This window comes from Burkholderia sp. MSMB1498, assembly GCF_001526245.1.
GTDB lineage: Bacteria > Pseudomonadota > Gammaproteobacteria > Burkholderiales > Burkholderiaceae > Burkholderia > Burkholderia savannae.
On the sequence record NZ_LOYJ01000066.1, the window covers coordinates 286,030 to 343,150 of the forward strand.

The window sequence follows — 57,121 nt, forward strand, 5'->3', positions numbered from 1 at the left end:
CGAGATCGGCCGCGTCGACGAGCGCGTCGGGCGCGTGCCGGCCCGTCACGACGACGTGCAGCGTCGGCGCGCGCGCGGCGAGCGTCGCGAGCACTTCGTCGAGCGGCAGGTATTCGTACTTGAGCACCGTGTTCAGCTCGTCGAGGATCACCATCCGGTAGTCGCCGCTTTCGATCATCCGGCGCGCCTCGTCCCAGCCGCGGCGCGCGGTCGCGATGTCGGCGTCGCGGTTCTGCGTGTTCCACGTGTAGCCGTCGCCCATCGTGACGAAATCGCACTGCGCGTTCGCGCCGAGAAAATCGCGCTCGGACGTATGCAGCGCGCCCTTGATGAACTGCACGACGCCGACCCGCATCCCGTGGCCGAGCATGCGCACGGCCATCCCGAACGCGGCCGTGCTCTTGCCCTTGCCGTTGCCCGTGTGGACGATCAAGAGGCCTTTCTCGGCGGTCGCGGCCGCCTGCTTTTTCTCGTGGCCCGCGCGGCGGCGCTCGGCCATGCGTTGATGCGATTCGGAATCGGTTTTCATCGACTGGAGTCCTGTGAGTCGTGTCGTTCGTGGATCGGAAGAGGGCGCGCGTTACAGCGGGCCGGCGAGCGCCGCCGTCACGCCGTCGAGCGCGAGCTTGCGCACGACGAGCGCGCCGTTCGGCGCGGCGAGGAGCGCGCATGGCTCGCACACGCCGTCGACGCCGAAGCGCGCGCGCGCGGCGAGCGACGGCGCGGCGCCGGCCGCGCGCCGCGCGTCGCGGGCGAAACGCGCGAGCTGCGCGGCGATCTCGTCGCGCGAGAACGCGGCGAGCGGCCAGCCGTTGCGCGCGCAGCATTCGACGAGGCCCGGCTCGCGCGCCTTCGCGTCGAGCGTGGCGACCACGCCGACGTCGGCGAGCGACGCATCCGGCAGTTGCGCGAGCGCGGCGCGAATCGCGGCCTCGATCGCATCGGCGGGCCGTCCCGCGCGGCAGCCGATGCCGAGCGCGACGCGCATCATCGGGCGGTGCGCGAGCGAGTCGCGCTCGCGCGGGTTCCGGCGGCTTGGAGCGAATGGAGTCATGCGGCCTCGGCCATCGACGGCCGGCTCGCGAGCCGGCACGTCATGCTGCGTGGGTTGCGCGCCCGGTTCCGTCCCCCGCGGAACCGGGCGTTCGGCGAGCGCGGCTCGCCCCTTGCGTCGGCCGGTATCCGGGCTGGCCGCTTGCCATTCCGCCGCCTTCCCGTCCGTGGCGAGGACAGTGGCGCGATGGCGGAATGCGCGAACGCGGCGGGCGCGTCGCAGGCGGCGTACCGTTGCGGGGACAGCACAGGCTGCGCGGGCTCGCCGCTTCCTGTTTCCCGTTTGACTGAGCGCGCGGGTCGCGCGCTCGAGCACCGAACGCGCGCATACGATAGCACAGCGCCGAACACGCGAGGGCACGCCGCCGAAGGCGCGCGGCGGGCGGGCAGCGGGCGTCGGCGCTCGCGGCCGGCGAGGGCCGACGGCTCCGCCCGGATCGCGCCGGGCGGGCGGCGCGGGCAGCGCGGCATGCGCAGGCGGCCGACCGGGCCGACCGCGCGGGGCGGCGCGAGCCGGCCGTCGGCGCGGCGTCCGGCTTGCGCGCGCGAGCGCCGTCTGCGCCCGCTCGCGCGCCGGGCAGCCGTGACACGCCGCATCCGGCGCGCGGTGTCGGCTGATCCGGCGCGGCTCCGATCGACGCGCCGCTTCGGCCGCGGCGCGGCGATCGACGCCGCTCGCGCGCCGGCCCGCCATCGGTCGTGACGTGTTCCAGCCGCCGTGCTGCGCGACACCCGCCGCGCCCGCGTCGTCCTTCCGCGCCTTTTGTCCGCCTTGACGCACCGCGCCCGCGCGCCTACACTCGCTCGCGTTTCGGTGCTCGCGTGCGGGTTCTTGTCGCACGCAGTCAAACGGGAAGCAGGGAGCGTCGCCGCGTCGCGGCTCGCCAACCTGCGCTGCCCCCGCAACGGTAAGCGAAGGCATCGCGCGAGCGATGCGGCGCCCGCTTCTCCGCATGCCCGCCGGAATGCGCGGCCAACCACTGGACGCATCGCGTCCGGGAAGGTGAAGCGGCGTTTTCGTCAGCCCGGATACCGGCCGAGACACGGGGCCCGTTCGCCGTTCGAGCGCATCCGCCGCCGCGACGGCGAGCGGCCCCAGGGTTCAGCGCCGCGGGGATGCGGCGCGTCGTCCACGGCTTCATCGCGTCGCTCGACGCCGCCTTGCCTGGCTCATCCCCGTCCGGTGCCGCGTGCTTCGGCCCGCGCCGCGCGAGTCGCATCTGCGCGAGCGGCCGGCGCGCACGTTGCATATGCGCATGTCGCAAACGCGCGCGTTGCAAATGCGCAGCGGCGCGCAGTGCGCGCGGACGGACGACGAACCGGGCGCGGCGGCACGCGCATCGCGCACGATGTCGCGCGTGTTGGCATTCGTCTTGTTTGTCGACCGGTTCGCAAAGGGAGCGCCATGCTCAAATCGTTTCTCCGTCTCTTCAACGACAGCCCCGCCGAGCTCCGCAGCAAGATCGTCGGCATCTACGCGCTGCTGATCGCGTTCAACGTCGGCGCGTGGATCTGGGCGTTCGCCGCGTTCCACGGCCAGCCGGTGCTGCTCGGCACGGCGCTCCTCGCCTATACGTTCGGGCTGCGCCATGCGGTCGACGCCGACCACATCGCCGCGATCGACAACGTCACGCGCAAGCTGATGCACGAGAAAAAGAATCCGCTCGGCGCGGGGCTCTTCTTCTCGCTCGGCCACTCGACGGTCGTGATCCTGATGACGGTCGCCGTCGCCTTGACGGCCGCGACGCTCGCCGAGCGCTTCGAAGGGATGAAGGCGTGGGGCGGCGTGATCGGCACGAGCGTGTCGGCGTTTTTCCTGCTCGTGCTCGCGTTCGCGAACCTGCTGATCCTGATCTCCGTGCACCGGACGTTCCGCGCGGTGCGGCGCGGCGAGCCGCTCGTCGAGCAGGATCTCGACCTGCTGCTCAACCGGCGCGGCTTCTTCGCGCGGATCTTCCGGCCGCTGTTCGCGATCGTGTCGCGCAGCTGGCACCTGTATCCGATCGGCTTCCTGTTCGGCCTGGGCTTCGACACAGCGACCGAGATCGCGCTGTTCGGCATCTCGGCCACGCAGGCGCACGGCGGGCTGTCGTTCTGGTCCGTGATGGCGCTGCCCGTTCTCTTCACCGCGGGCATGACGCTCGTCGACACGACGGACGGCATCATGATGATGGGCGCGTACCGCTGGGCGTTCGTGCGGCCGATCCGCAAGATCTACTACAACATGACGATCACGTTCGTGTCGGTGCTCGTGGCGGTCGTGATCGGCGGCATCGAGGCGCTCGCCCTCGTCGGCGACAAGCTCGCGCTCAAGGGCGGCCTCTGGGACTTCGTCGCGATGGCGGCCGAGCACTTCGGCGTGCTCGGCTATTTCGTGATCGGACTGTTCGTCGCGAGCTGGGCCGTCTCGGCGCTCATCTACCGGATCAGGCGCTACGACGACATCGACGTGACGATCTCCGCATGAGCCGCGCGTTCGCGGCCGCCTTGACATCGAACCGATTCGAACCGATACCGACCAACGGAACCACCATGCAAATGCGCAAAATTCCCGTGACGATCGTCACGGGCTTTCTCGGCAGCGGCAAGACGACGCTCTTGCGCCACATCCTCCAGAACGCGGGCGGCCGCCGCATCGTCGTGATCGTCAACGAGTTCGGCGAGCTCGGCATCGACGGCGAGATCCTGAAGGGCTGCGGCTTCGGCTGCGACGAAGCGGGCCGCGCAGCCGACGGCCAGCTCTACGAGCTCGCGAACGGGTGCCTCTGCTGCACCGTGCAGGAAGAGTTCTATCCGGTGATGGAAAAGCTCGTCGAGCGCCGAGCCGGCATCGACCACGTGCTGATCGAGACGTCCGGCCTCGCGCTGCCGAAGCCGCTCGTGCAGGCGTTCAACTGGCCGTCGATCAAGAACAGCTTCACCGTCGACGCGGTGCTGACCGTGGTCGACGCGCCGGCCGCGGCGCTCGGCCAGTTCGCCGAGAACCCGGTCGCCGTCGACGCGCAGCGCCGCGCGGACCCGAACCTCGATCACGAATCGCCGCTGCACGAGCTGTTCGCCGATCAGCTGTCGTCGGCCGATCTCGTGATCGTCAACAAGACCGATCTGCTCGACGACGGCGCGCTCGCGTCGGTCGAGACGACGATCCGCGACGAGATTGCGCCGCAGGTGAAGATCGTGCGCGCGCAGCGCGGCGAGCTCGATCTCGCGACGCTGCTCGGCCTGAACGCCGCGTCCGAGGAGACGATTCACCTGCGCCACGATCACCACGGCTCGGCCGACGATCCCGATCATCACCACGACGAGTTCGATTCGGTCGTCGTCGAGGCGCGCGTGAGCTCGCGCGAGGCCGCGCTCGCGGCGCTCGCGGCGCTCGTCGAGGCGCACACGATCTACCGCGTGAAGGGCTTCGCCGCGCTGCCGGGCGCGCCGATGCGGCTCGTCGTGCAGGGCGTCGGCCGGCGCTTCGACAGCTATTTCGACCGCCGCTGGCGCGACGGCGAAGCCGACCTGAGCCGCTTCGTGCTGATCGGCGAGGACCTCGACGCGGCCGCGCTGCAGCGCGCGTTCGACGCGGCGCTCGCGGCCCGCGCGCAGGCCGCGTGATGCCGCGCGGCGCGGAGTAGAGCGATGCATCTGTTGCGCACGACGCCGGGCGGCTTCGTCGACGATACGCAGGGCGTCGTCCGGATCGACCAGCGTCCGGCCGACATCGTGATCCTGAGCTCGGCCGACACGACGCTGTCGCTGCTCGCGAGCGTCGTGCCGACGCTCGGCGACGGCTTTCCGAGCGTGCGCCTCGCGAACGTGACGTTCCTGAGGCAGCCCGCGTCGGTCGATTTCTACGTCGACGACGTGCTGCGTCACGCGCGCGCCGTCGTGATCGACCACCTCGGCGGCGAGACATACTGGCCGTACGGGATCGAGCAGGCGGTCGCGCTCGCGGCGCACGCCGGGCAGCAGCTCGCGATGTTCTCGGGCGACCTGCAGGAAGACCCGAACCTGATCGCGAAGAGCACGGTCGCGCCCGAGCTGTGCCGGCTGTGGTGGCGCTATCTGCGCGAGGGCGGGCCCGCGAACGCCCGCGCGCTGCTGCGCAGCATCGCGCACCACGCGCTCGGCGTCGGCGACGAGCCCGAGCCGCCGCGCCCGCTGCCCGCCGCCGCGCTCTATCATCCGGCGCTCGCGAGCCCGAGCCTCGACGACTGGCGCGCGCGCTGGCGCGAGCATGCGCGCGTGGTCGCGATCCTGTTCTACAAGGCGCACTGGCAGGCCGCGAACACCGCAGTGTTCGACGCGCTTGCCGCCGCGCTCGAGCGAGAAGGGCTCAACCCTTTGCCGATCGCGGTGACGTCGCTCAAGGACGCGATGAGCCGCGCGGTCGTCGAGAAGCTGTGCGCGGACGCGAACGTGTCGCTCGTGCTGAACACGACCGCGTTCGCGGCGGGCGCGCTCGGCGCCGACGAGCCGGAGGTGCTCGCGGGCGACGCGCCCGTGCTGCAGGTGATCCTGTCGGGCGGCAATCGCGACGCATGGCTCGCCGATCCGCATGGCCTGAACGCGCGCGACATCGCGATGCACGTCGCGCTGCCGGAAGTCGACGGGCGGATCGTCACGCGCGCGGTGAGCTTCAAGGGGCTCGCGTACCGCTGCCCGCACACCGAGGTCGACGTCGTGCGCTATCAGCCGGACGACGAGCGGATCGCGTTCGTCGCCGAGCTGAGCCGCCGCTGGTGCCGGCTGCGCACGCTCGAGAACGCGGACAAGCGCGTCGCGCTCGTGCTCGCGAACTATCCGGCGAGCGAAGGGCGGATCGGCAACGGCGTCGGGCTCGATACGCCGGCGTCCGCGCTCGCGGTGCTCGCGATGCTGCGCGACCAAGACTATCGGATCGGCGAGCTCCCCGAAGACGGCGACGCGCTGCTCGCGCGGATCACCGAAGGCGTGACGAACGATCCGTCGACGCGCGCGCTGCGCCCGGCGTTCCAGAGCTACCCGCTCGACGATTACCTGCGCCGCTTCGCGCAATTGCCCCAAGCGGCGCGCGACGCGCTGAACGAGCGCTGGGGCCCGCCCGAAGCGGACCCGACGCTGCGGCAGCGGCGCTTCCCGATTTCCGGCTGGCGCGCGGGCCACGTGTTCGTCGGCGTGCAGCCGTCGCGCTCGCGCGGCGACGACGATTACGCGAACTACCACGACGCCGATCTCGTGCCGCCGCACGCGTATCTCGCGTTCTATTTCTGGCTGCGCGACGCGTTTCGCATCGACGCGCTCGTCCACGTCGGCAAGCACGGCAATCTCGAATGGCTGCCGGGCAAGAGCGTCGCGCTGTCGCCCGCGTGCTGGCCGGACCTGATCCTCGGGCCGATGCCGCACCTGTATCCGTTCATCGTCAACGATCCGGGCGAGGGCAGCCAGGCGAAGCGGCGCGCGCAGGCGGTGATCGTCGACCATCTGATGCCGCCGCTCACGCGCGCGGAAAACTACGGGCCGCTGCAGGATCTCGAGCGGCAGGTCGACGAATACTACGATGCGCTGATGGTCGACGCGCGCCGCGCGAAGGTGCTGCGCGAGACGATCCTCGAGACGATCGTCGAGCACAAGCTGCACGAGGAGCTGAGCATCGCGCCGCCCAGCGGGCGCGATGCCGAGGATGCGCTGCTCACGCGCGTCGACGCGTGGCTTTGCGAGCTGAAGGAGGCGCAGATCCGCGACGGGCTGCACACGTTCGGCAGCTCGCCGCGCGGCCGCCAGCGGCGCGATACGCTCGTCGCGCTCGCGCGCTTTCCGTCGGGCGACGGGCGCGGCGAGCACGCGGGGCTGATCGGCGCGCTCGCGCGCGATCTCGCGCTAGGCGAGCACTTCGATCCGCTCGCGTCCGACTGGGCCGCGCCATGGACGGGGCCGCGGCCCGACGCGTTGCGTGCGGTGAGCGGCGAGCCGTGGCGTCACGCGGGCGACACGCGAGAGCGGCTCGAAGGGCTGGCGCGCCGGCTGATCGAGCGGATATGCGGGGAGGGCGGCGACGCGCCGGATTCCGCGCGCGGATCGACCGGCGCGCGCGACGACGGCAGCCATGCCGACGCGTGCGGCGGCGACGCGCCCGATCGCGCGCGTGGCCGGCACGGTGCGCGCGACGACGGCGAATACGCGGCCGACGCGTGCGTGGCGAATTCGCGCGACGTGCGCGGCGCGGAGCGCGATCCGAATGGCGCGGCGCGTTCGGCAACGCTTCGCGGCGCGCCCGCGAACGGCCGCGCGCCGCACGGCCGCCCGACGGAGCGCGGCATCCGCGCGGCGGACCGGCAGACGGCGGATCGCGCGTCGGCCGCCCACGCGGCGCAACCCACGCAGGCGAAGGACGGCGACGTGCCGACAGGCGTCGAGCCGCGCGCCGGGGGGCGGCCGGCCGCCCACGCCGCGCATGACGATTCCGCGGCAAGCCCCGCGTTCCCGAACGCCGCGCCGCGATCGAACGCAACGGACTTCGCCGATCCCGCATACGTCGCCGCGCACTGGCCGCACACGCACGCGGTGCTCGAGCGGATCGCGCGCGACGTGCTGCCGCGCCTCGACGCATGCGGCGACGAAGAGCTGCGCCAGTTGCGGCGCGGCCTCGAAGGCCGCTTCGTGCCGCCGGGGCCGAGCGGCTCGCCGTCGCGCGGGCGGCCGGACGTGCTGCCGACGGGCCGTAACTTCTATTCGGTCGACACGCGCGCGGTGCCGACGCAGGCCGCATGGACGATCGGCCTCAAATCCGCACAGCAACTGATCGAGCGCCATCTGCAGGAACACGGCGACTACCCGCGCGCGGTCGGCCTGTCGGTGTGGGGCACGGCGACGATGCGCACGGGCGGCGACGACGTCGCGCAAGCGCTCGCGCTCCTCGGCGTGAGGCCGAAGTGGGCGCACGGCAGCCATCGCGTGACCGATTTCGAGATCCTGCCGATCGAGATCTTCGACCGGCCGCGGATCGACGTGACGCTGCGCGTGTCGGGCTTTTTTCGCGATGCGTTCGCGAACGTCATGCACCTGTTCGACGCGGCCGTGCAGGCGGTCGCCGAGCTCGACGAGCCCGAGCATCTGAACCCGGTTCGCGCGCGCGTGCGGCGCGAGACCGACGCGCTCGTCGCGCGCGGCGTGCCCGCCGACGAAGCGCGCCGGCGCGCGGGCTGGCGCGTGTTCGGTGCGCGGCCGGGCGGCTACGGCGCGGGGCTGCAGGCGCTGATCGACGGCCGCCGCTGGCAGACCGATGCCGATCTCGCGCACGCGTACCGCACCTGGGGCGGCTACGCGTATGCGCAGAACAGCGCGGGCGAGGCCGCGCACGACGCGTTCGGCGCGCGCCTCGCGACGATCGACGCCGTCGTGCAGAACCAGGACAGCCGCGAGCACGACATCCTCGATTCGAACGATTACTATCAGTTCCACGGCGGGATGGCGGCCGCTGTGCGCCACGCGTCGGGGCGGCAGCCGAGCCTCTATCACGGCGACCACAGCAATCCGGCCGCGCCGCGCATGAACACGCTGCGCGAGGAGATCGCGCGCGTGATCCGCTCGCGGGTCGTCAATCCGAAGTGGATCGACGGCGTGAAGCGGCACGGCTACAAGGGCGCGGCGGAGATTGCGGCGACCGTCGACTACCTGTACGGCTATGACGCGACCGCGCGCGTGATCGCCGATCATCAATACGCGCTCGTCGCCGACGCGTACCTGCACGACCCGGACACGCGCGCGTTCCTCGAGCGGCACAATCCGCACGCGCTGCACGGGATCTGCGAGCGCCTCGTCGAGGCGATGCAGCGCGGCCTGTGGCAAGCGCCGGGTGTGCACCGCGACGCGATCGAAGGCTATCTGCTCGACAGCGAGCAGCGGCTCGAAGGGGCGCGGCGATGAGCACCCGGGCGATTGCAGGCGGGCGCGCCGCGTGCGGCGTGACGGCAATGAACGAAGCGGCACGCGCGGCGCGATCGGCGCACGGCGCGCGCGCACCGGATGCGGCGAACGGCGCGACGGCGGCGCACGCACCCGCACCCGCGCACGCGCCGCAAACCGCCCGGTCGATCCGAACCTCGCGCACGATGCGCGCCATGCAACCGTCACCATCACGGGAAGCCACGTGAACGACACGAACCCATCGCACGCGGCGGCCGCCGCATCCGACGAGCGCGCGCTGCCCGCCGCGTATCCGTTTTCCGCGCTGATCGGCGAGGAGGCGCTGCAGCAGGCGCTGCTGCTCGTCGCCGTCGATCCGGGCCTGGGCGGCGTGCTCGTCAGCGGCCCGCGCGGCACCGCGAAATCGACCGCCGCGCGCGCGCTCGCCGAGCTGCTGCCCGAAGGGCGCTTCGTCACGCTGCCGCTGTCGGCCACCGACGAGCAGGTGACGGGCTCGCTCGACCTCGCGAGCGTGCTCGCCGACAACGCGGTGCGCTTCTCGCCCGGCCTCATCGCGCGCGCGCATCTCGGCGTGCTGTACGTCGACGAGATCAACCTGCTGCCGGACGCGCTCGTCGACGCGCTGCTCGACGCCGCCGCGAGCGGCGTCAACACGGTGGAGCGCGACGGCATCTCGCACAGCCATGCGGCGCGCTTCGCGCTCGTCGGCACGATGAATCCGGAGGAGGGCGAGCTGCGGCCGCAACTGCTCGACCGCTTCGGGCTGATGGTCGAGCTCGCGAACTGCTACGACGCGGCGACGCGGCAACGGATCGTCAAGACGCGGCTCGCGTTCGACCTCGATCCGGACGCATTCCGCGCGCAACACCGCGACGCGCAAGCCGCGCTCGTCGCACGGATTCGCAGCGCACGCGCCGCGCTGCCGGCGCTCGCGTTCGGCGACGACGCGCACGCGCGCGTCGCCGAACGCTGCATCGACGCGGCCGTCGACGGCCTGCGCGGCGACCTCGTAATGTTGCGCGCGGCGCGGGCGCTGGCGGCGCTCGAAGGCGCGACGATCGTCGAGGCGGCGCATGTCGAGCGCGTCGCGGCCGACGTGCTGCGGCATCGGCGCACGCGGCCGGAGGATGAAGCGGGCGCGCGGGCCGGGCGGCGCGAATCCGCGCGCGCCGGCGAAACCGACCGCGCGAGCGATTCGGCGCGGCTCGACGCGCCGCCGCGCGACGCCGCGGCTGACGCTCACGCAGACGACATGCGGCGTGCAAGCGGCGCCGGTTCGCCGCGCGAGCGATCGTCCGCCGCAACCGGCACCGCGCGGCACGCAGCCGGCAATCGCGATGCGGCACGCGAAAGCGGCCGCCCCCCGCAAACTGACGACGGCGACTGGGGCTACCTGCCGCCCGAGCCGGCGGGCATGACGCCAGTCAAGGGCGTGATCCCGTTGTCGCCAAAAAAACGCTGAGCCATCGGACGGATGCCGCCGCTGCCGTCGCGAACGCGCCGGGCAGCGGACTTCGATGGCTCGAACGAGGCATGCGCACGGACGACGCGCGGGGCCGCCCCGGCGCGCGCATCGCGTGGCGCGCGACACTCGCCGCGACGCGCGGCGCTGCGCTGCGCGCCGATCATCTGCGCTACCGGCCGCAGACGGGGGCGCCCGGTGCGCTCCACTGCTTCGTGCTCGACTGCTCGGCGTCGATGCTGACGGCCGAGCGGCTCGCGCGCGCGAAGGGGCTCGTCGTCGCGCTGTTCGATTGTCTGGCGCGCGAGCGCGCCGACGCGGCGCTCGTCTGCTTCGGCGGCGGCTCGGCCGACGTGCGCTTCGGGCCCGCCGTGCCGCGCTGGTGGAACGAGCGCTGGCTCGCCCCTGTCGGCGGCGGCGGCGGCACGCCGCTCGCGCAAGGCATCGACGCCGCGGCGCGGCTGCTCGCGCGCGCGGCGCGCCGGCGCCCGCAACAGCGGCGCTGGGTATGGCTGCTGTCGGACGGGCGCACGGCCGAAGCGCCCGCGCGGCCGGCGCTCGCCGACCGAATCGTCGTCGTCGACTTCGACGACGCGGCCGTGCGGCTCGGCCGCTGCGAGCGGCTCGCGCATGCATGGGGCGCGACGCTCGCCACGCCCGATGAGCTCGCGCGCGGGATCGCTTGACGCTCGGGCGATCGCGGTGCCGGCGCACGCCGCGGCCGCGCCGGCCGTCCATACCGCGCGCGGCAGTCGATTGCCGCGGCGATATGCGATCATCGATGCGCTGTTCCCCATCCATCCCATCTCGCGGAGCCTCAGCATGCTCGACGACCAGCCGACGATCGAAATCGAAACCGGCCCCAACCCCGCGTTCGCGGTGATCCTGATGCACGGCCTCGGCGCCGACGCGAACGATTTCGTGCCGCTCGTCCCCGAGCTGCGGATCGCGAACGGCCCGGCCGTGCGCTTCGTGTTCCCGAACGCGCCCGAGATCGCGGTCACCGCGAACAACGGCTATGTGATGCGAGCGTGGTACGACATCCTGTCGTTCGAGGGCGTGAACCGGCAGGTCGACGAAGCGGGAATCGACGCATCGTGCGCGACCGTGCGCGGTCTGATCGACGAGCAGAACCGGCGCGGCATTCCGACATCGCGGATCTTCGTCGCGGGCTTCTCGCAGGGCGGCGCGATGACCTACACGGCGGGGCTCACGCATCGGGACGCGCTCGCGGGCCTGATCGTGCTGTCCGGCTACGTTCCGTCGCCGCGCTTCATCGACGAGCGGCTCGCCGACGCAAATCGCGCGACGCCGATCTTCGCCGCGCACGGCACCGACGACGACATCCTGCCGATCGCGCTCGGCGAGGCCGCGCGCGATTTTGCGCGCGGGAAGGGCGCGAGCGTCGACTGGCACGCGTATCCGATGCCGCATTCGGTGTGCATCGAAGAGATCGACGCGTTGCGCCAATGGCTGCATGCGCGGATCGCGGCGCTGCACGCGGCGTAATCGCTCCCTTTGCGCTGCGAAGCACGTGCGGCAGCAAGCGGCATGACGCGGCCGTCCACGTCATGCACCCGTCGCCGACGTGTTGCGCGGCGGGGCATGTCGCCGCGCGACGCATCCGATCGGCGGCCGGCGCTTGCAAGGTCGGGCTCGGGCGAATCGCGGAGCGTCCGGCGCAACTGCAAGATCGCGGCAGCAAGATCGCGAGTAAGCCGCCGGAGCTCGCACAACCGGGCGCATCGATGACATCCGCCGCGCCGCGCTCGCGCGAGACGTTCGAGCTCGAGCGCGCGTCAGGCGCGCTTGCGGCCGCCGTTGGCGCGAAGCCGCGGCCCGTCCGGGCGACGCCGTGACCGCGCCGATCGAACGGGCAGGCGCGCCATGAGCACCACGAGCACCACGAGCGCCACGAACGTCACGGATGCGAATAGAAGCTGTCGCGCTGCGCGCCGCGGGCGCGGCGGTGCGTCCGGTGGTGCTTCTTGCGGTGCACGGAATGCCGATGCGGCTTGGCCTGATGCGTGCGCGCCTGAGCGGGTGCCGAGGCAGGCTGGGACGTGACGCCCGTCGGCGTCGTGCCGCCTTCGTCGAAGTGGTAGATCTGTGTTTGGGCATGCGCGGCGGGTAGCGCGAAGCAGAAGGCGGCGACGCACGGCAGGAAGCGTTTCATGGCGACTCCGGAAAAAAGCGACGTGCCCAGCATACTGCAGCCGCGCGGCATCGTTCCATCGTCCGATCGTCATATTCGCGTCGCGCGCCCGCGCGTGTTGGCGATGCCGGAACGATGCCCGGCGACGTTTTGACGGACAGCGTCGGTCGCATGCCACGTGACACAAAGGTTCGCGCACAAGGATATGACGTCGTCAGCGAGAACGTCGTCAGCGAGAATCTGTTGCGGCAACGTGAACGCAGCGAATCGGGCGCGCGAGCGCGACAAACCGGTCGCCCCCGCGCGTATCCGGCGGCAGAGCCGCCGTACGCCACGTGCTTCGCACCGCCGCCGCGTTCCCGAATTCCCGCATTCCGGGCGCCGAACGAGCCGAGCATCCTGCCCGGCGACGCGCATCGCCGGCCAGGCGGGAGCGGCCCGCGCGAGCGCCGATCCCGCGCGGCGGCCGGCTAGCGCGCGTCGCCGCGCGGCCCGGCCGCCGCCGTCAGGCCTTCGCCCACGGTCCGCCCGCGGTCGGCACGTCGCCCTGCGTCCACCATTTCGCGCAGTACTTCGCACCCTGATACATCACGCACGCGCCGCCCGGATACGCGGTCGTCGCGGACCACGCGGGCGAGTTGCCGCCGACCGGCTTCCACACCGACGACTGCCCCGGAATGTCGCCCTGCGTCCACCATTGCGCCTGATAGGTCGTGCCCTGATACGTGACCGTCGCGCCCGCCGTGTAGACCTGCGTCGGCGACCACGGCGCGCCCGGCTGCGGCTTGCCGCCGCCATCCGAGCCGCCGCCGTAGTTCGGGTCCTGCGTGACGCCCGAGCCCCAGTGCGCGCCCAGTTGCTTGAAGATCGACGAGAACGCGTACGGCTGCTGCGCGACGCCCGAGCAGATCGGCGATGCATACTGCGAGCCGCCGTCGCACGGCTTGTCGCGCGTGATCGACCAGATGCCGACGAAGCCGTAGCTGTTGTTCGCGACCGCCGTCTGCACGCTCTGCGCGTTCGCGAGCGTGAAGGTCTCGCCCTGCACGTCGTTCACGCCGATCATCGGCGTCACGCCGACGAGCTGCTTGAGTTGCGCGTCGGTCTGCGGCTGGCCGACCGATTTGTACGCGATGTCGAGCTGCGAATAGAGGCCCTGCGCGGCGCTGATCGCGGCCGCGCCCATGTCGATGCCGGAGGGGCCGTAGTCCATCGTCATGATGTTCACGGCATCGAGCGCCACCTTGTTCGCGAGCGCCGCGTTCAGCACGTTCAGGCCGTCCTGGACGAGCCCCGTCGGCATCGCCGGCAGCGTGAGCGTCACGTGCAGCGGCTTGCCTTTCGCCGCATAGTCGGCCTGCAATTGCGCGACCGTCTGGAAGTTGCGCGCGACGGCCGCCGAATCCTGCTGCGACGCGCCTTCGATGTCGAAGTCGACATGCGTGAGGCTGTACGTGTCGATCACGGTCTGATACGCGCTCTTCAGCGCGGCCACGCTCGAGCAGGCCTGCATCAGCGGCAGGCCGGCCGCGCCGCCGAACGACACCGCGACGTCGCCGCCCTTGGCGCGATAGTTCGACACCGACGTCGCGATCGTGTTGAGCAGGTCGCCCGTCGCGCCGTTGCCGATCGACTGCACGCCGCCCCACGACGGCGCGCACTGGTTGCCGCCCGATACGACGAAGGCGAGCATGAATTGCTGGATGCCTTGCTGCACGCCGATCTGGTCGACGAGCGGCGTCGGATAAAGCGTCACGTCGACGTACGGCGCGTAAGCGCTCGCCGCGTGCGACGCGCCCGCGGCCGCGAGAAGACAGCCCGCCGCGATCGCGCGCGGGACGATGCGTGACGACATGCTGAAGTTCATTGTTCTCTCCATGTTGATGGGTGGATATGCTGGCCTGCATATCGCCGTCGCGCCGCCGCGCTCGATGGGCGGTCGGCGTTTCGGCTCGCACATCATGGAGGAATCGTCCGCATTATGGAATCGTTAGTCGTTCTTTTTATTATTCGGATTCAAGGTTTGGCGAGCGACTTGATTCGCGATCCGAAATGATCGCGCGCATTGAGCGCGGCGATGCGATCGCGGCGCGGACTGCATGCGCGCCGCGCCCGGTTCGTCGCGCGCGGCGCGACACGCGATGCGCGCCGCTTCACTCCGCTTCGGGATCAGCGATACCAGCGCGGCGTGTACACCCATTCGCGCGCGCCGTCGCGCATGATGCGCCGCGTCGTCGACGAGCCGACGATCACCATCGTGCGCATGTCGACCTGCTGCGAGGACAGCGCGCCGAGCGTCGTCGTCGCGAGCGTCGCGCCGGGGCGGCCGATGTCGCGCCCGAGCACGACGACCGTGTCCGGCGCGCGATGCCGGCGCACGATGTCGAGCGCGCGATCGAACTGCACGGGCCGCGCGCGCGACACCGGGTTGTAGAACGCGAGCGCGAAATCGGCGGCGGCCGCGCAATCGATGCGTTTTTCGATGATCGCCCACGGCTTCAGGTTGTCCGACAGCGAGATCAGGCAGAAGTCGTGGCCGAGCGGCGCGCCCGCTTCGGCCGCCGTCGCGAGCGCGGCCGACACGCCGGGCACGACGTCGAGCTCGACGGCCGACCAGCGCACATCGTCCGATCCGTCGAGCGCTTCGAGCACGGCCGCCGCCATCGCGAACACGCCGGGGTCGCCCGACGACACGACCGCGACACGCCGGCCTTGCGCGGCGAGCTCGAACGCATGCCGCGCGCGCTGCAGCTCTTCTCGGTTGTCGGACAGGTGCAACTGCTGATCCGCGCGGAACGGGCCCGCCATGTTCACGTAGGTCGCGTAGCCGACGACGTCGGTCGCATCGGCGAGCGCCGCGCGTGCGGCAGGCGTCATCAGGTCGGCGCGGCCGGGGCCGAGGCCGAGCACCGTGAGGCGGCCGCGCGCGGTGCCGAGCGTGTCGGCGTCGACGGGCGCGTCGGCGACGGCGATCGCGACGCCGGGCGATGTCGAATCGACGTGCGGCATGCTGACGCGGCGGCTCGCGAGCGAGGCGGGCAGCGCGGCGTCGAGCACGCCGGCGGCGTCCTGCGCGGCCGTCTCGACGAAGCGCAGCGGCACGCGCAGCGCGCGAGCCGCGTCGGTCAGCGCGGGATCGGCGATGCGACGCGCCGGCGCGACGACGGCCGCGAGCGCGAGCGGCGCGAAGTCGTGCGCGGCGAGCGTCGCGACGATGCGCGCGGCGAGCGGCGGCAGGCCCGGCGTCGCGGCGTGCGCGGTTGCGCCCGAGCGCGGTGCATCCGGGTGCGCCGTCGGGCTGCGATCCGACGCGCCGCATGCGCCGCCGTCGCCCGCGCAGCCCTCGTCGCCGAACGCGAAGACGACGCTGCGCGGATGAATCAGCAACTCGCGCGCATCGCCGCGCGGCGCATGCGGCGTGATCCGGATCACGCGCGCCGCGTGTGCGTCGCGCGGCAGCGCGACGCCGTCGAGCCACGTCGCGTCGCCGTCGACGCGCGTGCTTTCGCCCGCGAGCAGATCGGACACGAAGCGCTTGCCCGCGTCGAGATCGGCGAGCGCGTAGCCTTCGGGCGGATTCAGCACGCATGCGCCGAAGCGCAGCTCGCCGCTCGTCGTGATCGCGGCCGCAACGCCGAGCGCGCCGGCGATCTCGCGCGCGAGCACGTTCGCGCCCGCGAGGCCGCCCAGCAGCGGCACGACCGCGCTGCCGTCCTCGGCGACCGCGAGCACGGGCGGCTCCGCGCCCTTGTCGGCGAGGCACGGCGCGACGCAGCGAATCGCGATGCCGGCCGCGAAGAGCGCGACGATCGGCGCGCCGCGCGCATACAGCTCGCGCAGGTGCGGACCGAGCTCGGCGAACGCGACGTCGACATCGGCGCCGACGTCGAGCCGCCCCGCGAGCGCATGCACCCGCGCGCCGTCGCAGCGCGCCCGAATCCGGCGCGCGGTCTCGAGCGCGCCGGGCCCGAGTATCACGATCGCGGGCGCGGCCGTCATCCTTGCCATTTTTCCCCCGGCACGACGAGCAGCGAAAAATACGGCGACGCCATCGGATCGACGTCCGCGAGCGGCACGATCCGCTGCGCGGCCATCGTCGCGCGCTCGACGTACAGCGCGCGCCGCGCGAGCCCGAGCTCGTCGAGCACGCGGCGCACCTTGTCGAAGTTGCGGCCGAGCTTCATCACGACGGCCGCGTCGGCCTTCGCGAGGCGCTCGCGCAATTCGTCCTCGGGCAGCACGCCGGAGAGCACCGAGAGGCTCTGGTTGCGATAGACGAGCGGCACGCCGAGCACCGCCGCGCCGCCGAGCATCGAGCACACGCCCGGCACGACTTCGGCGTCGTAGCGCGGCGCGAGGCGGTCGTGCAGGTACATGTAGGAGCCGTAAAAGAACGGATCGCCCTCGCAGATCACCGCGACGTCGCGGCCCGCGTCGAGATGCGCGGCGACGAGCGCGGCCGCCGTGTCGTAGAAATCGGCGATCACGCTTTCGTAGCAAAGGGGCGGCGGCAGCGCCTCGGTCGTCACCGGATAGACGAGCGGCAAATGCGTCTGCGCGTCGCTCAGATGCGTCTCGACGATGCCGAACGCGTTGCCTTTCTTGCCCTTTGCGACGAAATACGCGACGACGGGCGCGGCCCGCAGCACGCGCAGCGCCTTGATCGTCAGGAGTTCGGGGTCGCCCGGCCCGACGCCGAGCCCGTACAGGCGGCCGGTGTTGCGCGTCATTCGGCCTCCGAAGCGAGCGCGTTGACGGCGGCGGCGACCATCGCGCTGCCGCCACGGCGGCCCGCGACCGCGACGAACGGCACGCCGCGGCTGTCGGCCGCGAGGAGCGCCTTCGATTCGGCCGCGCCGACGAAACCGACCGGAAAGCCGAGGATGAGGGCGGGGCGCGGCGCGCCCGCGTCGATCATGTCGAGCAGATGGAAGAGCGCGGTCGGCGCGTTGCCGATCGCGACGATGCTGCCCGCGAGGTGCGCTCGCCACAGTTCGAGCGCGGCCGCCGAGCGCGTGTTGCCGATCTCGCGCGCGAGCCGCGGCACGTCCGCTTCGCCGAGCGTGCAGATCACCGGGTTTGCCGCGGGCAGCCGCGCGCGCGTGATGCCTTCGGCCACCATCCGCGCGTCGCACAGAATCGGCGCGCCGGCCGCGAGCGCCGCGCGGCCCGCCGCGCCCGCGCCGTCGGAGAATCGCAGGTCGCGGACGATGTCGACCATCCCGCACGCGTGGATCACGCGCACCGCGAGTTTTTCGAGGTCGGGCGGCACGCCCGTCAAATCGGCTTCCGCGCGAATCGTCGCGAACGATTCGCGGTAGATCGCTTCGCCGTCGCGAAGGTAGTCAAGCATCCAAGTCATCCTGAGTGGGCCGCGCGTCGCGCGCGAGCGCGGCGGCGGCCTGGTCGATCGTCAGTTGGCGCGCGACGGCGCGGCCGAAGCCCGTCGCGCCGTCGCGCCGATAGAGGTCGTAGCGGCCCGCCGCGTTCGCGACGAGCGTGTGCTCGGCCGCGTGCGGCAACGCGCAGGAGCGCGCGCAGCCGCTCACGTGCACGTCGACGGGCGCGGCGAGCCGCCCGGCGAGCGCGAGCGCGTCGCCTTTGGTGTCGGCGGGCGAGCGCGCGCAGCCCGTCGAGCCCGCGCACGCGACCACGTGCGCGAGCGGCGCCGACGCGTCGCAGACGAAGCCGAGCGCGGCCAGGCGCGCCAGCGCGTCGCGCCCGGCGTCGCGCGCGACGCCGGGCAGCATCACGCCTTGCCATGGCGTGATGCGCAGCGTGCCGTCGCCGTGCGTGTCGGCGAGCGTCGCGAGCGCGTCGAGCGTGTCGGCGTCGAGCCGGCCGAGCGGCGGCTGCGCGCCGACGACGCGGCGCGCCGGGTCCCGCTCGGGGAGGATGCCGAAACGCAGCGACGCGTCGACGCGCGCGCGTCGCCAGCCGGCAAGTTCCGCGCCGCGCCGCAGCGCGAACGGCAAGCTTGCTTCGACATCCGAAAGGAACGCGTCGGGCGCGCACGTCGCGAGCAGATCGCGCATGCGCGCCGCGCCCGCCGGCGCGCGCTCGACGAAGCGCGTCACGAGCGCGCGCACGCATGCGAGCGCCTGCGCCGGCGCGACGGCGGCGAGCGCGCCGGCGTGCGGCGCGACGGGCTCGCCGTCGACGGGCGGGCAGCCGGCGAGGCCGAGCGCGAGCCATGTGTCTCCGTGTGCGTCGCGCAGCGCGGACAGCCAGATGTCGTGCGGATGATCGAGCGCGGCGAGCCGCTCGCCGCCGTCGAGCAGCACCGAGAACTTCGGCGACAGCGCGGCGCAGCGCGGCTCGGTCTGCAGCATGTCGAGAAGGCGCGCGGCGAGCGCGGCGCTGTCGATGAGCGCGTGCGGATCGCGGCCGGCCGTCGGGCTCAGCATCACGTTACGCACGTCGTCGCGCGCGGCGACGCATGCATCGAGCGACGCGGCGGGCAGGCCGTCCGCGAGCGGCCCGAGCCCCGCGTCGATCAGCGCGCGGCTCGCGCGCGCTTCGCTGCCCGCCTTCACGCCGCGCAACTGCAGGTTCGCGCGATTGGTCGCCTCGATCACGCCCGAACCGAACGCGCGCGCGACGGCCGCCACCGCGCGCGCCTGCGCGGCGCGAAGCGCGCCGCCCGGCAGCTTGATCCGGCACAGGCCGCCGTCGCGCGCGGCGACGATGCGCACGAGCCCCGGGCACGCGCTCGCGGCGCGAGCGGCGTCGGAAGAAAAAACGGCGGCGGAAGGGTTCAACGGCGCTCCGGATCAGGCGTCGCGCGGCGGCCCGAGCCGGCCGGTCCGCGCGGGATGCGCACGGGCGGCGGGCTGCGGCATCGGTACACCCCGCCCGATGTTGGATGGCACGAACGAAACGTCCCGGCAGGTCTCCTGGCTGGCAGGTCGTCATCCGCAGCGGGCCTTCCCGGCGGCCGCGGGTGGGCGGCGTGACCAGTGGCGTGGATCGGATGCGGACTCGCTGCTCACAGTTGCGGGGGCAGCCGCAGCGGCGCGGCGCGCCCTGCGTTCCCTCTTGGGCCCCGTGGGGCGCCGGTCGACGGACGCTGTATTATGCCTTTTTTCGTGACGTCCGAGCGCGGGATGCGCTGCGCGGGCGACGCTTTCAGGATCGACAGGAACACGATGGAGTACGACGGATGACCGCGTGGCTGACGGTGGTGGGCATCGGCGACGACGGATACGCGGGGCTCGGCAGGAGCGCGCGGCGCGCGCTCGCCGAGGCGGCGGTGGTGATGGGCGGCGAGCGGCATCTGGCGATGCTGCCGGCGCGGCGTGGGGCCGAGCGCGCGCCGTGGCCGAAGCCGTTCGATCTCGCGCCGCTCCTCGCGCGGCGTCCGGCGCGCGTGTGCGTGCTCGCGAGCGGCGATCCGATGCTGTTCGGCGTCGGCGCGACGCTCGCGCGCGCGCTCGCGCCGCACGAATGGCGCGTGCTGCCCGCGCCGTCTTCGCTGTCGCTCGCGGCCGCGCGCGTCGGCTGGGCGTTGCAGGACGTCGACGCGGTGTCGCTCGTCGGCCGCCCGCTCGCGTCGCTCAATCGGCATTTGTATCCGGGCCGGCGTCTCATCGTGCTGAGCGCGGACGGCGCGACGCCCGCCGCGCTCGCGCTCGCGCTCGCCGCGCGCGGCTTCGGGCCGAGCGCGATGACCGTGTTCGAGCATCTCGGCGGCCCGCTCGAGCGGCGCATCGACGCGCGCGCCGACGCGTGGGGCGACGCGCGAACGGCGGCGCTCAACCTCGTCGCGATCGAATGCCGCGCATGCCCCGCGCGCGCCGACGCGCCGCGCCTCGCGCTCACGCCGGGCCTGCCCGACGACGCGTACCGCCACGACGGCCAGCTGACCAAGCGCGATCTGCGCGCGCTCGCGCTCGCACGGCTTGCGCCCGCGCCCGGCGAATTGCTGTGGGACGTCGGCGCGGGCTCAGGGTCGATCGGCATCGAATGGATGCGCGCGCATCCGAGCTGCCGGACGATCGCGATCGAAGCGCATCCGGAGCGGCAGCGCTTCATCGAGCACAACCGCGACGCGCTCGGCGTGCCGGCGCTCGAGCTCGTCGCGGGCCGCGCGCCTGACGCGCTCGCGGGCCTGCCCGCGCCCGACGCGGTGTTCGTCGGCGGCGGCGTGAGCCGCGACGGCGTGCTCGACGCGTGCTGGGCCGGCCTGAAGCCCGGCGGCCGTTTCGTCGCGCACGCGGTGACGCTGCAGGGCGAGGCGGCGCTCGTCGCGTGGCGCGAGCGGCACGGCGGCGCGCTCACGCGCGTATCGGTCGCGCACGCGCAGCCGCTCGGCGGCTTCGACGCGTGGCGGCAGGCGCTGCCCGTCACGCTGTACGACGCGCGCAAACCGCGCGACGCGCAGCCGGAGCACGGGTGATGCGCGACGAAACGCCCGAGCAGCCGGCACCGCTGCGCTTCGGCTACACGACGGGCAGTTGCGCGACCGCAACGTCGCTCGCGGCCGCGCGCCTGTTGCTGAGCGCTCAGGCGAGCGACCTGGTCGAGATCGTGTTGCCGAAGGGGCAGCGCGTCGCGATGCGCCTCGAGTTCTGCCGCGTGACGGGTGACGGCGGCGCCGAGGCGGGCACGATCAAGGACGCGGGCGACGACCCGGACGTCACGCACGGCGCGCTCGTGTTCGCGCGCGTGAAGCTCGCCCACGAGCCGGGCGTGCGCTTTCACGCGGCGGCGGGCGTCGGCACGGTCACGCGCGCGGGGCTCACGATCCCGATCGGCGAACCGGCGATCAACCCGGTGCCGCGCCGGATGATGGCGGAGCACCTCGCCGCGCTCGCGGCCGAGCACGGTTACGCGGGCGGCTTCGACGTGTCGATCGGCGTCGAGAACGGTGAGACGCTCGCGTTGAAGACGATGAACCCGCGCCTCGGGATCGTCGGCGGCCTGTCGATCCTCGGCACGACGGGCATCGTGCGGCCGTTCTCGTGTTCCGCGTACATCGCGTCGATTCATCAGGGGATCGACGTCGCGCGCGCGAACGGCGTGTCGCACATCGCCGCGTGCACCGGCAACGCGAGCGAGGACGCGGTGCGCGCGCGCTACGGCCTGCCCGACATCGCGCTCATCGAAATGGGCGACTTCGCGGGCGCGGTGCTCAAGTATCTGCGCCGCGCGCGCGTCGCGCGGCTCACGCTGTGCGGCGGCTTCGGCAAGCTCAGCAAGCTCGCCGCGGGGCACCTCGATCTGCACAGCCGACATTCGAGCATCGACTTGCCGCTCCTCGCCGCGTGGGCGGGCGAAGCGGGCGCGAGCGCCGTGCTGCAGCACGAGATCCGCGCGGCGAACACGAGCCAGCAGGCGTTGGCGCTCGCGCTCGCGCACCACGTGCCGCTCGGCGACATCGTGTGCGCGCACGCGCGCCGCGTCGCGCGCGATATCGTGCCCGACGAGGTCGACGTCGAAGTGCTCGCGATCGATCGAGCGAGCCGCATCGTCGGCGTCGCGCCATGAGCGCGCGCCGCGTGTTGCTGCTCGGCGGCACGGGCGACGCGCTGCGCGTCGCGCGCACGCTCGCGCCGCGCGACGTGTACAGCCTCGTGGGCCTCGGCAAGGTGCCGGACGATCTGGCGTGCGACGTGCGCGTCGGCGGCTTCGGCGGCGCCGACGGGCTCGCGCGCCATCTGCGCGAGCACGCGATCGCGCTCGTCGTCGACGCGACGCATCCGTTCGCCGCGCGAATCAGCGCGAACGCGGCCGCCGCGTGCCGCGCGGCGGGCGTGCGGTACTGGGCGCTGCGCCGCGCGCCGTGGCGGCCGCAGCCCGGCGACGACTGGCGCGGCGTCGCCGATTGGCACGGCGTCGCCGCCGCGATCGCGCCGTTCGCGCGGCCGCTGTTCACGCTCGGGCGCGAGCCGCTCGCGCATCTCGACGAGATTGCTCCGCATCAGCACTGGCTCGTGCGCTGCCTCGACGCGCATCCCGGCAACGCGCGCGCGCACGTGCTCGCCGCGCGCGGGCCGTTCTCGGCCGACGGCGAGCGCGTGCTCTTCGCGACAGCCGGAATCGACGTGGTCGTCAGCAAGAACAGCGGCGGCGCGGCGACCGAGGCGAAGCTCGACGTCGCCCGCGAGCGGGGCATTCCCGTCGTGATGGTCGAGCGGCCGGCGCTGCCCGACGCGGATCGCGAATTCGGCGACACGGCCGCGCTCGTCGACGCGTTGCGCACGTTTCGTGCAATTCGCGCGTCGTGACGGGCCGCGTGTGCGGTACGCTCGCGCGTCGACGCGGGGCCGGCATGATGATCGAAGACGGCGGGCCGGATGTCCCGCGGGCCGCACGCGCCGGGCCGAGTTGCGTGCGCGGCGAGGCGTCATCAAAGCGGGACAGGTCGCGTAGGCGAGAAGAGCGACGAAAGTGACGAAAGTGACGAAAGCGGGCTGCCCGAGCGATGCGCGCAATGCGCGAGAACGCGCCCCGCGGCGCGCGCATCGCATCCTCGAATCGAATCATCGAATGACGGAGTATCTTGAATGACGGTGTATTTCATCGGCGCGGGTCCGGGCGATCCCGAGCTGATCACGGTGAAGGGCCAGCGCCTCGTGCGCAGTTGCCCGGTGATCCTGTACGCGGGCTCGCTCGTGCCGGCCGCGGTGCTCGACGGCCATCGCGCCGAACTCGTCGTGAACACGGCGGAGCTCGATCTCGATGCGATCGTCGCGCTGCTCGCTCAGGCGCACGCGAACGGGCAGGACGTCGCGCGCGTGCATTCCGGCGATCCGTCGCTGTACGGCGCGATCGGCGAGCAGATGCGCCGGCTCGCCGCGCTCCGGATTCCTTACGAGATCGTGCCCGGCGTGACCGCGACGGCCGCGTGCGCGGCGGCGCTCGGCGTCGAGCTGACGCTGCCGGGCGTCGCGCAGACCGTGATCCTCACGCGCTACGCGGGCAAGACGACGATGCCCGAAGGCGAGTCGCTCGCGAGCCTCGCCGCGCACCGCGCGACGCTCGCGATCCATCTCGGCGTGCGGCATCTCGCGCGAATCGTCGACGACGCGCTGCCGCACTACGGCGCCGATTGTCCGGTGGCCGTGATCTACCGTGCGAGCTGGCCCGACGAGGAGCGCGTGACGGGCACGCTCGCCGACATCGTCGACAAGGTCGCCGGCACGCCAATCGAGCGCACCGCGCTGATCCTGATCGGGCGCGTGCTCGACGCGCAAGGGTTCGACGAGTCGACGCTCTACGCGAAAGGGTGAGGACGGCGGCACTCGGCGCAGGTCAGCATATCGGCAAGCGCCGGCGTGCGCAGGCATGCGGCGATTGCGCGCGTCGAGCGCGCGAACGGGCATGCAAGAGGCAAGGCAAGCTTGGGGCGGCACGCGCATCGATGCCGAATCCGACATCGATTCCTGCATCGACTCCGCCCCCCGACGCCGATGCGACCGTCGCTGCGCGAAGCGCGGGCTCGAACGCGTCGGCGACACATCGCGATCCACGCGCGGCGTCCCGCATCGAGCCGAGCGCGAAATATCAGATGCCGAAGCGCGGCGTCGCCCGTGTTCGCGTGAACGACGCTCCGCCGCCGGCGCATCCGCGCGAGCGCTTCAATGCGATCGCAAAGCCGGCGTCACGACGTCGACCGGCTCGCTTTCGTTCCAGAGACGATCGAGCGCGGTGACGACGTAGCGGTAGTCGCGATCGGCGTGCGCGGTGATGTCGACATAATCGGTTCCCCGAACCGTCGCGAGCAAATGGCGCGCGTCGTGGTCGTCGCACATGTCTTGCCGTCCCGTCTCGTGGCGATAGACCGCGTAAGACGCCGCCGCATTCGAGCGCGGCTTCCATCGCAGCCGCACGCCGTCCGGCGTGCGTTGCGCACGGAGATCCTCAGCGGGCGGCGGCGGCGCTCCGTCGAGCGGGCGCATCGCCGGCACGAGCGCCGGCCGCGAATACCAGGTGCGGTTCACGCGCGTCGTCGCGCCGAGCCGGTCCGCGCGCACGTCCTTCGCGGAAAAGTAGACGTCGCCCTTCACCTCGGGCACGGTGAGATTGAACGCCAGATGATTGCTCAGCTCGGCCGGATCGGACCAGCCCGGCGATTGATTCGACGTGCCGACCTTGTACGCCGCCTGCCCGATGTACAAGTGCACGTCGCGGCCGCGCGCCTCGTTCGCCCACCACGACACCACCTTGTCGTAGTCGGCGGGTGCGAAGCCTTGCGCCCAGTACACCTGCGGGACGACGTAATCGATCCAGCGCTCGCGCAGCCATCGGCGCGTATCCGCATACAGGTCGTCATAGGTCTGCACGGCAGCCGACGTCTGCGAGCCCTGCGGATCGGTGGCCGCGTTGCGCCAGACCGCGAACGGCGAGATTCCGAACTTCACCCACGGCTTCGCGGCCTTGATGCGATGCGCGAGCGCTTCGACGAGCCGATCGACGTTGTCGCGGCGCCAGTCGGCGAGCGTCGGGAAGCCCGCGCCGTATCGAGCGTAGGCCGACGCATCGTCGAACGTCTCGCCCGCGACCGGATACGGGTAGAAATAGTCGTCGAGATGCACGCCGTCGATATCGTAGCGGCCGACGGCGTCCATGATCGCGTCGACGACGAACGCGCGCGCGGCCGGCACGCCCGGGTTGTAGTACAGTTTCCCGCCGTAGCGAACGACCCAGTCCGGGTGCTGGCGGGCCGGATGCGTCGCGACGAGCGCGTCGATGCGCTCGTCCATCGCGATGCGATACGGATTGAACCATGCGTGCAGCTCGAGATTGCGCCGATGCGCTTCGGCAACCGCGAACGCGAGCGGATCGTAGCCGGGGTCGCCGCCTTGCGCGCCCGTCAGATATTTCGACCACGGCTCGAACGGCGACGGCCAGAATGCGTCCGCGGTCGGGCGAACCTGGAGGATCACGGCATTTCGATTCATGCGGGCCGCGTCGTCGAGCCACGCGCGCAGCTCGGCCTCCTGGTCGGCGACGGACAGGCCCGGGCGGGACGGCCAGTCGATGTTGATCACCGATGCGATCCACGTACCGCGAAACTGCCGCTTCGGCATCGTCTCGTCGGGCCGGCACGCGACATCGGGCGCGGCGCTCGCCGGCGCCGCGAACGCGCCGGCGGACACCACGAGCGCGGCCGCGGCGAAATGACGGAATCGAGTCGACATCATGGGCATTTCCTTGGCCGGATCGGCGCGTTGGGGTCGTGACGTTCAATAGGGACCGTGGCGTGCCGTACGAGTTCCGGCTCGGGCAAAGCGCGATCCGTGCGGCCGATGCGCGGGCGCGCTCGGGATCGGGCCGGCGGCAGCTCGAGCATGAACAGGCACGCGCGGGCACGCGCGCTTCGCGGCGAAGATGTGCGCGGCCGATTTGAGGAGGGCGCATCGCAGGCGTTCGCCGCCGTGCGATCGGGCCGCGCGACGCGACATGGCCGCATTCGCGCATGTCAGCATGCGTAGTTCATCGGCGCGACGAACGCGCGCCATGCGTCGATTCGTAGTTTCGTCGTCGACACGCCGTCGAAACGTTGCGTCTTCGACGCGAGACGCAAATCGGCGCGCGCCATGCCGCCCCGAAGCGACGCCCGCGCATCGGCGATAGGGTAGCCGCCGCGCGCGCGTCGCGTCGCGTCGGCGGCGCGCCGGCACCGAGCGAGCGGGGATTCCTCCGGCCGCACCCATGCGGCGATACCGGCGAGCGGCGCTGCCGATATGACCGCAACGCAAGCAACCCACACCACGAATGCAACGCGACGTCGCGCAAACGCCAGACGATACGCGTCGCGCGCCGCCCATGCGCCACTCACTCGCCGCTGACTCGCCCCTCACGCGCCGTTTCGCGCGACGGCGAGCCGCAGCGGCGCGAAGCGCGCGGCCATCGCCGCCATCGCGACGCACACGGCGGCCATGAAGCCCCATGCCGGCGACAGATCGGCGACGTTCTGCCGGATCACGCCCGCGACGAACGGGAAAAGGCCCGCGATCAGATAGCCGATTCCCTGGACGAATCCGGTAAGCGCGCCGGCCTCGGCCGCGCTCGGCGCGTGATCGAGCGCAACGATCAGCGACAGCGGAAACAGCGCGCCGATGCCGAGGCCGAGCAGCAGCGACGCGGGCAGCGCGAAATCGATCGGCGCCGCGATCAGCACGATCAAGCCGACGAACAGCGACGCGATCGCGGCGAAGAGCGCGGGACGGCGATCCGTCAGGCGGTCGATGAACGCCGACACGGTGAGCCCCGCGGCGACCTCGGCGAGCGTCACGCCGCCGAGCAGCCCGCCCGCCGCTTCGGGCGACCATCCGAGCGCCACGTAATACGGCGGCAGCCACGCGAGCACGAGCGTGTACGCGCCCGTGCCGAGGCCGAAGAACGCGGCGAGCAACCATGCGCGCGCGCCGCTCGTGCGCCGCGTGGCCGAGCGCGCCTGCGCGTCGCGGGCCGCCGCGCGCGTCGCGAGCGGCCACAGCAGCGCGGCGGCGACGGCGGGCAGCGTCCAGCCGGCCAGCGCGAGCGGCCAGCCGAGCGCGTGCGACGCAAACGGCGTCGCGACGCTCGCGAACACGGCGCCGCCCATGATCGACGTCGAATAGAAGCCCATCACGCTGCCCGCGCGCGCGGCGAACTCGGCCTTGATGAAGGCGGGCAGGAGCGCCTGCACGGCCGCGATGCCGAGCCCCGCGCACAGCGCGGACGCGAGCAGCACGGCGGGCGCGCTCGCCGCGACGCGCGCCGCGCATGCGAGCCCGATCAGCGCGACGCCGAGCCATACGCCCGCGCGCACGCCGGCGCGGCGCGCGAGCCACGGCGCGCTCAGCGCCCCCGCGCCCATCAGCAGGATCGGGACGGTCGTCAGCAGGCTCGCCGCGCTGTCGGACAAGCCGGTCGCGCGCTGGATCGTATCGAGGAGCGGCCCGACCGACGCGAGCACCGGACGCAGGTTGAGGCCGACGAGGACGATGGCGGCGAGCCGCCAAGCAGGAGAAAGAAGCATGTGCATAGGAATGGAAGCGGCGCGCGTCCGGACGGCTGCCGGGTACGCGCATTGCGTATAATTGTCTCGACATCAAGATAGATTCGATCTATCTCGACGTCAAGATAACTTGGACGAACAGGAGGGGTAATGGATCGCGCAGCACATGCGGTCGAGCAATGGCGTCGCGAGCGCCCGGATCTCGACCCGTCGTCGATGATCGTGCTCGGCAGGCTGCAGGAGGCGGCGCTCGTCATCGCGCGGGACAGGCTCAACCCGCTCTTCGCGCGCTACGGCTTGCAGCCCGGCGAGTTCGACGTGCTCGCGACGCTGCGTCGCAGCGGCGCGCCGTACGCGCTGACGCCGACCGCGCTTTACGACGCCGCGATGATCTCGTCGGGCAGCATGACGAACCGGATCGATCGCATCGAAAAGGCGGGGTGGGTCGAGCGCCGCCCGAATCCGGCGGACGGGCGCGGCACGCTCGTCGCGCTGACGCCCGCGGGGCTCGCGTTGATCGACGACGCCGTCGTCGCGCACGTCGACAACCAGCGGCGCGTGCTGGCCGCGCTGAGCGACACGGAGCAGCGCCGGCTCGCGAAGCTGCTCGGCAAGCTGCTGCAAGGGCAGGCCGACGGCTGACTGCACGTTGATGGGCCCGGCGGCGCGGGCGAGCCGATAAGGACCGGCGCGGATCGCCGCGAATCGGCGCGAAATCGCCGCGAAATCGCTCGAAACGGCGCGGCGCTCGATGCGCCGCTCGCGGAATGATTCGCACCACTTCGCGTTTGGCGCATCGTGAACGGATGCATGTGGCGCGCGGATGCCGGACGGAGGCGACGCAAACGCCGGACGTCGAAGGCGCATGCGATTCGGCGAGAGGAAGGAGGCAAGAAGGAGGCGAGATTGAAACGTTGAAGCGGCGTGACTGGTGACTTTTCGCGTATGCCGTCGCATTCGCGATGGCGTTCGTTGCGAGCGCGAAAAGGAGAAGCGGAAGCGGGCAGAGGATCGAGGAGGCCGGCGACGCGGCGAGCCGCGCGTGCGTCCGGCCGCCCGTCGGCGCAAGGCGTCGCACCGCACGGACGCGGCGCGACGCCGGCACGCGGTTACGGCCGCGCCGGAATGTTCAGCCCGCGCGCGACCGTCGGCCGTGCGAGAAACGCGTCGAGCACGCGCGCGACGTTCGGAAAGCGCTCGAATTCGACGAGCTCGCGCGCCTCGTAGAAGCCGATCAGGTTGCGCACCCACGGGAACGTCGCGATGTCGGCGATCGTATAGGCGTCGCCCATGATCCACTGGCGATCCGCGAGGCGGCCCTCGAGCACCGCGAGCAGGCGCTTCGCTTCGCCGACGTAGCGATCGCGCGGGCGCTTGTCCTCGTATTCGCGGCCCGCGAACTTGTGAAAGAAGCCGACCTGGCCGAACATCGGCCCGATGCCGCCCATCTGGAACATCAGCCACTGGATCGTCTCGTAGCGGCGCGCGGGATCGGCCGGAATGAACCGGGCCGTCTTGTCGGCGAGATAGAGCAGGATCGCGCCCGATTCGAACAGCGCGAGCGGCTTGCCGCCCGGGCCGTGCGGATCGATGATCGCCGGGATCTTGTTGTTCGGGTTCAGCGACAGGAACTCGGGCGACATCTGGTCGTTCGTGTCGAAGCGCACGACGTGCGCCTCGTACGGCAGCCCCGTTTCCTCCAGCAGGATCGACACCTTGACGCCGTTCGGCGTCGGCAGCGAATAGAGCTGGATGCGCTCCGGATGCTGCGCGGGCCATTTCTTCGTGATCGGAAACTCGGAAAGATCGGACATGGATGAACTCGGTCGATGAATCGATGAAGAAGTCGCCACGCGCCCGCCCGTGATCCGCGCGGGCGGCGCGGTCCGCACAATGTAGCCGATCCCGCGCATCGTTGCTGGCGGCGGCGCGACTTCGTGATATCGCGAAATCATGCAAGCGCATTGCGCCGCGCCGGCGCTTTTGCATGGGGCGGCGGACCAGGCCGTCGCCGGACGCGGACGAAGCACGAGAGCGACGCACAAAAACGACGCACAAGCGCGCGGCACGAGGCGGCATCGCGCCGCAACGGCGAACGCGAAGCCGTCAGCGCCGCGCGTCGGCCGCCGCGTGCTCGCGCAGCACCGCGATGAACGCGCGCAGCTTCGGCGGCACGTGCTTGCGGTTCGCGTAGTAGAGCCACATCGGCGGCAGCGTCCGGCATGCGCCCGGCAGCACCTCGCGCAGCGTGCCGCGGCGCAGGTCGTCCTCGATCCGCTCGCGCATGAACACGAACGCGATGCCCGCGCCCGCGCGCGCGGCGTCGATCACGGCGCCCGTATCGGTGCTGACGAAGCGGCCCGCGACGTCGAGCTCGATGTCGCGGCGGCCGTCGCGCAGCGGCCATTTGTGCAGGCGCCCGCTCTTCGGAAAGCGAAAGCGGATGCACATGTGCCGCGCGAGGTCGGCGACCTTCGCAGGCGTGCCGTGCTGCGCGAGATAGCCGGGCGTCGCGACGAGCGCGCACGTGAGCGCGGGCGCGATCTTCACGCCGACCATACCGGGCTGCAGCCGGTCGGCCAAGCGTATCCCGGCGTCGAGCCGTTCCTTCACGATGTCGACGAGATGATCCTCGTAGCGGATCTCGACGCTCACTTTCGGGTAGCGGCGGAAGAATTCGGCGAGCACGTCGGCCGTGACGACCGATTTCGCGAGATGCAGCGCGCTGATCCGCAACAGGCCCTCGGGCTCGTCGCGCGCGTCGTTCAGCGCGTCGCGTGCGTCGGCGACCTGCCGGTACGGCTGCGCGGTCGCGTCGTAATAGCGCTGGCCGGCTTCCGTCAGGCTCACGCCGCGCGTGCTGCGGCTGAACAATTTGACTTTCAGCTCGCTTTCGAGCTGCCCGATCGCGAGGCTCACCGCGGCGGGCGTGAGGCCGAGCGCGGCCGCCGCGCGCGTGAAGTTGCCGTGCGTGACGACGCTGATGAACACATGCAGGCCGCCGAGCGGATCGCGTCGCAGAGTCATTAGAAAAACTTGATACGTTTGTGAGCGGAACACTGATTCTCGCAGATACCGCCGATCCTTACACTGGCTCCCAGTCGAATCGCACAAGGAGCCGCCGATGTCCACCGAACTCACGCTCGAACGCGCGCGGCGCGTCGTCGACGCCGGCGTCGCGAACGCCGCGCATCTGAACGCGGCGGGCGTCGCCGTCGCGATCGCCGTCGTCGACGCCGGCGCGCATCTCGTCGCGTTCGCGCGGATGGACGACGCGTTCATCGGCGCGATCGATCTCGCGACGCGCAAGGCCGGCACGGCCGCGCGCTTCCGGATGCCGAGCGCGTCGCTCGGCGTGTTGTCGGCCGGCGACGGGCCGATCCGCAGCATCGAGCACAGCAACGGCGGGCTCGTCACGTTCGGCGGCGGCCTGCCGCTTCTCGACGCAAACGGAAGCTGCGTCGGCGCGGTCGGCGTGTCGGGCGGCACGGTCGACGACGACAGCGCGATCGCACAGGCGTGCGTCGATGCTTTCGCCACTCTTCTCAACGCAGGACAAGGAGCAAGGACATGACTCGGAAACGCATTCTGGTGACGGGCGCAGGCTCGGGTTTCGGCCGCGAGGCCGCGCTGCGGCTCGCCGCGAAAGGCCATCACGTGATCGCGGGCGTGCAGATCGTGCCGCAGATCACCGAACTGAACGCCGAGGCCGCGCGGCGCGGGGTCGCGCTCGACGCCGTGAAGCTCGACGTGACCTCGGCGCGGGACCGCGCGCAGGCCGCGCGCTGGGACGTCGACGTGCTGCTGAACAACGCCGGCGTGGGCGAGGCGGGCGCGCTCGTCGATCTGCCCGTCGACATCGTTCGCGAGCTGTTCGAGGCCAACGTGTTCGGCCCGCTCGAGCTCACGCAGCAGGTCGCGCGCGGGATGATCGCGCGCGGGCGCGGCAAGATCGTGTTCGTGTCGTCGATCGCCGGGCTCATCACGGGCGCGTACACGGGCGCGTATTGCGCGTCGAAGCACGCGGTCGAATCGATCGCCGAGGCGATGCACGCGGAGCTCGACGCGCACGGCATCCAGATCGCGGTCGTCAATCCGGGCCCTTATAGCACGGGCTTCAACGACCGGATGATGGAGACGCCGCGCCGCTGGCTCGATCCCGCGCGCGACGCGGCGACGCCCGAGAAGCTGACGTTCCCGTTCGAGCAGTTCGACCCGCAGGAGATGGTCGAGAAGATGGTCGAAGTGACGGAAAGCGACGGCGGGCTGTTCCGCAACCTGCTGCCCGCCGCCGTCGAGCAGTTCGTGCGCGACGAGCAGACGCATGCGTGGACGCGCCGTCAGAACGACAAGCGCGGCGCGTGAGCGGACGAAGAGCGCGGCGGGCGGCGCGCTCGCCGGTGCGGGACGTCGATGCTGCGGATCAACGCTGCGGATTGCATCGGCGGTGCGATACGCGAGGGCTCGAAGCGCGCCGCGGCCGCACTGGCCGCGGCGCGCGCGACGACAGCCGCGCCTCGCCGCCGGCGCGCGTCGCGCGGCGGCGGATCGCCATGCCGCTCGCCGCCGTCTCGCTCAGTGCGGCTTGCGGTAACGAATCCCGTCGACCTTCGTGCTGACGCGCGTGCCCGCGCGGCCCTCGGCGATCGCGACGATATCCGCGAGCGAGCCGATCACCGCATCGTGTCCGGTCTGCCGTGCGAACTCGATCGCCGCCTGCACCTTCGGCCCCATCGAGCCGGCCGCGAAACCGAGCCGTTCGAGCTCGTCCGGATGCGCGGCCTCGATCTGCGCTTGCGTCGGCTTGCCCCAGTCGACGTACGCGCCGTCGACGTCGGTCGCAATCACGAGCAGATCCGCGCTCAATTCGCGCGCGAGCAGCGACGCGCACAGATCCTTGTCGATCACCGCCTCGACGCCCGAGAGCTTGCCGCTCGCGTCGTAGCGCGTCGGAATGCCGCCGCCGCCCGCGCAGATCACGATCGTGCCTTTCTCGAGCAGCCACTTGACCGGCCGGATCTCGAAGATGCGCCGCGGCCGCGGGCTCGCCACCACGCGGCGGAACTGGTCGCCGTCGGGCGCGATGCGCCAGCCTTTTTCCTGCGCGAGCCGCTCGGCGTCCTCGCGCGAATAGACGGGGCCGATCGGCTTGGTCGGATGCTCGAACGCCGGATCGGCCGGATCGACCTCCACTTGCGTCAGGAGCGTCGCGAACGGCGCGTCGGGCGGCAGCAGGTTGCCCATTTCCTGTTCGATCAGATAGCCGATCATCCCTTCCGTCTGCGCGCCGAGCACGTCGAGCGGATAGGGCGCGACTTCGGTATATGCCGCGCCCTGCAGCGCGAGGAGCCCGACCTGCGGCCCGTTGCCGTGCGCGATCACGAGTTCGTTGCCGGGCGCGATCTGCGCGATCTGCGCGACCGCGATCTTCACGTTCTCCCGCTGCTGGGCCTCGGTCATCGGCTGATTGCGCTGCAAGAGCGCGTTGCCGCCCAATGCGATGACGATACGCATCGTGTTTCTCCTTGAAGATGCGCGCGGCGCGGCGCCCGATGATGCAGGGCGCCGCACGGTCGCGCGCGTGGGTTCGTCAGATGCCGCCGAGCGTCGACACGAGTACCGCCTTGATCGTGTGCATGCGGTTCTCCGCCTGCTCGAACGCGATGCAGCGCGGCGATTCGAACACTTCGTCGGTCACTTCGATGCCGTCCTTCAGACGCGGATAGCGCTCGGCGATCTGCTTGCCGACCTTCGTCTCGCAATTGTGGAACGCCGGCAGGCAATGCATGAAGCGCGTGCGCGGATTGCCCGTCGATTCGATCAGCTTGCGGTTCACCTGATACGGCAGCAGCGCCTTGATCCGTTCGTCCCATGCCTCGACGGGCTCTCCCATCGACACCCATACGTCGGTGTGGATGAAGTCGACGCCCTTGACCGCCTCATGCGGATCTTCGCTCAACATGATCCGCGCGCCGCTTTCGGCCGCGAACGCCTCGCATTGCGCGATGAACTCCGCAGCGGGCCAGAGCGCCTTCGGCGCGCCGATGCGCACGTCCATCCCGAGCTTCGCGCCGATGAGCAGCAGCGAGTTGCCCATGTTGTTGCGCGCGTCGCCGAGATACGCGTAGCTGATGTCGTGCAGCGGCTTGTCGCTGTGCTCGCGCATCGTCATCACGTCGGCGAGCATTTGCGTCGGGTGGTATTCGTCGGTGAGGCCGTTGAAGACGGGCACGCCCGCATGATGCGCGAGCTCCTCGACGATCTCCTGGCTGAAGCCGCGGTACTCGATCGCGTCGTACATCCGGCCGAGCACGCGCGCGGTGTCCTTCATGCTCTCCTTGTGGCCGATCTGCGACGACGCCGGATCGATGTACGTGACGTTCGCGCCCTGGTCGTACGCGGCGACTTCGAACGCGCAGCGCGTGCGGGTCGACGTCTTCTCGAAGATCAGCGCGATGTTCTTGCGCAGCAAACGCGGCTGCTCGGTGCCGCTGTACTTCGCGCGCTTGAGATCCCGCGCGAGATCGAGCAGGTAGCGCAGCTCGCGCGCGTTGTGATGCATCAGGCTCAGCAGATTGCGGTTGTGCAGGTTGAAGCTCATCTGGATTCTCCGTTGGGTGTCAGGCAGCGGCGCCAAAGCGCCGCGACGCTCGCTTCGGTGTTCGCCTCAGTAGTCGACCGGATCGCGCAGCACCGGGCAGGTCATGCAGTGGCCGCCGCCCCGGCCGCGGCCGAGCTCGCTCGAGCCGATCGTGATCACCTCGACGCCCGCCTTGCGCAGCAGCGTGTTCGTATACGTGTTGCGGTCGTAGCCGACGACGACGCCCGGCTCGACGCAGACCATGTTGTTGCCGTCGTCCCATTGCTCGCGCTCGGCCGCGAAATCGTTGCCGCCCGTCTCGACGACGCGCAGCGCCCTGAGGCCGAGCGCCTGCGCGACGACGTCGACGAACGGCTTGTCCTCGCGCTCGATCTCGATGCCGTAACGCGCGTCGCCGCCCGGGCGCAGCGAGAACGGCACGATCCGGCTCACGACGTCGGGGAAGACCGTCACGAGATCGCGGTCGCAGAAGCTGAACACGGTGTCGAGGTGCATCGACGCGCGCGAGTTCGGCAGGCCCGCGACGATCACGCGCTCGGCCGCGCCCTTTTGGAACAGCGCTTGCGCGAGCTGGCCGATCGCCTGGCGCGAGGTGCGCTCGCCCATTCCGACGAGCACGACGCCGCGGCCGATCGGCATCACGTCGCCGCCTTCGAGCGTCGCCATCCCGTGATCGCGGTCGGGATCGCCGTACCAGATGTCGAACTTCGCGTCGGCGAACGCCGGATGGAATCTGTAGATCGCGGCGACGAGGAGCGTTTCCTGCCGGCGCGCGGGCCAGTGCATCGGATTGAGCGTGACGCCGCCGTAGATCCAGCATGACGTGTCGCGCGTGAACATCATGTTCGGCAGCGGCGGCAGCACGAACGACGATTTGCCGAGATAGTCGCGGAACAGCGTGAGCACCTTCGAGCGCTCGGCGCCCGGGATGTCGCTCGCCGCGACGCCGCCGATCAGGAACTCGGCGAGCGTGCGCGGCTCGAGGCCCTCGAGCCACGCGCGCACTTCGTCGACGAGGCCGATGCCGACGCTGTCGGGCGTGATCTTGCGGTCCAGTATCCACTTGAGCGCGGCCGGATTCTTCACGGTCTCGGTCAACAGGTTGTGCATCTCGAGCACTTCGACGCCGCGCTCGCGCATCTTCGACACGAAGTCGAAATGGTCGCGTTTCGCCTGGTTCACCCACATCACGTCGTCGAACAGCAGCTCGTCGCAATTGCTCGGCGTGAGCCGCTGATGCGCGAGCCCCGGCGAGCAGACGAGCACCTTGCGCAGTTTGCCGACTTCGGAGTGGACACCGACTTGAGGGATGGCGTTGGTCATGTTGGTTACCTCTTCGATCAAAGGGTGATGAGCCCGCTATGGAGCGCGTAGGCCGCGAACACCGCGGCGGCGGACGCCGCCGCGAAGATCAGCTTTTCGACGGCGGTGAAGACCGGCTTGCCGAGCTCGCGCTTCGCCTTCGCGAAGAAGAGCGCGCCCGGCGCATAGAGAAGGGCGGACAGCAGCAGATACTTGGCGCCGCCCGCGTACAGCAGCCACACTGCGTAGAGCACGGCGAGCGCTGCGACGAAGCCGTCCGTGCGGCGCGCGCGGGCGTCGTTCTCGTAGGTCTCGCCGCGCACGGCGAGAAGGAGCGCGTAGGCGGCCGACCAGAAGTACGGGATCAGGATCATCGACGTCGCGAGATAGATCAGCGACAGATAGGTGCTTTGCGAGAACAGCGTGATCAGCAGGAACACCTGGACGAGCGCGTTCGTGAGCCAGAGCGCGTTGGCGGGCACGTGGTTCGCGTTCTCCTTGCGCAGGAACGCGGGCATCGTGTGGTCCTTCGCGGCCGAGAACATGATCTCCGCGCAAAGCAGCACCCACGACAGCAGCGCGCCGGCGAGCGACACGACGAGGCCGACGCTGATGAGCACGGCGCCCCAGTGGCCGACGACGTGCTCGAGCACGGCCGCCATCGACGGGTTCTGCAGCTTCGCGAGCTGCGGCTGCGTCATGATGCCGAGCGACAGCACGTTGACGAGCACGAGCACGAGCAGCACGCCGACGAAGCCGATCACGGTCGCGCGCCCGACGTCGCTGCGCTTCTCCGCGCGCGCCGAGAAGATGCTCGCGCCCTCGATGCCGATGAAGACCCAGACCGTCACGAGCATCATGCTGCGGACCTGGTTCATCACCGAGCCGAGCGACGGGTTCGCGCGGCCCCAGATGTCGGCCCTGAACACGTCCAGCTTGAACGCGAAGAAGCAGATCAGGATGAATACCGCGAGCGGGACGATCTTCGCGACGGTCGTGACGAGGTTGATGAACGCCGCTTGCCGGATGCCGCGCAGCACGAGAAAGTGCACGGCCCACAGCAGCACCGACGCGCCGGCGATCGAGGCGGGCGTGTTGCCTTCGCCGAACACCGGAAAGAAGTAGCCGAGCGTCGAGAACAGCAGCACGAAGTAGCCGACGTTGCCGAGCCACGCGCTGATCCAGTAGCCCCACGCGGACGAGAAGCCCATGTAGTCGCCGAAGCCCGCCTGCGCGTATGCGTACACGCCGCCGTCGAGCTGCGGCTTGCGGTTCGCGAGCGTCTGGAACACGAACGCGAGCGTGAGCATGCCGACCGCGGTGATCGCCCAGCCGATCAGGATCGCGCCGGCTTCGGCCGTGGCGGCCATGTTTTGCGGCAGCGAGAAGATGCCGCCGCCGATCATCGATCCGACGACGAGCGCGGTCAGCGCGCCGAGTCGCAGCTTGCTCGCGGCGGGTTTCGCCGCGACGTCTTGAATCACTTCAGCCATGATGTTTCCTCGCAGTCGCGTTGTTGCAAAATCGCGGCGCGCACGCGGCCATCGCGCTTCCGCCGGGGCGAAAGCGCGCGGCGGTCTGCCGCTGGCATGCGCGTATCCGGCGGAACGCGCGTTGTTAGAAATCCGAAAGTGCGTGCTCGATCGAGCGTTATCGGCGGAGTGTCGTCATCGGTCCGCTCCCGGGTTGTTGCGCGCGGGCTTCGCGTTGACGCCGCGCCTCGGCGGCGTCGCTGCGGTCCCAGAACGAAAAGAGCCAGACGCCGATCCGGCGCCGCTTCCAGTACATGCCGTGCAGGCGGCGACGAATTTCGGCGAGCGCACCCCAATTGGCGCTGTCCATGTCGATCAGCGCGCTCGGCCGCGGGCCCGATTGCCCGATGAATTGAATGTCGGTGAATTTCTTTCCGGTGTATTTGAATAGAAAAGCCTGCAGCTCTTCTCGCGTGACTCCCGGTTGAATATTTTCGATACAGATTCTCATCATGCTTCCTGCTTTTAGGTTCGAATCCGCTCTCGATCGCTTTTGGCGGTCGAATTTCCGCGTGTGCCTGAATCGGACGGTCTATCCGGATTCACACACCCGAAACGAGCCGATCGAAGCCATTCAAAATCCGTCAAATTCGGTATTTGAATTTGCTTTCGTCGATTCAATTCTTCCCGATTGCATAACAATTGAAAACAATTTAAACGGCACTTTATGTCATGGATCAAAAAACGCCGGAAGGCCTCCGGACAGTGTGCAAATGGTGCTAGGAACGGAGTGCATGTCGCTGTCTTTCATGCTCTCGATGAGCGCTTGATCGCCGGCGCCAGTCGCGATTACCTTCATTCGACGCAATTCCATCTTGCTGAAATCGTAATTGACCGCAGGTCGCCGGAAGCGCGCGCGCGAACGCGTGCGCGCCGTGCGCTGGCGCGCGATCGCATGTGGTGCGTGCGCGCCGAGCGGGACGCTTTCGGGAGCGAATTGTGACGAATATGTGACGATGAAGACGCGCGCGTATGTCGTCACGCAATGAAAGCGACGCGCGCAATGCATTCATCGTTTTTTTCTCGGCGCCTTGCGGCTGACGAGTAGCGACGCGCGCGGCGGCAATCGCCCGAGCGGCAAGTCGAATTGCGCGACCGGCGCAGTGCCGCTCGAACGGAATGCGTAATCGAATTCAACACACCGAATTCAACGCGCCGAATTCAACGCGCCGAATTCAACGAGGGTATGACGTGTCGGCGTCCGATGACGTCGGCGCGGCGTGCGGTCCGATGCGGCGACGCGTACGCGCCCCTATGCGTGCGATATCGTTCATGCGTTTCGCCGCTCGGAAACGGCGAAGCGGCGAAGCGGCGAAGCGGCGAAGCGGCATCGGCCGGCGAACAGTCACGCATCGCTCGACGCGGCGCGCCGGCGCGCATTCGCGCATCACGCCCGGCCGGCCGCCGTATGCGCCGCTCGACACGCCGACTTACGCGTGAACTCACGCGCCACCTTCGCGCCGCGCCGCGCCCGCAGGCGCGATCCATTGCCCGATCACGCCGAGCGCGTCGTAGATCAGCACCGCGAGCAGTGCGACGACGACGCCGCCTTGCAGCACGAACGCGGTATTCGATGTTTGCAGCCCTGCGATGATCACGTCGCCGAGCCCCTTGGCCGCGACGGTCGAGCCGATCGTCGCGGTGCCGAGATTGATGACGACGGCGAGCCGGATGCCGTTCAGGATCACCGGAAACGCGAGCGGCAGCTCGACCCACGCGAGCCGCTGCAGCGCGCTCATGCCCATGCCGCGCGCGGCGTCGACGGCGTCGGCGGGCACGTCCTGAAGGCCCGCGATCGTGCTCTCGAAGATGGGCAGCAGCCCGTACAGGATCAGCGCGATCAGCACGGGCTTCACGCCGAAGCCGACCGCGGGCACCGCGAGCGCGAGCACCGCGACGGGCGGGAAGGTCTGCCCGATGTGCACGACGCTGCGCGCCACCGGCAGGAATTCGGCGCCCGCGCGCCGCGTGACGAAGATTCCGGCGGCGAGCGCGCATATCGCGCCCGCCGCGCTCGCGACCGCGACGATCGCGAGATGCGAGAGCGTCAGGTCGAAAAGGCTTGCGCGCCGGTAGATCGCGGGGGCGCCGTTGTCGGCGAACGGCGCGAACAGCGGCTCGAGCCAGTCGGGCCGGGCGAGCAGCACGGCGAGCGCCGCGAGCGCGGCGATGCGGGCGAGCGCGAGGCCGACGCGGCGGCTCGCGGCGCCGATCGCGCACGCCGCGCCGGTCTTGCCGGTTGCTTTGGCGGCGTTCATCGTGCGCCTCATGCCGGCCGCTTCGCCTGCGCGACGATCGCGGCGAGCGTGATGCGCGTCGTCACGGTGCCGTCGGCGCTCGACACGGGCAGCGCGGGAACGCCGCGCCACAGCAGCTCGGAGATCGCGTCGCGCAGCGTGAGCGCGCCGGAGATCGGCTCGCCGGGCGCCGCGCCCGGCTCGGCGAGCGCGTCGACGCGCGTGAGCGCGAGAAGCCGCAGCGGCCGGTCGAGGCCCGCGACGAGCCGCTCGACGACGCCCGGCTGCGGCCTGCCGAGAATCTCGGCGGGCGGGCCTGCCTGCAGAATGCGCCCCGCGTCCATCACCGCGATCTGATCGCCGAGCCGCAGCGCCTCGTCGATGTCGTGCGTGACGATCACGATCGTGATCCTGAGCCTGCGCTGCAGCGCGACGAGATCATCCTGCGCCTTGCCGCGGATGATCGGATCGAGCGCGCCGAACGGTTCGTCCATCAGCAGGATGGCGGGCTCGGCGGCAAGCGCGCGCGCGACGCCGACGCGCTGCTGCTGGCCGCCCGACAGCTGATGCGGCAGCTTGCGCGCGTACGCGTCGTAATCGAGCTCGAACAGCTCGAGCAGCTCGCGCACCCGAGCGTCGATGCGCGCCGCGCGCCAGCCGAGCAGGCGCGGCACCGTCGCGACGTTGCGCGCGACCGTCCAGTGCGGAAACAGGCCGTGCCCCTGGATCACGTAGCCGATGCCGCGCCGCAGCGTCTCGGCGGGCACGCTCGCGGTATCGACGCCGCCGACGCGAATCGTCCCGCTCGTCGGCGCGATCAGCCGGTTGATCATCCGCAGCAGCGTCGACTTGCCGCTGCCCGACGCGCCGACGAGCGCCGTCACCGTGCCGCGCGCGACCGCGAGCGACACGTCGTCGACCGCGACGACGGGCGGCACGCCCCGCGAGGCGGCATCGCCGAAAAGCCGGCTCACGCGTTCGATCTCGATCATCGGCGCGCTCCTTTCGCGATCTCGGTCGCGGCCTCGAACAGCACGGCGGTGACGAGCGCGAGCGCGATCGTCGGCAGCGCGCCGAGCAGCACGAGATCGGTCGCCGACTGGCCGATGCCCTGGAAGATGAACGTGCCGAAGCCGCCGCCGCCGATCAGCGCGGCGACGGCGGCCAAGCCGATGTTCTGCACGAGCACGATGCGCACGCCGGACAGCACGACGGGCAGCGCGAGCGGCAGCTCGACCGCGACGAGCCGCTCGCGGCCCGTCATTCCCATCGCCTGCGCGGCCTCGACGACGGCGGCGCTCACCTGCGCGAAGCCGACGACGACGCTCGACACGATCGGCAGCAGCGCGTACAGGAAGAGGGCGATCAGCGCGGGCGCGACGCCGATGCCGCTCACGCCGAGGCGGGCGGCGAGCGGCACGCGCGCGGCGAGGATCGCGAGCGGCGCCATCAGCAGGCCATACAGCGCGATGCTCGGGATCGTCTGCACGACGTTCAGGAGCGGCATCAGCGCGCCGCGCAGCGCGGCCGAGCGCGTGCAGCCGATGCCGAGCGGCACGCCCGCCGCGACGGCCGCCGCGACCGAGCCGGCGACGAGCGCGAGGTGGCGGGCCGCCTCGCTGCGGAACGTGTCGGCGCGCACCGCGTATTCCTGCATCACCGACAGCCCGTCCCAGAAGCCGCCATGGATGAACGCCGCGAGCGCCGCGATGGCGGCCGCGAGCGCGACGAGGCGCGTGCCCGGCGCGAGCGCGATGCGGGCGAGCGCGTCGGCGATCAGCACCGCGAACGCGAACAGCAGCAGCCATGCGCCCGATGCGGGCGACACGCGCGCGAGCGGCGTGTCCGGCGTGACGAGATGCGCGGGCGCGTCGCCGACGGCCACGCACAGCGCGAGCACGAGCGCCGCGCCGACGGCGGCGCGCAGCGTCGCGCGGCTGCGCACGAGCGCGAAGAGCGCGCCCGCCGCCCACAGCGCGTCGAGCGCGCCGGCCTCGAGTGACGGAAACACCGCGCCGGGCGCGAGCCCCGCGCCCGCCGCGATGCGGTTCGCGCGCAGCGTGACGAATGGCTCGACGAACGCCGCGTACGCGACGAGCGCGGCGATCAGCACGCCGACCTTGTCGATGCGCGCGGCCCACGCCGGCAGCGCGCGCGGGCGCGGCGCGGGGGCGGACGCGCCGGCCCCGCGCGCCGTGCGCGCCGTCATTTGACGAAGCCCTTCGCTTTCAGATAACTCGCCGCGACGCTCGCGGCCGGCTCGCCGTTGATCTGGATTCGCGCGTTGAGCGTCTGCAGGGTCTTCAGATCGAGGCTCGCGAAGACCGGCTTCAGATAGTCGGCGATCTGCGGATGCGCCTTCAGCACCGCCTCGCGGACGATCGGCGTCGGCGCGTAGACGGGCTGCACGTGCTTGTCGTCGTCGAGGACGGTGAGCCCCGCGGCCGCGATGCCGCCGTCGGTGCCGTAGACCATCGCGGCGTTCACGCCGTCCGTCTGCTGCGCGGCGGCCTTGATCGTCGCGGCGGTGTCGCCGCCCGACAGCACGAGCATCTGCTCCGGCTTCAGCTTGAAGCCGTACGCCTTCTCGAACGACGGCAGCGCGGACGCGCTGTTGACGAACTCGGCCGACGCGGCGAGCTTCACCTTGCCGCCCGCGCCGACCCACTTGCCGAAGTCGCCGAACGTCTTCAGATGCTGCGACTGCGCGACCGAGCTCAGCACCGCGACGCCCCACGTATTGTTCGCCGGCGCGGGCGCGAGCCAGACGATCCGGTTCGCCGCGTAGTCGAGCCGCTTCGCGAGCGCGTAGCCTTGCGCGGCGTTCTTCCACGCGGGATCGTCGGCCTTGTTGAAGAAGAACGCCGCGTTGCCGGTGTATTCCGGATAGATGTCGATTTCACCCGTGGTCAGCGCCTTTCTGACGATCGGCGTCGCGCCGAGCCCGATCTTGTCGACGACGGCGATGCCGTGCGCCTTCAGCACCTGCGCGATCACGCTGCCGAGCAGGTTGCCTTCGGTGTCGATCTTCGAGGCGACCGTGACCGCGTCGGCGGCATGCGCGCCGGGCGCGGCGCAAACGAGCGGGACGGCGGCTGCGGCGGCGGCCGCGACCGCGCGCAGGGAACGGCTGAAACGGGGGATTCTCATCGGGGCGGCACTCCTGTCGTGCAACGGGCGAACGGATGAACGGATGCGATAGCGTCCGTGCGCCCGGGCGGCGGGGTTCGGCCAGGGGCGAAGCGGGGGCCGATCGCAGACGGCAGGGGTTCAAGGTACTTGAGCGGGCGCGCTTTGGCAAACGAGGGCGCGTTCGGCCGAATCCGAAACAATCGTTTTGGACTGCGCATTTCCTCATGCGTGGCGATACAATGCGACGGACGGCGCAGCGCACGCAACGGATATTGCACTGCACCGTCGTTCGTCGTTTTCGTGTCGTTTCGAGCCGCTTTTCCGCCGATTGCCGTCTACGTCAAGGAGCGTCCATCGTGAGCAGCGATTCCCACACGGCGCCACAGCCCGCGCCGCAAAACATCTACGACGACGCATCGTTCTTCGCAGGCTACCGCACGCTTCGACAAGGCGACACCGGCCTGAACGGCGCACTCGAATTTCCCGCACTGAAGCGCCTGTTGCCCAACCTCGCGGGCCTGCACGTGCTCGACCTCGGCTGCGGCTTCGGCGATTTCGCCCGCTACGCGCGTGCGCACGGCGCCGTGTCGGTGACGGCCGTCGACGTGTCGTCGCGAATGCTCGACGAGGCGCGCGCACGCACCGCGGACGATGCGATCACCTATCTGCAGCGGTCGATCGAGACCTATCACGCGGCGACGCGCGCGTTCGATCTCGTCGTGTCGTCGCTCGCGCTGCATTACGTCGAGGATTACACCGGCGTCGTCGCGCGGACCTACGACGCGCTGCGCTCGAACGGCCGCTTCGTGTTCTCGGTCGAGCATCCGATGTGCACCGCGTATCCGCACGGCTGGGTGCGCGATGACGACGGCCACAAACAGCACTGGCCCGTCGATCGCTACCGGCAGGAAGGGCGGCGCGACACGCGCTGGTTCGTCGACGGCGTGGTCAAGTACCACCGGACGGTCGAGACTTACGTGAACACGCTGCTGAAGGCGGGCTTCACGCTCACGCACCTCGGCGAGCCGGCGCCGATTCCCGACGCGCTCGCCGTGCGGCCCGATCTCGAGGCGGACTGCCGGCGGCCGCCCGTGCTGTTCCTGGCGGCCACGCGGGCGGGGAGTTGAGCGGCGGTTGCGGTAGAAGTCGCGGCGAAGCGCGGCGGCGTGCGGCGAGCGGCCGCGGCAGCCCTTGCGCCCCCATTCCTCGCGCGCGCTCGACGCGCGGAGTGCCGCCGTGGCGGCACGGCGCACGCCTGAAACGGTGGAACGGCGGGCCCCGCGCGCATCGGCGCTTTCCGCCCGATCGTCTGCCGCCGTTCCGCCATGGCCGTGCGATCCGCGCCCGATTTAAGGCGCGCCGGCGCGCACTCGCCCGGCGACGCTCGCGCAAGCCGATGGAAATGTCGTGAGCCGGCGGTCGCCGCGATTTCGTCCAGCCGGCGATCGTTCGCGGCGGCGCGCGGCTTCGCCCGGCGGCAAGTGGCTGCTGGCTGCCGCCCGGTCAACGCCGGCATCGCGGCCCTCCCTGACATGATCCACGTGGAAGAACCCATGCATCCGACCGATTCCGCCGCCTCTTCGCGCACGCGGGCGCTCTTCGACTGCGGCGACGTCCGCGCGATCGCGCTCGTAGCCGACGACATCCCCGCGATCCAGGCCTTCTTCGAACGCAACCCCGAATATTTCCGCGACACGGCAGGCGCGCCGCCCGCGCCGGACGAAGCGGCTGTCGAATACGCGGGAATGCCGTCCGCCGAATGGGGTTGCACCGCCAAATGGGCGATCGGCTATCGGCCGGCCGCGAATGCCGGCGTCGGCGCGCCGCTCGTCGCTTTCGCGACGCTCTTCGCCGACATGTTCGCGCCCGGCGTGTGGCACGTCGATCTCTTCATCGTCGAGACGGCGCGGCACGGGCAGGGCGTCGCGCGTTGCCTCTACGCGGCGCTCGAGGCGTGGACGCGGGCGCGGGGCGCGCGCTGGCTGCGGCTCGGCGTCGTCAGCGGCACGCCCCGCGCCGAGCGCTTCTGGACGCGTTCGGGGTACGGCGAAGTGCGCACCCGCTCGAACGTTCCGATGAAAGACGCGGTGCGCACGATTCGCGTGATGGTCAAGCCGCTCGACGGCGGCGACGTGAGCGCGTATCTCGATCTCGTCGCGCGCGACCGCCCGGAAGCGGCCTGACGCCGCGCGCGCCGGCCGGATCGACGGCCCCACGATCAGAGCGGACCGTCGGCCGCCGCCCGCCCCGAATCGCGTTCCTTGGCCGGCGACACGGATTCGATTCGCGCCCCGTACCTCATCGCTCAATAGCGCCCGGATCATCTTGACCTGATTACGCAAAAGGCAAGATGTAAAACGCCCGAGCGCATTTCATCGAATGTAAGCGTCCCTTGGCGTTTCTGCGGCGCCGGGCGCTCCAAGAGCGCCCGTTGCGCGACCGCATTATCGATGGCCAGCGACGAGAGCGCCGACTCACGCCCGACGCCTGCTCTGACGATAATGAACGTGTGATGTCGATGACGCCGTTCGGACTGGACGCCGGCTGGTGAATTACGGCGAAACGTGCATGTATGGATTCGTCGTTAGCGCACCGGTGATGCCGCACCCGCCAGATAGAGCGACATTATTCAGGCCGATTACGGTTTCGCCATCGGCTTCGCGTATTTGCGTCACGACTTTACTGGGGCCGCATTGTCCGCCCACTAGCGGTGCGTTGACGTTGACTGACACGTTATCGAGCGTCAATTGATTGGGGCCATCGACTTGACCACTCCAGGGTGACGTCACGCTTGCGTTGGCCTTAACGACCTTGCAAAGCGCAGATCCGCTGAAATTTGCACTGGTGACCAGGAGTTTGCCCGCGCCGTCGATCGTGCCGGTAAATACGATCGTGCATCCGATTGGAATACCCGCTTTACTGACGGTGGCCGGCCCGCTTGCGGTAAAAGGCATCGGCGCTCCTGCGCTGCCGGGCGGAGTGATGACCACCGCTTGCGAGACGGAAGTCGAGAGTAGTGCCGCGCATGCCGCCGCGGTGGAGAGCATTCCTTTTAGCTTCATGATTTATCTTCCTCGATATGAGAATGGGATTCGGCGTCACTCTCGATTGACGAGCACGTTCAATCCATCATCCGGCCGCCCAAGGGGAGCAATGAAAATTGACGGCAATCAATTTACTGAAAATGCGGCGTCTTGCGTGAATGGCGACAAAACCAATTCGACTTAGATTGGGTAAGCCGCTAACATATGAATCACCTCCATAGTTAATCAACAAAGCATTGATTACATAATTTCATCCTGGTTTTGTGTAATTTGAAAAGATATTTGTTTTATAAAACAAATGTGCCCGGCGAAGGAGCGATTTATCGTTTATTCGATTATTCATCTTACGCAAAATCGAGCGCCGCAATGAACCGGTGAAGGATCGGTGTGAATGCCATCGCATCTCGGAACAAGTATTCAACCGGCGGCGTGATAATTGGGCGGCGTGGACATGGCCGTTGCCCGTCGACTCAAGAATTCGGAAACGACGAACGAGCGGCTAAAAGGCTTGATGGCCGATCGGGCGCTCGCCCATCGATGACCTGAAGTTCATCAGCAAAAATGCGCGCCTGACCGGCCGGCGAAGTGCTGATGGTCTTGATTTCGCGAATCTGCTCGGGAATCCGGAGCCGATCCGCGAAACCAACGTTTCGTAAGATTGAGGAGCGCAGGCATGGGTGCGTCTGATTCCGACGGCGGCCTATACGAAGGAATTTCGCTGCGAGGCCGTGAAGCGGGCGTTGACCGAACCGCACACGCGTATCGGGGGCGGGCCGGCGCGGTCGAGCTCCGTCAAGACACCGGCAAACCGGGGACGAGCGGCCCGATCGCGGGTCGCGACATTGCGCGCTGGCCTATCGATCGGCCTGCCAAACCGTGCGCGCCACCCGGCCGTCCGGCCGCGACACGTCCGCGCTTCGCCCCGACGCACGCCGGCCGCCGATTTGCGCGCTGATTTGCTCGCCGCGTCACTCCCGCGACCGGCGCGCCGGCCCCGCGAGCCCTTCGCCCGCGCCCGCCGGCAGCGCGGCGAACATCGGCACCGACGCCAGCACGACGAGCGCGATCGCAACGAACGCGCACGCGAAATCCGTCTGGCTCGCGCGGCCGCGCCCGCCCGCCAGCATCGCCAGATGCAGCGCGCTCGCCGCAACGGCGACGCCGACCGCGCGCATCAGTTGCTGCGCGGTTCCCTGAAACGACGTCGCGGCGGCGAGCCGCTCGCTCGGCACGTCGGAGAACACGAGCGCGCCCATCGACGCGAAGCTGAGCGAGCGCGACAGCCCGCCCACGAGCAGCAATGCGAAGATGGCCGCATCCGGCCACGCGGCCGACAGCGTCGCGCACGCGACCAGCACCGCGGCGAACGATACGCTGCCCGCGATCAACACCGTGCGCATCGACGCGCGATGCAACGCCGCATGCGTCATCGGCCGCATCACGAGCGAGCCGAGCGCGCTCGCGAGCGTGATGGCGCCGCTTTTCGACGCGCTCGCGCCGAAGCCGACCTGCAGCGTCAACGGCACGAGAAACGGCAGCGCGCCGGCCCCCGCGCGAAACAGGCTGCCCGCGATCGTCGCCGCATGAAAAGTAGGAATCCCGAGCAGCGACAAATCGACGGCCGGATGCTCGACGCGCCGGCAATGGCGGATCGCGAGCCAGCCGAGCACGACGCCCGCGCCGACGCCGAGCGCCGGCACGCCAGCCGGCAGCACGCCGCGGCCGGCCGTTTCGACGCCGAGCATCAGCGCGGCGAGCGCCGCACCGACGAGCAGCATGCCGGCGAGGTCGGGCGGCGCGCGCCGCTCGCCCGCCGACGCGGGGATGAGGCGCGCGGCGAGCGCCGCGCCCGCGACGCCGACCGGAACGTTGATCCAGAACACCGCGCGCCACGACAGCGCATCGGTCAGGAAGCCGCCGAGCGGCGGACCGAGCAGCGGACCGACGAGCGCGGGCATCGTGAGCCAGGTGGTCGCCGCGAGCATCTCGTCGCGCGACACGCCGCGATAGAGGATCAGGCGGCCGACGGGCACCATCAGCGCGCCGCCCGCGCCTTGCAGGACGCGCGCGGCGATCAGCGCCGTGAGCCCGTTCGCCGCCGCGCACATCACCGACGCCGCCGTGAAGATCGCGATGGCCGCGATGAACACGCGCTTCGCGCCGAAGCGGTCCGCGATCCAGCCGCTCACCGGGATGAACACGGTCAGCGCGACGAGATACGACGTGATCGCGCTGCTCAGGAACACGACGTTCACGTCGAGGTCACGCGCCATGCTCGGCAGCGCGGTCGCGACGACCGTGCTGTCGAGGTTCTGCATGAAAAGCGCGCTCGCGACGACGGCCGCGGTCACGCGAAAGTTGCCGGCGCGCGTCAAGGTTCGGCTCGCATGACGGATGGGCGGTGGATCAGGCGGCGCAAGACGGCCGCGGTCACGGCGCGCGCTCGCGCTGCGTCGCCGCCTCGCATGCGGGCGCCGCGGCGGGCGCGCCGTCGCCGATCCAGTCGACCGGGAACGCATGGCGAGCGAGCAGCTCGGCGAGGGCGTCGCGCGAGCCGCGCGCGGCGATCTTCGCGACGAGCCCGCGCCGCGCGTCCTGCACGACGTCGACCTGCTCGAGCTCGATCTGCGCGTCGCGCGCGCACGCGGCGACGACGTCGGCGATTTCGAGCCGCTGCAGCTCCGGCTTGAAGATCTTGCCGACCGCGGTCGTCGGCACCGCATCGAGTATCCGCACGTGTTTCGGCACCGCCGCGCGCTCGGGAATCACGCCCGCGGCGAACGCGAGCAGCGCGCGCTCGTCGGCGCTCGCGCCCGCTTTCAGCTGGACATAAGCGACGGGCAACTCGCCCGCGTGCGCGTCCGGGCGGCCGACCGCCGCCGCCAGCGCGACGGCCGGATGGGTCGCGAGCGCGTCCTCGATGATGCGCGGATCGATGTTGTGCCCGCCGCGGATGATCAGCTCCTTCTTGCGGCCAACGAGCCAGAAATAGCCGCCCGCGTCGCGGCGGCCGAGGTCGCCCGTGTTCAGCCACCGCTCGCCCGCGATGTCGATCCACAATCCGCGCTCGTGCGCCGGATCGAGATAGCCGCGAAACACGTTCGGCCCCGCGAGCGCGATCAGCCCGACCTCGTCGACGAGCGCGTCGCGCACGTAGTGCCCGGTGTCGTCGACGATCACCGCGCGCATCCGCTGATACGGCAGGCGCAGGCCGATCGAGCCGATGCGCCGCTCGCCGTCGAGCGGATTGAGCGACGCGACGCACGCGCTTTCGGTCAGCCCGTAGCCCTCGACGATCTTCACGCCGGTCGTCCGCTCGAAGCTGCGCGCGAGCTCGGCGGGCATCGGCGCGGCGCCGCACGCCGCGTATTCGAGCGAGCCGATGTCGTGCCGGCCGACGGGCTGCTGCAACAGCGCCGCGAAAAGCGTCGGTACGCCCGAAAACGCGTTGATCCGGTATGCCTCGACGATTTCCCAGAAGCGCGCGATCACGTTCTTGCCGCGATAGCCCTGCGGCGTGCCAAGCACGACGTGATGGCCGCGCAGCCAGGCCATCAGGCCCGTCACGAGCTGGCCGTTCACGTGAAAGAGCGGCAGGCCGCAGAACACCGTGCGCGGCGCCTCGCCGTCGCGCGCCTGCGTTTCGCTCGCCGACCACACGTCGAACACCTCGGAGCCGTGCGTGCGCACCGCGATCTTCGGGCGGCCCGTCGTGCCGCCCGTGCAGAAGTACGACGACGGCTCGTCGGGCGCGATCGTGCGCGGCTTGATCAGCCGGTCGCCGGGCTGCCGCCGCATTTCGGCGTGCAGATTGACGATCCGTATGCGCTTGTCGCGCATGCGCGCCTTCTCGCGGCGCTCGATCCACGCGAGCGCCGCGCGCTTGGGCAGCGACACGTACGGCCGCAGGTCGACCCACACGACGGTCTCGACGGTCGGCATCGCGTCCAGATGCGGCGCGAGCTTCGGCCAGACGTCGACGCCCGGCGTCGGCGCGATGCAGATCAGCACCTTCGCGCGCGCCGCATCGACGAGCTCGGCGATCTGCGCGCCGTCGAGTAGCGGATTGATCGCCATCGCGATGCCCGCCGCTTCGCCGCCCCAGATCGCGAAATGCGTCTCGGGCAGGTTCGGCAGCACGAACGCGGCGACGTCGCCCGCGCCGATCCCGGCGTTCGCGAGCACGTTCGCGGTCCTGACGATGTCGGCGTGCAGCTCGGCGAAGGTCCACGTGTGCGAACGGGCGTGCCGGTCGGCGTCGAGGAAGAAGGTTAGGGCGGGCGCATCGGGCGTCTTCGCCGCGCGCTCGTCGAAAATCTGCAGCGTGCTTGCGGGCAGCGCACGCGCGTGAAGCGGCACGCGCTCGATCTGCTCGATGTCGTGGATGTCGCGAACCGCCATGCGTGAACTCCTGTTGGACTGCGAAAGTCGTGTAAAGGATGCGAACCGCGACCGGAAGGCGCGCTCGCACGGCGGCGGTTCGTTCGGGCGGCGCCGGGACGCGATGGCGCAATTGCGACGAGAGTGTAACGTGCCGCGCGCCGGATCGCCGGCCATCGCCATCCGACCCTCCATTGCGTCGCAGCAGCGGCGGCGCGGAAGGCGGCGGGGGGCGCGGCGGTCCGCGGCGCGCATCCGGATTCGTCCGAATAGAGCTCGGGCGGCTACGCCCGCGTATTCATAGACGGATTCAATTTGCGTCGACGCTTTTGGCGTCATTCAATAGGCGTCCCGCTCCAGCCGTTTTTGTCCGTTTACCTCCCTGCGGAGTGCAAACATGGTCCAGAACCGCATCGACGAGATCGTTCAGGCGATCGCTTCCGAAACCCGCACGCCCGCCGAGGCGGTGTCCAGGCTCTATGAAGAAACGCTGGCCGAATACAGCGAAGGCGCGCGGATACGCGATTATCTGGCCGTTCTCGTCGCGAAGCGGGTGAGGGAGACATTGCGCAATCGGGCGCATTGATCTCGCGCGTCGCGCCTCATTCGTGCGCGGCGGCTTTCAATCGGCGGCGAAAGCCCGTGGCGCCGCGGTCGAGGCGGCCCGGGAATGCCTCAGGCGTCGCGCAGCGAAGGCGCGAAGGCGCCGCCCGTGGATGCGGCGCTTGCCTTTGCGGCACGCCGCCGCATCGCCCAAATTCGGGAAGCCGCCCGGCCGCGCGTTCGTTTGAAACGGGTTCCGGATTCCGCAGTCCTTCACATTGATCGGCCATCGCGGCACCGCGCTCGGCAGTGAGCGCGCGCGTGGCTTTTCGGTCGAATCTCGCCTCCGTGCGCGGATCGGCCCGCGCGGCTGATCCGCGGCGCATCGTTGCCATTCACGGCCAAGACGCGATCGCCCTCCATTCCGCCCAAAGTGACCGATGCGCTTCGCACTGCGACGCTTCTTCCGCCGGAAATCGATCGGTGATGCGAATCATCGATCGATGCCGGCCTGACCGCCCGCGATGCGCTGCCCGACAAAGCTTCGCGATTAGTTGACGAATCGCTGACACTTCGGCCGTCGAAACGATTGCCTCGGCCCGTAAACCCTTACGCAAACGATTTGCATACCGAAAAATGCCTCAAGCATTCGTCGGCGCAGCCGTTAGAAGACGGCAATGCATCGCACGGCGCGACGCATGTTCCGATGTTGGATGAATCGAGGTGATACATGAATTTTCAGAAATTGACCGTGAGCGCGAAACTGACGATTGCGTTCGGCATGCTGGTCGGGCTCGTGCTGCTCGTGTCCGCGCTCGCGCTGCACGCGCTCGGCGACGCGAATGATCGCTTCGCGAACTATGTGAGCGGCATCAGCGCGCGCGCGGAAGCAGTCGAGCAGGTGCGCACGGCGGTGGACCGGCGCGCGATCGCCGCTCGCAATCTCGTGCTCGTGACGAAGCCGGCCGACGTCGAGCTCGAAAAAGCCGCCGTGATGCAAGCCGAGGATGACGTGCAGGCGAACCTGCGCCGGCTGAAGGAGCTGATCGCGAACGCGTCGGATTCGACCGACAAGGCGCGCAGCCTCGTCACCGACATCGACCGCATCGAGGCGCAATACGGGCCGGTCGCGCTCGCGATCGTCAACGCCGCGCTGAACAATCGGCATGACGAAGCGATCACGATGATGAACGATCAGTGCCGGCCGCTGCTCGCTCAGCTCGTCAAGGCGACGAACGCGTACAGCGACTACACGCGCGGCCGCGCGCAGGAAATGGTGCGCGAATCGTCCGAGCACTATGCGAACCAGCGCCTGCTGCTGATCGGCCTCTGCGCGGCCGCGCTCGGCGCGGCGGTGATCGCGGCGATCCTCATCGCGCGCGGGCTGATGCGCTCGCTCGGCGCCGAGCCCGCGGCGCTCGGCGACGTCACGCGGCGCGTCGCGAACGGCGATCTGAGCCCGGTAGCGGGCGCGCATTCGGCGCCGTCGGGCAGCGTGCTCGCGTCGATGGGCGACATGCAGGCGAGCCTCGTGCGGCTGATCGGGCAGGTGAGGACCGCGGCGGACGGCATCGCGACCGGATCGAGCCAGATCGCGACGGGCAACCAGGATCTGTCGTCGCGCACCGAGCACCAGGCTTCGTCGCTGCAGGAAACGGCGTCGAGCATGGAAGAGCTGACGTCGACCGTCCGGCAGAACGCTGAAAACGCGCAGCAGGCGAGCTCGCTCGCGGCGAATGCGTCGGAAATCGCGCAAAAGGGCAGTGCGGTGGTCGGGCAGGTCGTCGACACGATGACCGACATCAGCCAGAGTTCCGAGAAGGTCGCGGAAATCACCGGGATCATCGAGGGCATCGCGTTCCAGACCAACATCCTCGCGCTGAACGCGGCCGTCGAGGCGGCGCGCGCGGGCGAGCAGGGGCGCGGCTTCGCGGTGGTCGCAAGCGAAGTGCGCAGCCTCGCGCAGCGCTCGTCGAGCGCGGCGAAGGAAATCAAGGACCTGATCAGCGCATCGGTGCAGAAGATCCACGACGGCTCGACGCTCGCGGGCGAAGCGGGCAAGACGATGACCGAAGTCACGCAGGCGGTTGGGCGCGTGACCGACATCATGGGCGAGATCGCGGCGGCGTCCGGCGAGCAGAGCCGCGGCATCGAGCAGGTCAATCAGGCGATCGCGCAGATGGACGAAGTCACGCAGCAGAACGCCGCGCTCGTCGAAGAGGCGGCGGCCGCGTCGAAGTCGCTCGAAGAGCAGGGGCGCCAGCTGACGCAGGCTGTCGCGTTCTTCCGAGCGAACATGGACGGCGCGGCGCAGCACACGCAACATGCGCACCACGCGCAGCACACGGCGCAAACGCCCGCCAAGCCGAAGGCGAAGGCGAAGCGCAGCGAGGCGGCGCCGCGTGCGGCCCACGCCGCGCCGACGTTCAGCAAGCCCGCGCCGGCTCTCGCCGCCGCGACCGCAACCGACGACTGGCAGACGTTCTGACCGCGACGCGCATCCGATGCGCCTGGAGGACAACGCAATGAATGCAATTCTGGAAGCGCCGCAAGCGGCGCGCGCCGGCGGGCAGGACGCGGCGCGCGACGCGCAGGAGTTCGTCACGTTTCGGCTCGGCGCCGAGGAATACGGGATCGACATCCTGCGCGTGCAGGAAATCCGGTCGTACGAGGAGCCGACGCGCATCGCGAACGCGCCGGCGTTCATCAAGGGCGTGATCAACCTGCGCGGCGTGATCGTGCCGATCATCGACCTGCGCCTGAAGTTCGCGCTCGAATCGGCCGAGTACAACACGTCGACGGTGGTCATCGTGCTGAACGTCGCGGCGCGCACGGTGGGCGTCGTCGTCGACGCCGTGAGCGACGTGCTCCAGCTCGCGGCGGCCGACCGGCGGCCGGCGCCCGAGTTCGGCGCGGCGATCAATACCGGGTTCATCACGGACCTCGGGTCGATCGCGGGCGAAGACGGCGACCGAATGCTGATTCTGCTCGACATCGAGCGGCTGATCACGGCGGCCGACATCGGGCTCGTCTCCTGAGCGGATGTCGCCGCCGGGCCGGCTTCGGCGCGCGGCGATCGCGCCGACGCTGCCGGCACCGCCCGTCGCGCCCGGCCGGCTCGTGCGGGCGAGCGTCACCGCGCGCGACTCGGCGCTCGTCGACATGACGCGTCACCTTGCGCTCGTTCGTCCGGCCGAGAATGTCGCCGGGGCGGGCGCGAAGCCGAGCGCCGGCATCGCGGTCGACCGGACGAGCGGCGCGACGAGCCTGCAATTCCGCGGAATGAAGACTGAAGACCGCTTCGCCCGCGCGCGCCGCGAGCCCGCCCGTCGCCCGCAAGCACCTGAATCGACAGCGTCGCGCTGCCCGGCGTGAACGTGACGAGCGGTACGCCGCACGCCGCGAGCGCGGCGGCGTCCCGGTAACGGGCAACCGGCATCGAGACCGGTCGCTTCGATGCCGCGTTCGATGCGGCGGTAATGGGTGATTCGGTGCATGCGCGCGCCGCAGGCAGGCCGTTCGTCCGCCTGCGGCGCGACGATGCCTGCGGGTTGCGGGCGCGGAGGAACGCCCGGGTCCGCTCGACTGCAAGGCGACCGGGCAAGCAGGTGACTCGATGTGCGTGGAGCGATGCGACTTCGGCGCGGGCGCCAGAAGAATCCGCGCGAAGCAGGGCGGTGCCGCCACGCGAAGCAAGTGCGATCGAGCATGATGGTGCGCTGCCATGGCGATCGGAATGCGAGCGGCATGACGGCACGCGCTCGACCGCGCCCCCTTGTGCGTGCCGCATGCGCGCAGCCGGCGCGACGAAGGCGTACGGCGTCAGCGCGGCGAGACGGCACGGAGATCCCGGCCGAAACCGGACGAATCCCGCGAGAATCCCGATCCGCCGAACAAGCGGCGCGATCCGATTGCGCCTGATTTTGCAGAGGACCTTTCCTGTTCCGCCCGTTAATCGGCGGGCGCGCCGTCTTCGATAATTGCGCTCCGTCCGTCGATCGGCGCAAGGGCGCGCATCGCCAATCGCGTCGAACAACATAACAAATAATATGCATGACCAACTATATAAAACCGCACGCGAGGCGACTTCAACCGGTATGCATGAGCCGCTTTCCTGCGGTCGCCGGCCGTGCGGCATTGCCGCCACCGTCGTCGCGGCTTGTTTCGCCGGTTTCGGCACGGGTTCGGCCCAGGCACAGAGCAGCGTGACGCTGTACGGCTTGATCGATACGTCGATTACCTACGCGAGCAATCAGCGCACCAATGCCGCGGGTTCGCGGGGAAGCGGCAATTGGGCCGTGACGAGCGGCGCGCTGAATGCGTCTCGCTGGGGGCTGCGCGGCGCCGAAGACCTCGGCGGCGGACTGTCAGCCGTGTTCGCGCTCGAGAACGGGTTCTCGTCGGCGTACGGCGCGTTGTCGCAAAAAGGCGTCGACATGTTCGGCCGCCAGGCTTGGATCGGCGTGAAATCGAAAGCGGGCGGGGCGCTCACGCTCGGCCGCCAGTACGATCTCGTCCTGGATTTCGCGACGCCGCTCGGCGCTTCCGGCCCCGGCTGGGGCGGCAATCTCGCGGTTCATCCGTACGACAACGACGACTCGAACCGCAACATCCGCATCAACCACTCGATCAAGTACACGAGCCCGACGTATCGCGGATTGACCTTCGGCATGATGTACGGCTTCTCGAACACGGCCGGCCGGTTCGGCAACAACGCGGCATGGAGCGCGGGGCTCTCCTATGCGAACGGCCCGTTGAAGCTCGGCGCGGGATATCTGAAAATCAACCGGGACCCGAACGCGGCCAATGCAAACGGCGCGGTGAGCACGACGGACGGCTCGGCGACGATCACGGGCGGCAGCCAGCAGATCTGGGCCGTCGCCGGGCGATATGCATTCGGTTTGCACTCGATCGGCGCGGCGTGGTCCCATTCGGCGACCGACGACGTGGCGGGCGTTCTTCAAGGCGGCGGCATCGCCAGGCTCAGCGGCGATTCGCTGGTGTTCGACAATTTCACGATCGACGGACGCTACTTGGTCACGAGCCGCTTCAGTGTCGCGGCCGCGTACACCTATACGATGGGTCGCTTCGATACGCACTCGGGCGAAACCCGTCCGAAGTGGAATCAGGTGGTGGCGCAAGCCGATTACGCATTCTCGAAGCGCACGGACGCGTACATCGAGGGCGTCTATCAGCGCGTGAGCGGCGGCAACGGCAATCCGGCATTCAATGCGTCGGTCTGGACGCTGACGCCGTCCGCGAACGGCAATCAGGTCGTCGTCGCGCTGGGATTGCGGCATCGGTTCTAGCCGGAGCGCGTCGCGTCGCCGCGGGACGGTCGCGATCATCGGCGGCGCGGACTGCGACGTGCCCGCGCCGAACGCAGCGAACGCGACGACAATCCTCGGCCATGGCGCTCGCGATGCGAGAAGCGCCGCGCAAACGGGCACCACGGCAACCGCGTCGGCAAGACCGCTCGTCATCGGAAACCACGAACGACAAGATCAAAGCCCTCGCCGCGCGACACAAGTGGATCGACGGCAAGAAAACATTGGCCCACGCCCCGCTGCGCTGCGGATCGCGGCGGCGTTCCGACGCACTCGCAAGCGTCTAGCGGACCTGTGGCGACTCAACGCGGTTGGACGCAGGCCCGGTGGACTGCCTGATCACCAGTTCGGCGGGCAATACGATGCGTGGCGCCACCGATTCCGGGCTGTCGATTTGTGCCACTAGCGTATTGACGGCGGCGCGCGCCATTTGCGGAAAGGGTTGTCGTATCGTCGTCAGCGACGGATGCACCTGCGACGCCATCGGTATGTCGTCGAATCCGATGACCGAAATGTCGCCGGGAACTCGCTTGCCCGCCTCTCGGACTGCAGCGATCACACCAAAGGCGCTCAAGTCGTTCGCCGCGAATATCGCGGTCGGAGGGTCGGGCAAAGCGAGCAATTGCGACGCAACGTCGAATGCCTTCATCTGCGAGAGACCGCCCTGAACGAGAAGTGCCGGGTCGTTTGGCATATTGAATCGCGCAATCGCATCCAGATAGCCTCGTCGTCGGTCGCGCACGCCTTCGATCGATTCGTCGCCCGACACGAAGGCAATGCGCTTGTGCCCGAGTTCGACCAGATGTTCGACGGCCCGTAGCGCACCGCCATAGTTGTCGACGGAAACGGAGGGAAACCCGGCTAGCGTGCCGCGCTGGTCAATCACGACGACGGGCACGCGCGCCGCGGCCAGCGCGTCGAAGTAGACTGATTCCCTCGGCAGGATGGCGATCACGCCGTCGGTGAATTGCTTCATCAGCCCGAGGACGCCGTGGTGCGAATGTCGGTCTTCGTCGAACACGGTGTACACGAGGATTTCGTAGCCGCCGGCTCGCGCGGCTCTGCCGACGCCGACAATCAGTTCTCCGACGAATTGATTGTCGAGCATCGGCGTCACGATCCCAATGATGCCGTTACGCCCGCCGGAGAGTTTCTGCGCGCTGCGATTCATGACATATCCAATGTCCGCAGCAATCCTCAGCACTTCCTCGCGCGTCTCCTGAGATACGCCGGGGCGATCGTTGAGCGCCCTCGAGGCAGTCATCTGCGACACGCCGGCGATTCTTGCAACATGGGCGAGAGTAGGAATTTGCTTAGTCATTGCATGGGCTTCGCAAAGAGCGGTTGGTGCTCCTCGGCTGCCGCTCGGCATGTCCTGCGCGTGCGGATGCATGCGCTGCTGCGAATCCGAGGCTCCGTTTGCACGGTATCGATAACGTCACGCTTACCGGCCGCATTCTATCAGGGCCGGTGACAACGCGCGAAGCTGCTCCGAGCCGTGCCCGCG

General features: G+C 70.1%; 46 protein-coding genes and 3 riboswitches (1 of these 49 cut by a window edge). Of the genes, 21 read left to right on the top strand and 25 right to left on the bottom strand.

The window, feature by feature from the left end:
• Together cobO and WS91_RS13455 are read right to left on the bottom strand one after the other, a co-directional pair.
• On the bottom strand, nt 1-529 hold the 5' portion of the coding sequence (gene cobO / locus WS91_RS13450) for a cob(I)yrinic acid a,c-diamide adenosyltransferase (RefSeq protein ID WP_059670403.1). 74 nt of this gene lie to the left of the window's left edge; only the first 529 of its 603 coding nucleotides appear in the window; its start codon is at nt 527-529; the stop codon falls past the left edge of the window.
• A 51-nt stretch (nt 530-580) separates the two neighbouring features.
• The gene (locus WS91_RS13455; RefSeq protein ID WP_038743051.1) at nt 581-991 is read right to left on the bottom strand and encodes a cobalamin biosynthesis protein; all 411 of its coding nucleotides are present in this window, start codon (nt 989-991) and stop codon (nt 581-583) included.
• Between the two features lie 165 nt (nt 992-1,156).
• Nucleotides 1,157-1,389, bottom strand: a riboswitch (cobalamin riboswitch).
• Nucleotides 1,390-1,848: 459 nt separating this feature from the next.
• A riboswitch (cobalamin riboswitch) is annotated at nt 1,849-2,108 on the top strand.
• A 350-nt stretch (nt 2,109-2,458) separates the two neighbouring features.
• Between WS91_RS13455 and WS91_RS13460 the strand changes: the two genes are divergently transcribed.
• The 6 genes from WS91_RS13460 to WS91_RS13485 all read left to right on the top strand — a co-directional run bounded on the left by WS91_RS13460 (nt 2,459) and on the right by WS91_RS13485 (nt 11,920).
• The gene (locus tag WS91_RS13460) at nt 2,459-3,520 is read left to right on the top strand and encodes a HoxN/HupN/NixA family nickel/cobalt transporter (protein ID WP_038743049.1); all 1,062 of its coding nucleotides are present in this window, start codon (nt 2,459-2,461) and stop codon (nt 3,518-3,520) included.
• A 65-nt stretch (nt 3,521-3,585) separates the two neighbouring features.
• Complete coding sequence (cobW, locus tag WS91_RS13465; RefSeq protein WP_038743048.1) at nt 3,586-4,659, top strand: cobalamin biosynthesis protein CobW; 1,074 nt, start codon at nt 3,586-3,588, stop codon at nt 4,657-4,659.
• 24 nt (nt 4,660-4,683) lie between these two features.
• A complete protein-coding gene (gene cobN / locus WS91_RS13470) occupies nt 4,684-8,949 on the top strand; it encodes a cobaltochelatase subunit CobN (RefSeq protein WP_059670404.1) in 4,266 nt (1,421 codons plus the stop codon).
• A 223-nt stretch (nt 8,950-9,172) separates the two neighbouring features.
• Nucleotides 9,173-10,411 carry an ATP-binding protein gene (locus WS91_RS13475; protein WP_059670428.1) on the top strand — a complete coding sequence of 413 codons (1,239 nt, stop codon included), beginning with the start codon at nt 9,173-9,175 and terminating at the stop codon, nt 10,409-10,411.
• A gap of 71 nt (nt 10,412-10,482) precedes the next feature.
• Nucleotides 10,483-11,097 (top strand): vWA domain-containing protein, encoded by a 615-nt coding sequence (locus WS91_RS13480; protein WP_059670405.1) that lies wholly within the window; start codon nt 10,483-10,485, stop codon nt 11,095-11,097.
• A 136-nt stretch (nt 11,098-11,233) separates the two neighbouring features.
• On the top strand, nt 11,234-11,920 hold the full coding sequence (locus WS91_RS13485) for an alpha/beta hydrolase (protein WP_059670429.1): 687 nt from the start codon (nt 11,234-11,236) through the stop codon (nt 11,918-11,920).
• 412 nt (nt 11,921-12,332) lie between these two features.
• Here the strand turns inward: WS91_RS13485 and WS91_RS13495 are convergent, their stop codons facing one another.
• Entirely contained in the window at nt 12,333-12,587 is a 255-nt protein-coding gene (locus WS91_RS13495) for a hypothetical protein (protein ID WP_059670406.1), read from the bottom strand.
• On the opposite strand from WS91_RS13495, the gene WS91_RS37745 reads away from it, so the two are divergent.
• Entirely contained in the window at nt 12,586-12,720 is a 135-nt protein-coding gene (locus tag WS91_RS37745) for a hypothetical protein (protein ID WP_257789108.1), read from the top strand. The genes WS91_RS13495 and WS91_RS37745 overlap by 2 nt on opposite strands.
• Nucleotides 12,721-13,071: 351 nt before the next feature.
• On the opposite strand, the gene WS91_RS13500 is transcribed toward WS91_RS37745, so the two are convergent.
• Complete coding sequence (locus WS91_RS13500; RefSeq protein ID WP_059670407.1) at nt 13,072-14,433, bottom strand: chitinase; 1,362 nt, start codon at nt 14,431-14,433, stop codon at nt 13,072-13,074.
• Here WS91_RS13500 and WS91_RS36820 point away from each other — a divergent pair.
• Complete coding sequence (locus tag WS91_RS36820) at nt 14,420-14,560, top strand: hypothetical protein (RefSeq protein ID WP_162836166.1); 141 nt, start codon at nt 14,420-14,422, stop codon at nt 14,558-14,560. The two genes, WS91_RS13500 and WS91_RS36820, sit on opposite strands and share 14 nt — an antisense overlap.
• 175 nt (nt 14,561-14,735) lie before the next feature.
• Here the strand turns inward: WS91_RS36820 and cobJ are convergent, their stop codons facing one another.
• The 4 genes from cobJ to cobG are packed head-to-tail and all read right to left on the bottom strand — an operon-like array spanning nt 14,736 to nt 19,327.
• The gene (gene cobJ / locus WS91_RS13505; RefSeq protein ID WP_059670408.1) at nt 14,736-16,565 is read right to left on the bottom strand and encodes a precorrin-3B C(17)-methyltransferase; all 1,830 of its coding nucleotides are present in this window, start codon (nt 16,563-16,565) and stop codon (nt 14,736-14,738) included.
• Nucleotides 16,562-17,296 (bottom strand): precorrin-2 C(20)-methyltransferase, encoded by a 735-nt coding sequence (locus WS91_RS13510; RefSeq protein ID WP_059574958.1) that lies wholly within the window; start codon nt 17,294-17,296, stop codon nt 16,562-16,564. The genes cobJ and WS91_RS13510 overlap by 4 nt, the downstream gene beginning before the upstream one ends.
• A complete protein-coding gene (locus WS91_RS13515) occupies nt 17,293-17,919 on the bottom strand; it encodes a precorrin-8X methylmutase (RefSeq protein ID WP_059574956.1) in 627 nt (208 codons plus the stop codon). Before WS91_RS13515 ends, WS91_RS13510 begins: the two co-directional genes overlap by 4 nt.
• On the bottom strand, nt 17,912-19,327 hold the full coding sequence (gene cobG, locus WS91_RS13520; RefSeq protein ID WP_059670409.1) for a precorrin-3B synthase: 1,416 nt from the start codon (nt 19,325-19,327) through the stop codon (nt 17,912-17,914). Before cobG ends, WS91_RS13515 begins: the two co-directional genes overlap by 8 nt.
• 108 nt (nt 19,328-19,435) lie before the next feature.
• A riboswitch (cobalamin riboswitch) is annotated at nt 19,436-19,643 on the bottom strand.
• An 85-nt stretch (nt 19,644-19,728) separates the two neighbouring features.
• On the opposite strand from cobG, the gene WS91_RS13525 reads away from it, so the two are divergent.
• The 4 genes from WS91_RS13525 to cobM all read left to right on the top strand — a co-directional run bounded on the left by WS91_RS13525 (nt 19,729) and on the right by cobM (nt 23,800).
• Entirely contained in the window at nt 19,729-20,964 is a 1,236-nt protein-coding gene (locus WS91_RS13525) for a bifunctional cobalt-precorrin-7 (C(5))-methyltransferase/cobalt-precorrin-6B (C(15))-methyltransferase (protein WP_059574952.1), read from the top strand.
• Nucleotides 20,964-22,055, top strand: coding sequence for a cobalt-precorrin-5B (C(1))-methyltransferase (locus WS91_RS13530; protein ID WP_082758180.1), 1,092 nt, complete (start codon nt 20,964-20,966; stop codon nt 22,053-22,055). Before WS91_RS13525 ends, WS91_RS13530 begins: the two co-directional genes overlap by 1 nt.
• Nucleotides 22,052-22,795: a cobalt-precorrin-6A reductase gene (locus tag WS91_RS13535; protein WP_038743022.1), complete on the top strand. Its 744-nt coding sequence runs from the start codon at nt 22,052-22,054 to the stop codon at nt 22,793-22,795. Before WS91_RS13530 ends, WS91_RS13535 begins: the two co-directional genes overlap by 4 nt.
• Before the next feature lie 279 nt (nt 22,796-23,074).
• On the top strand, nt 23,075-23,800 hold the full coding sequence (cobM, locus tag WS91_RS13540) for a precorrin-4 C(11)-methyltransferase (RefSeq protein WP_038743020.1): 726 nt from the start codon (nt 23,075-23,077) through the stop codon (nt 23,798-23,800).
• Between the two features lie 348 nt (nt 23,801-24,148).
• Here the strand turns inward: cobM and WS91_RS13545 are convergent, their stop codons facing one another.
• A complete protein-coding gene (locus tag WS91_RS13545; protein WP_038743018.1) occupies nt 24,149-25,714 on the bottom strand; it encodes a glycoside hydrolase family 10 protein in 1,566 nt (521 codons plus the stop codon).
• 656 nt (nt 25,715-26,370) lie between these two features.
• Nucleotides 26,371-27,543 carry an MFS transporter gene (locus tag WS91_RS13550; protein WP_059670411.1) on the bottom strand — a complete coding sequence of 391 codons (1,173 nt, stop codon included), beginning with the start codon at nt 27,541-27,543 and terminating at the stop codon, nt 26,371-26,373.
• A gap of 123 nt (nt 27,544-27,666) precedes the next feature.
• Between WS91_RS13550 and WS91_RS13555 the strand changes: the two genes are divergently transcribed.
• The gene (locus WS91_RS13555) at nt 27,667-28,158 is read left to right on the top strand and encodes a MarR family winged helix-turn-helix transcriptional regulator (protein WP_059574944.1); all 492 of its coding nucleotides are present in this window, start codon (nt 27,667-27,669) and stop codon (nt 28,156-28,158) included.
• Between the two features lie 467 nt (nt 28,159-28,625).
• Here WS91_RS13555 and WS91_RS13560 read toward each other — a convergent pair whose 3' ends face one another.
• Both WS91_RS13560 and WS91_RS13565 read right to left on the bottom strand, forming a co-directional pair.
• Nucleotides 28,626-29,330, bottom strand: coding sequence for a glutathione binding-like protein (locus WS91_RS13560; protein ID WP_059670412.1), 705 nt, complete (start codon nt 29,328-29,330; stop codon nt 28,626-28,628).
• 292 nt (nt 29,331-29,622) lie between these two features.
• Nucleotides 29,623-30,543: a LysR family transcriptional regulator gene (locus WS91_RS13565; protein WP_038743007.1), complete on the bottom strand. Its 921-nt coding sequence runs from the start codon at nt 30,541-30,543 to the stop codon at nt 29,623-29,625.
• 97 nt (nt 30,544-30,640) lie between these two features.
• Here WS91_RS13565 and WS91_RS13570 point away from each other — a divergent pair, with 97 nt between their 5' ends.
• Nucleotides 30,641-31,090, top strand: coding sequence for a GlcG/HbpS family heme-binding protein (locus WS91_RS13570; RefSeq protein WP_059574940.1), 450 nt, complete (start codon nt 30,641-30,643; stop codon nt 31,088-31,090).
• Entirely contained in the window at nt 31,087-31,881 is a 795-nt protein-coding gene (locus WS91_RS13575; RefSeq protein ID WP_038743003.1) for an SDR family oxidoreductase, read from the top strand. Before WS91_RS13570 ends, WS91_RS13575 begins: the two co-directional genes overlap by 4 nt.
• A 210-nt stretch (nt 31,882-32,091) precedes the next feature.
• On the opposite strand, the gene arcC is transcribed toward WS91_RS13575, so the two are convergent.
• The 9 genes from arcC to osmF form a co-directional block, all read right to left on the bottom strand.
• Entirely contained in the window at nt 32,092-33,030 is a 939-nt protein-coding gene (gene arcC / locus WS91_RS13580; RefSeq protein WP_038743001.1) for a carbamate kinase, read from the bottom strand.
• A 76-nt stretch (nt 33,031-33,106) separates the two neighbouring features.
• On the bottom strand, nt 33,107-34,117 hold the full coding sequence (locus tag WS91_RS13585; protein ID WP_038742999.1) for an ornithine carbamoyltransferase: 1,011 nt from the start codon (nt 34,115-34,117) through the stop codon (nt 33,107-33,109).
• 66 nt (nt 34,118-34,183) lie between these two features.
• Entirely contained in the window at nt 34,184-35,440 is a 1,257-nt protein-coding gene (arcA, locus tag WS91_RS13590) for an arginine deiminase (protein WP_038742997.1), read from the bottom strand.
• A 17-nt stretch (nt 35,441-35,457) separates the two neighbouring features.
• Complete coding sequence (gene arcD, locus WS91_RS13595; protein WP_052144961.1) at nt 35,458-36,912, bottom strand: arginine-ornithine antiporter; 1,455 nt, start codon at nt 36,910-36,912, stop codon at nt 35,458-35,460.
• Between the two features lie 157 nt (nt 36,913-37,069).
• Nucleotides 37,070-37,402: an RNA-binding protein gene (locus tag WS91_RS13600; protein ID WP_038743315.1), complete on the bottom strand. Its 333-nt coding sequence runs from the start codon at nt 37,400-37,402 to the stop codon at nt 37,070-37,072.
• 991 nt (nt 37,403-38,393) lie between these two features.
• Nucleotides 38,394-39,221, bottom strand: a complete 828-nt coding sequence (locus WS91_RS13605; RefSeq protein ID WP_038742993.1) for an ABC transporter permease — start codon at nt 39,219-39,221, stop codon at nt 38,394-38,396.
• Nucleotides 39,218-40,180, bottom strand: a complete 963-nt coding sequence (locus WS91_RS13610) for an ABC transporter ATP-binding protein (RefSeq protein WP_038742991.1) — start codon at nt 40,178-40,180, stop codon at nt 39,218-39,220. Before WS91_RS13610 ends, WS91_RS13605 begins: the two co-directional genes overlap by 4 nt.
• Complete coding sequence (locus WS91_RS13615; RefSeq protein ID WP_038742988.1) at nt 40,177-41,397, bottom strand: ABC transporter permease; 1,221 nt, start codon at nt 41,395-41,397, stop codon at nt 40,177-40,179. The genes WS91_RS13610 and WS91_RS13615 overlap by 4 nt, the downstream gene beginning before the upstream one ends.
• The gene (gene osmF, locus WS91_RS13620; RefSeq protein WP_038742985.1) at nt 41,394-42,338 is read right to left on the bottom strand and encodes a glycine betaine ABC transporter substrate-binding protein OsmF; all 945 of its coding nucleotides are present in this window, start codon (nt 42,336-42,338) and stop codon (nt 41,394-41,396) included. Before osmF ends, WS91_RS13615 begins: the two co-directional genes overlap by 4 nt.
• Nucleotides 42,339-42,676: 338 nt before the next feature.
• On the opposite strand from osmF, the gene WS91_RS13625 reads away from it, so the two are divergent.
• Together WS91_RS13625 and WS91_RS13630 are read left to right on the top strand one after the other, a co-directional pair.
• Complete coding sequence (locus WS91_RS13625) at nt 42,677-43,447, top strand: class I SAM-dependent methyltransferase (RefSeq protein ID WP_038742983.1); 771 nt, start codon at nt 42,677-42,679, stop codon at nt 43,445-43,447.
• A gap of 426 nt (nt 43,448-43,873) precedes the next feature.
• Nucleotides 43,874-44,503: a GNAT family N-acetyltransferase gene (locus tag WS91_RS13630; RefSeq protein ID WP_059574935.1), complete on the top strand. Its 630-nt coding sequence runs from the start codon at nt 43,874-43,876 to the stop codon at nt 44,501-44,503.
• 369 nt (nt 44,504-44,872) lie between these two features.
• Here WS91_RS13630 and WS91_RS35830 read toward each other — a convergent pair whose 3' ends face one another.
• The 3 genes from WS91_RS35830 to WS91_RS13640 form a co-directional block, all read right to left on the bottom strand.
• Complete coding sequence (locus tag WS91_RS35830) at nt 44,873-45,382, bottom strand: activator protein (protein WP_145986769.1); 510 nt, start codon at nt 45,380-45,382, stop codon at nt 44,873-44,875.
• A 950-nt stretch (nt 45,383-46,332) separates the two neighbouring features.
• Entirely contained in the window at nt 46,333-47,739 is a 1,407-nt protein-coding gene (locus WS91_RS13635; RefSeq protein ID WP_257789123.1) for an MFS transporter, read from the bottom strand.
• A gap of 55 nt (nt 47,740-47,794) precedes the next feature.
• Nucleotides 47,795-49,765 carry an acyl-CoA synthetase gene (locus tag WS91_RS13640; protein ID WP_059670413.1) on the bottom strand — a complete coding sequence of 657 codons (1,971 nt, stop codon included), beginning with the start codon at nt 49,763-49,765 and terminating at the stop codon, nt 47,795-47,797.
• Between the two features lie 376 nt (nt 49,766-50,141).
• Here WS91_RS13640 and WS91_RS13645 point away from each other — a divergent pair, with 376 nt between their 5' ends.
• From WS91_RS13645 to WS91_RS13665, 4 genes are all read left to right on the top strand, one after another.
• Nucleotides 50,142-50,330 (top strand): DUF3562 domain-containing protein, encoded by a 189-nt coding sequence (locus WS91_RS13645; protein WP_038742975.1) that lies wholly within the window; start codon nt 50,142-50,144, stop codon nt 50,328-50,330.
• Nucleotides 50,331-51,017: 687 nt separating this feature from the next.
• Nucleotides 51,018-52,775 carry a methyl-accepting chemotaxis protein gene (locus WS91_RS13650; protein WP_059670414.1) on the top strand — a complete coding sequence of 586 codons (1,758 nt, stop codon included), beginning with the start codon at nt 51,018-51,020 and terminating at the stop codon, nt 52,773-52,775.
• 37 nt (nt 52,776-52,812) lie between these two features.
• On the top strand, nt 52,813-53,325 hold the full coding sequence (locus WS91_RS13655; RefSeq protein ID WP_038743311.1) for a chemotaxis protein CheW: 513 nt from the start codon (nt 52,813-52,815) through the stop codon (nt 53,323-53,325).
• Nucleotides 53,326-54,384: 1,059 nt separating this feature from the next.
• Nucleotides 54,385-55,596 (top strand): porin, encoded by a 1,212-nt coding sequence (locus WS91_RS13665; protein WP_059670415.1) that lies wholly within the window; start codon nt 54,385-54,387, stop codon nt 55,594-55,596.
• Nucleotides 55,597-55,897: 301 nt separating this feature from the next.
• Here WS91_RS13665 and WS91_RS13670 read toward each other — a convergent pair whose 3' ends face one another.
• The gene (locus WS91_RS13670; protein ID WP_038742969.1) at nt 55,898-56,935 is read right to left on the bottom strand and encodes a LacI family DNA-binding transcriptional regulator; all 1,038 of its coding nucleotides are present in this window, start codon (nt 56,933-56,935) and stop codon (nt 55,898-55,900) included.
• Nucleotides 56,936-57,121 lie beyond the last annotated feature (186 nt).

Excerpts from the sequence above, each read along its gene's own strand:
- WS91_RS13455 (WP_038743051.1), bottom strand. The coding sequence starts at position 991 with ATGATGCGCGTCGCGCTCGGCATCGGCTGCCGCGCGGGACGGCCCGCC.
- WS91_RS13460 (WP_038743049.1), top strand. The coding sequence starts at position 2,459 with ATGCTCAAATCGTTTCTCCGTCTCTTCAACGACAGCCCCGCCGAGCTC.
- cobW (WP_038743048.1), top strand. The coding sequence starts at position 3,586 with ATGCAAATGCGCAAAATTCCCGTGACGATCGTCACGGGCTTTCTCGGC.
- cobN (WP_059670404.1), top strand. The coding sequence starts at position 4,684 with ATGCATCTGTTGCGCACGACGCCGGGCGGCTTCGTCGACGATACGCAG.
- WS91_RS13480 (WP_059670405.1), top strand. The coding sequence starts at position 10,483 with ATGCGCACGGACGACGCGCGGGGCCGCCCCGGCGCGCGCATCGCGTGG.
- WS91_RS13485 (WP_059670429.1), top strand. The coding sequence starts at position 11,234 with ATGCTCGACGACCAGCCGACGATCGAAATCGAAACCGGCCCCAACCCC.
- WS91_RS37745 (WP_257789108.1), top strand. The coding sequence starts at position 12,586 with ATGGCGACTCCGGAAAAAAGCGACGTGCCCAGCATACTGCAGCCGCGC.
- WS91_RS13495 (WP_059670406.1), bottom strand. The coding sequence starts at position 12,587 with ATGAAACGCTTCCTGCCGTGCGTCGCCGCCTTCTGCTTCGCGCTACCC.
- WS91_RS36820 (WP_162836166.1), top strand. The coding sequence starts at position 14,420 with ATGCTGAAGTTCATTGTTCTCTCCATGTTGATGGGTGGATATGCTGGC.
- WS91_RS13500 (WP_059670407.1), bottom strand. The coding sequence starts at position 14,433 with ATGAACTTCAGCATGTCGTCACGCATCGTCCCGCGCGCGATCGCGGCG.
- cobJ (WP_059670408.1), bottom strand. The coding sequence starts at position 16,565 with ATGACGGCCGCGCCCGCGATCGTGATACTCGGGCCCGGCGCGCTCGAG.
- WS91_RS13510 (WP_059574958.1), bottom strand. The coding sequence starts at position 17,296 with ATGACGCGCAACACCGGCCGCCTGTACGGGCTCGGCGTCGGGCCGGGC.
- WS91_RS13515 (WP_059574956.1), bottom strand. The coding sequence starts at position 17,919 with ATGCTTGACTACCTTCGCGACGGCGAAGCGATCTACCGCGAATCGTTC.
- WS91_RS13525 (WP_059574952.1), top strand. The coding sequence starts at position 19,729 with ATGACCGCGTGGCTGACGGTGGTGGGCATCGGCGACGACGGATACGCG.
- WS91_RS13530 (WP_082758180.1), top strand. The coding sequence starts at position 20,964 with ATGCGCGACGAAACGCCCGAGCAGCCGGCACCGCTGCGCTTCGGCTAC.
- WS91_RS13535 (WP_038743022.1), top strand. The coding sequence starts at position 22,052 with ATGAGCGCGCGCCGCGTGTTGCTGCTCGGCGGCACGGGCGACGCGCTG.
- cobM (WP_038743020.1), top strand. The coding sequence starts at position 23,075 with ATGACGGTGTATTTCATCGGCGCGGGTCCGGGCGATCCCGAGCTGATC.
- WS91_RS13545 (WP_038743018.1), bottom strand. The coding sequence starts at position 25,714 with ATGATGTCGACTCGATTCCGTCATTTCGCCGCGGCCGCGCTCGTGGTG.
- WS91_RS13550 (WP_059670411.1), bottom strand. The coding sequence starts at position 27,543 with ATGCACATGCTTCTTTCTCCTGCTTGGCGGCTCGCCGCCATCGTCCTC.
- WS91_RS13555 (WP_059574944.1), top strand. The coding sequence starts at position 27,667 with ATGGATCGCGCAGCACATGCGGTCGAGCAATGGCGTCGCGAGCGCCCG.
- WS91_RS13560 (WP_059670412.1), bottom strand. The coding sequence starts at position 29,330 with ATGTCCGATCTTTCCGAGTTTCCGATCACGAAGAAATGGCCCGCGCAG.
- WS91_RS13565 (WP_038743007.1), bottom strand. The coding sequence starts at position 30,543 with ATGACTCTGCGACGCGATCCGCTCGGCGGCCTGCATGTGTTCATCAGC.
- WS91_RS13570 (WP_059574940.1), top strand. The coding sequence starts at position 30,641 with ATGTCCACCGAACTCACGCTCGAACGCGCGCGGCGCGTCGTCGACGCC.
- WS91_RS13575 (WP_038743003.1), top strand. The coding sequence starts at position 31,087 with ATGACTCGGAAACGCATTCTGGTGACGGGCGCAGGCTCGGGTTTCGGC.
- arcC (WP_038743001.1), bottom strand. The coding sequence starts at position 33,030 with ATGCGTATCGTCATCGCATTGGGCGGCAACGCGCTCTTGCAGCGCAAT.
- WS91_RS13585 (WP_038742999.1), bottom strand. The coding sequence starts at position 34,117 with ATGAGCTTCAACCTGCACAACCGCAATCTGCTGAGCCTGATGCATCAC.
- arcA (WP_038742997.1), bottom strand. The coding sequence starts at position 35,440 with ATGACCAACGCCATCCCTCAAGTCGGTGTCCACTCCGAAGTCGGCAAA.
- arcD (WP_052144961.1), bottom strand. The coding sequence starts at position 36,912 with ATGGCTGAAGTGATTCAAGACGTCGCGGCGAAACCCGCCGCGAGCAAG.
- WS91_RS13600 (WP_038743315.1), bottom strand. The coding sequence starts at position 37,402 with ATGAGAATCTGTATCGAAAATATTCAACCGGGAGTCACGCGAGAAGAG.
- WS91_RS13605 (WP_038742993.1), bottom strand. The coding sequence starts at position 39,221 with ATGAGGCGCACGATGAACGCCGCCAAAGCAACCGGCAAGACCGGCGCG.
- WS91_RS13610 (WP_038742991.1), bottom strand. The coding sequence starts at position 40,180 with ATGATCGAGATCGAACGCGTGAGCCGGCTTTTCGGCGATGCCGCCTCG.
- WS91_RS13615 (WP_038742988.1), bottom strand. The coding sequence starts at position 41,397 with ATGACGGCGCGCACGGCGCGCGGGGCCGGCGCGTCCGCCCCCGCGCCG.
- osmF (WP_038742985.1), bottom strand. The coding sequence starts at position 42,338 with ATGAGAATCCCCCGTTTCAGCCGTTCCCTGCGCGCGGTCGCGGCCGCC.
- WS91_RS13630 (WP_059574935.1), top strand. The coding sequence starts at position 43,874 with ATGCATCCGACCGATTCCGCCGCCTCTTCGCGCACGCGGGCGCTCTTC.
- WS91_RS35830 (WP_145986769.1), bottom strand. The coding sequence starts at position 45,382 with ATGAAGCTAAAAGGAATGCTCTCCACCGCGGCGGCATGCGCGGCACTA.
- WS91_RS13640 (WP_059670413.1), bottom strand. The coding sequence starts at position 49,765 with ATGGCGGTTCGCGACATCCACGACATCGAGCAGATCGAGCGCGTGCCG.
- WS91_RS13645 (WP_038742975.1), top strand. The coding sequence starts at position 50,142 with ATGGTCCAGAACCGCATCGACGAGATCGTTCAGGCGATCGCTTCCGAA.
- WS91_RS13650 (WP_059670414.1), top strand. The coding sequence starts at position 51,018 with ATGAATTTTCAGAAATTGACCGTGAGCGCGAAACTGACGATTGCGTTC.
- WS91_RS13655 (WP_038743311.1), top strand. The coding sequence starts at position 52,813 with ATGAATGCAATTCTGGAAGCGCCGCAAGCGGCGCGCGCCGGCGGGCAG.
- WS91_RS13665 (WP_059670415.1), top strand. The coding sequence starts at position 54,385 with ATGCATGAGCCGCTTTCCTGCGGTCGCCGGCCGTGCGGCATTGCCGCC.
- WS91_RS13670 (WP_038742969.1), bottom strand. The coding sequence starts at position 56,935 with ATGACTAAGCAAATTCCTACTCTCGCCCATGTTGCAAGAATCGCCGGC.